Source organism: Thermodesulfovibrio yellowstonii DSM 11347, from assembly GCF_000020985.1.
GTDB lineage: Bacteria > Nitrospirota > Thermodesulfovibrionia > Thermodesulfovibrionales > Thermodesulfovibrionaceae > Thermodesulfovibrio > Thermodesulfovibrio yellowstonii.
In genome coordinates, this window is sequence record NC_011296.1 from 461,372 (window position 1) to 519,042 (window position 57,671).

51 protein-coding genes, 1 tRNA gene and 1 riboswitch (2 of these 53 running past the window's edge) are annotated in these 57,671 nt (G+C 32.7%); of the genes, 39 read left to right on the plus strand and 13 right to left on the minus strand.

The features are described from left to right. From THEYE_RS02370 to THEYE_RS02550, 34 genes are all read left to right on the plus strand, one after another. Positions 1-940, plus strand: the 3' portion of a protein-coding gene (locus tag THEYE_RS02370) for a glycosyltransferase family 4 protein (RefSeq protein ID WP_012545904.1). The gene continues 350 nt to the left of window position 1, outside the view; only the last 940 of its 1,290 coding nucleotides appear in the window; its start codon lies beyond the left edge, outside the window; its stop codon occupies positions 938-940. A gap of 10 nt (positions 941-950) precedes the next feature. Continuing rightward, positions 951-1,988 carry an N-acetylneuraminate synthase family protein gene (locus tag THEYE_RS02375; protein WP_012546727.1) on the plus strand — a complete coding sequence of 346 codons (1,038 nt, stop codon included), beginning with the start codon at positions 951-953 and terminating at the stop codon, positions 1,986-1,988. Then, on the plus strand, positions 1,988-3,133 hold the full coding sequence (gene neuC, locus THEYE_RS02380; protein WP_012545909.1) for a UDP-N-acetylglucosamine 2-epimerase: 1,146 nt from the start codon (positions 1,988-1,990) through the stop codon (positions 3,131-3,133). Before THEYE_RS02375 ends, neuC begins: the two co-directional genes overlap by 1 nt. Before the next feature lie 11 nt (positions 3,134-3,144). Beyond that, a complete protein-coding gene (locus THEYE_RS02385) occupies positions 3,145-3,510 on the plus strand; it encodes a CBS domain-containing protein (protein ID WP_012545353.1) in 366 nt (121 codons plus the stop codon). Beyond that, the gene (locus THEYE_RS02390; RefSeq protein ID WP_012545779.1) at positions 3,500-4,195 is read left to right on the plus strand and encodes an acylneuraminate cytidylyltransferase family protein; all 696 of its coding nucleotides are present in this window, start codon (positions 3,500-3,502) and stop codon (positions 4,193-4,195) included. The genes THEYE_RS02385 and THEYE_RS02390 overlap by 11 nt, the downstream gene beginning before the upstream one ends. Further along, complete coding sequence (locus THEYE_RS02395; protein WP_012546167.1) at positions 4,176-5,837, plus strand: capsular polysaccharide export protein, LipB/KpsS family; 1,662 nt, start codon at positions 4,176-4,178, stop codon at positions 5,835-5,837. Before THEYE_RS02390 ends, THEYE_RS02395 begins: the two co-directional genes overlap by 20 nt. Continuing rightward, positions 5,837-7,663 (plus strand): asparagine synthase (glutamine-hydrolyzing), encoded by a 1,827-nt coding sequence (asnB, locus tag THEYE_RS02400; protein ID WP_012545305.1) that lies wholly within the window; start codon positions 5,837-5,839, stop codon positions 7,661-7,663. Before THEYE_RS02395 ends, asnB begins: the two co-directional genes overlap by 1 nt. Before the next feature lies 1 nt (position 7,664). Next, a complete protein-coding gene (locus tag THEYE_RS02405) occupies positions 7,665-8,411 on the plus strand; it encodes a class I SAM-dependent methyltransferase (protein ID WP_012545512.1) in 747 nt (248 codons plus the stop codon). A 521-nt stretch (positions 8,412-8,932) separates the two neighbouring features. Further along, the gene (locus THEYE_RS02410) at positions 8,933-9,667 is read left to right on the plus strand and encodes a glycosyltransferase (RefSeq protein ID WP_164924814.1); all 735 of its coding nucleotides are present in this window, start codon (positions 8,933-8,935) and stop codon (positions 9,665-9,667) included. Continuing rightward, positions 9,648-10,601: a glycosyltransferase family 2 protein gene (locus tag THEYE_RS02415; RefSeq protein ID WP_012545486.1), complete on the plus strand. Its 954-nt coding sequence runs from the start codon at positions 9,648-9,650 to the stop codon at positions 10,599-10,601. The genes THEYE_RS02410 and THEYE_RS02415 overlap by 20 nt, the downstream gene beginning before the upstream one ends. A gap of 514 nt (positions 10,602-11,115) precedes the next feature. After that, complete coding sequence (locus tag THEYE_RS02420) at positions 11,116-12,036, plus strand: hypothetical protein (protein WP_164924815.1); 921 nt, start codon at positions 11,116-11,118, stop codon at positions 12,034-12,036. After that, a complete protein-coding gene (locus THEYE_RS02425) occupies positions 12,009-13,808 on the plus strand; it encodes a putative glycosyltransferase family protein (protein ID WP_012545800.1) in 1,800 nt (599 codons plus the stop codon). The genes THEYE_RS02420 and THEYE_RS02425 overlap by 28 nt, the downstream gene beginning before the upstream one ends. Beyond that, positions 13,798-14,298 (plus strand): class I SAM-dependent methyltransferase, encoded by a 501-nt coding sequence (locus THEYE_RS02430; protein WP_012546689.1) that lies wholly within the window; start codon positions 13,798-13,800, stop codon positions 14,296-14,298. The genes THEYE_RS02425 and THEYE_RS02430 overlap by 11 nt, the downstream gene beginning before the upstream one ends. A gap of 269 nt (positions 14,299-14,567) precedes the next feature. Next, on the plus strand, positions 14,568-15,266 hold the full coding sequence (locus THEYE_RS02435; protein ID WP_012545096.1) for a class I SAM-dependent methyltransferase: 699 nt from the start codon (positions 14,568-14,570) through the stop codon (positions 15,264-15,266). A gap of 9 nt (positions 15,267-15,275) precedes the next feature. Further along, positions 15,276-16,214, plus strand: coding sequence for a glycosyltransferase family 2 protein (locus THEYE_RS02440; RefSeq protein ID WP_012546081.1), 939 nt, complete (start codon positions 15,276-15,278; stop codon positions 16,212-16,214). A 5-nt stretch (positions 16,215-16,219) separates the two neighbouring features. Then, positions 16,220-17,446 carry a glycosyltransferase gene (locus tag THEYE_RS02445; RefSeq protein WP_012545872.1) on the plus strand — a complete coding sequence of 409 codons (1,227 nt, stop codon included), beginning with the start codon at positions 16,220-16,222 and terminating at the stop codon, positions 17,444-17,446. Continuing rightward, a complete protein-coding gene (locus THEYE_RS02450; protein WP_164924816.1) occupies positions 17,427-18,551 on the plus strand; it encodes a glycosyltransferase family 4 protein in 1,125 nt (374 codons plus the stop codon). Before THEYE_RS02445 ends, THEYE_RS02450 begins: the two co-directional genes overlap by 20 nt. A gap of 7 nt (positions 18,552-18,558) precedes the next feature. Beyond that, entirely contained in the window at positions 18,559-19,572 is a 1,014-nt protein-coding gene (locus tag THEYE_RS02455) for an NAD-dependent epimerase/dehydratase family protein (protein ID WP_012544985.1), read from the plus strand. Beyond that, entirely contained in the window at positions 19,560-21,728 is a 2,169-nt protein-coding gene (locus THEYE_RS02460) for a bi-domain-containing oxidoreductase (protein WP_164924817.1), read from the plus strand. Before THEYE_RS02455 ends, THEYE_RS02460 begins: the two co-directional genes overlap by 13 nt. A gap of 56 nt (positions 21,729-21,784) precedes the next feature. Beyond that, positions 21,785-22,933, plus strand: coding sequence for a glycosyltransferase family 4 protein (locus tag THEYE_RS02465; protein ID WP_277915629.1), 1,149 nt, complete (start codon positions 21,785-21,787; stop codon positions 22,931-22,933). Between the two features lie 12 nt (positions 22,934-22,945). Beyond that, the gene (locus tag THEYE_RS02470) at positions 22,946-24,046 is read left to right on the plus strand and encodes an NAD-dependent epimerase/dehydratase family protein (RefSeq protein WP_012546819.1); all 1,101 of its coding nucleotides are present in this window, start codon (positions 22,946-22,948) and stop codon (positions 24,044-24,046) included. Between the two features lie 65 nt (positions 24,047-24,111). Further along, positions 24,112-25,239, plus strand: coding sequence for a non-hydrolyzing UDP-N-acetylglucosamine 2-epimerase (gene wecB, locus THEYE_RS02475; protein WP_012546846.1), 1,128 nt, complete (start codon positions 24,112-24,114; stop codon positions 25,237-25,239). Between the two features lie 271 nt (positions 25,240-25,510). Further along, the gene (locus THEYE_RS02480; protein ID WP_012546104.1) at positions 25,511-26,278 is read left to right on the plus strand and encodes a Wzz/FepE/Etk N-terminal domain-containing protein; all 768 of its coding nucleotides are present in this window, start codon (positions 25,511-25,513) and stop codon (positions 26,276-26,278) included. Positions 26,279-26,361: 83 nt separating this feature from the next. Then, positions 26,362-26,904, plus strand: coding sequence for a hypothetical protein (locus THEYE_RS02485; protein WP_012546670.1), 543 nt, complete (start codon positions 26,362-26,364; stop codon positions 26,902-26,904). Between the two features lie 630 nt (positions 26,905-27,534). Then, a riboswitch (cobalamin riboswitch) is annotated at positions 27,535-27,711 on the plus strand. 30 nt (positions 27,712-27,741) lie between these two features. Then, on the plus strand, positions 27,742-29,979 hold the full coding sequence (gene metE, locus THEYE_RS02490) for a 5-methyltetrahydropteroyltriglutamate--homocysteine S-methyltransferase (RefSeq protein ID WP_012545812.1): 2,238 nt from the start codon (positions 27,742-27,744) through the stop codon (positions 29,977-29,979). Between the two features lies 1 nt (position 29,980). Then, complete coding sequence (locus THEYE_RS10380; protein ID WP_012546458.1) at positions 29,981-34,138, plus strand: ribonucleoside triphosphate reductase; 4,158 nt, start codon at positions 29,981-29,983, stop codon at positions 34,136-34,138. Between the two features lie 45 nt (positions 34,139-34,183). Then, on the plus strand, positions 34,184-35,674 hold the full coding sequence (gene trpE / locus THEYE_RS02515) for an anthranilate synthase component I (protein WP_012546555.1): 1,491 nt from the start codon (positions 34,184-34,186) through the stop codon (positions 35,672-35,674). Next, on the plus strand, positions 35,671-36,234 hold the full coding sequence (locus THEYE_RS02520) for an anthranilate synthase component II (RefSeq protein ID WP_012545428.1): 564 nt from the start codon (positions 35,671-35,673) through the stop codon (positions 36,232-36,234). The genes trpE and THEYE_RS02520 overlap by 4 nt, the downstream gene beginning before the upstream one ends. After that, positions 36,231-37,241 carry an anthranilate phosphoribosyltransferase gene (gene trpD, locus THEYE_RS02525; RefSeq protein WP_012546835.1) on the plus strand — a complete coding sequence of 337 codons (1,011 nt, stop codon included), beginning with the start codon at positions 36,231-36,233 and terminating at the stop codon, positions 37,239-37,241. The genes THEYE_RS02520 and trpD overlap by 4 nt, the downstream gene beginning before the upstream one ends. A 2-nt stretch (positions 37,242-37,243) precedes the next feature. After that, the gene (locus THEYE_RS02530) at positions 37,244-37,855 is read left to right on the plus strand and encodes a hypothetical protein (protein WP_012546107.1); all 612 of its coding nucleotides are present in this window, start codon (positions 37,244-37,246) and stop codon (positions 37,853-37,855) included. A 46-nt stretch (positions 37,856-37,901) separates the two neighbouring features. Beyond that, a tRNA-Sec gene (locus tag THEYE_RS02535) sits at positions 37,902-37,999 on the plus strand. 23 nt (positions 38,000-38,022) lie between these two features. Beyond that, entirely contained in the window at positions 38,023-38,367 is a 345-nt protein-coding gene (locus THEYE_RS02540) for an Mth938-like domain-containing protein (protein ID WP_012546371.1), read from the plus strand. 18 nt (positions 38,368-38,385) lie between these two features. Beyond that, a complete protein-coding gene (locus THEYE_RS02545) occupies positions 38,386-38,565 on the plus strand; it encodes a hypothetical protein (protein ID WP_012545090.1) in 180 nt (59 codons plus the stop codon). Positions 38,566-38,593: 28 nt separating this feature from the next. Beyond that, positions 38,594-40,363: a formate--tetrahydrofolate ligase gene (locus THEYE_RS02550; protein ID WP_012546634.1), complete on the plus strand. Its 1,770-nt coding sequence runs from the start codon at positions 38,594-38,596 to the stop codon at positions 40,361-40,363. Between the two features lie 213 nt (positions 40,364-40,576). Here THEYE_RS02550 and THEYE_RS02555 read toward each other — a convergent pair whose 3' ends face one another. The 10 genes from THEYE_RS02555 to THEYE_RS02600 form a co-directional block, all read right to left on the minus strand. Beyond that, entirely contained in the window at positions 40,577-41,176 is a 600-nt protein-coding gene (locus THEYE_RS02555) for a hypothetical protein (RefSeq protein ID WP_012545563.1), read from the minus strand. Between the two features lies 1 nt (position 41,177). Next, entirely contained in the window at positions 41,178-41,954 is a 777-nt protein-coding gene (locus THEYE_RS02560) for a TaqI family restriction endonuclease (protein ID WP_012544932.1), read from the minus strand. Next, positions 41,951-43,360 carry a TaqI-like C-terminal specificity domain-containing protein gene (locus THEYE_RS02565; RefSeq protein WP_012546320.1) on the minus strand — a complete coding sequence of 470 codons (1,410 nt, stop codon included), beginning with the start codon at positions 43,358-43,360 and terminating at the stop codon, positions 41,951-41,953. Before THEYE_RS02565 ends, THEYE_RS02560 begins: the two co-directional genes overlap by 4 nt. Before the next feature lie 178 nt (positions 43,361-43,538). Next, positions 43,539-44,123, minus strand: coding sequence for an MjaI family restriction endonuclease (locus THEYE_RS02570; protein WP_012545491.1), 585 nt, complete (start codon positions 44,121-44,123; stop codon positions 43,539-43,541). Between the two features lies 1 nt (position 44,124). Next, entirely contained in the window at positions 44,125-45,465 is a 1,341-nt protein-coding gene (locus THEYE_RS02575) for a DNA methyltransferase (RefSeq protein ID WP_012546645.1), read from the minus strand. Positions 45,466-45,691: 226 nt separating this feature from the next. Beyond that, positions 45,692-47,449 (minus strand): DUF4209 domain-containing protein, encoded by a 1,758-nt coding sequence (locus THEYE_RS02580; RefSeq protein ID WP_012545693.1) that lies wholly within the window; start codon positions 47,447-47,449, stop codon positions 45,692-45,694. 19 nt (positions 47,450-47,468) lie between these two features. After that, positions 47,469-48,224: a DUF6602 domain-containing protein gene (locus tag THEYE_RS02585; RefSeq protein ID WP_012546791.1), complete on the minus strand. Its 756-nt coding sequence runs from the start codon at positions 48,222-48,224 to the stop codon at positions 47,469-47,471. A gap of 138 nt (positions 48,225-48,362) precedes the next feature. Beyond that, on the minus strand, positions 48,363-49,208 hold the full coding sequence (locus tag THEYE_RS02590; protein ID WP_012546359.1) for an AbiJ-NTD4 domain-containing protein: 846 nt from the start codon (positions 49,206-49,208) through the stop codon (positions 48,363-48,365). A gap of 39 nt (positions 49,209-49,247) precedes the next feature. Next, positions 49,248-49,721, minus strand: coding sequence for a hypothetical protein (locus THEYE_RS02595; RefSeq protein WP_206768430.1), 474 nt, complete (start codon positions 49,719-49,721; stop codon positions 49,248-49,250). Positions 49,722-49,737: 16 nt separating this feature from the next. Further along, positions 49,738-51,258, minus strand: a complete 1,521-nt coding sequence (locus THEYE_RS02600; protein ID WP_012545515.1) for an AAA family ATPase — start codon at positions 51,256-51,258, stop codon at positions 49,738-49,740. A 133-nt stretch (positions 51,259-51,391) separates the two neighbouring features. Here THEYE_RS02600 and THEYE_RS02605 point away from each other — a divergent pair, with 133 nt between their 5' ends. The 4 genes from THEYE_RS02605 (at position 51,392) to THEYE_RS02620 (ending at position 55,770) form a co-directional block, all read left to right on the plus strand. Then, positions 51,392-52,117: a putative universal stress family protein gene (locus THEYE_RS02605; protein WP_012545587.1), complete on the plus strand. Its 726-nt coding sequence runs from the start codon at positions 51,392-51,394 to the stop codon at positions 52,115-52,117. Next, complete coding sequence (locus THEYE_RS02610) at positions 52,114-54,717, plus strand: cation-translocating P-type ATPase (RefSeq protein WP_012545171.1); 2,604 nt, start codon at positions 52,114-52,116, stop codon at positions 54,715-54,717. Before THEYE_RS02605 ends, THEYE_RS02610 begins: the two co-directional genes overlap by 4 nt. Positions 54,718-54,827: 110 nt before the next feature. Next, complete coding sequence (locus THEYE_RS02615) at positions 54,828-55,373, plus strand: archaemetzincin family Zn-dependent metalloprotease (RefSeq protein ID WP_012546295.1); 546 nt, start codon at positions 54,828-54,830, stop codon at positions 55,371-55,373. A 4-nt stretch (positions 55,374-55,377) separates the two neighbouring features. Next, entirely contained in the window at positions 55,378-55,770 is a 393-nt protein-coding gene (locus THEYE_RS02620; protein ID WP_012545102.1) for a DUF1284 domain-containing protein, read from the plus strand. Here THEYE_RS02620 and THEYE_RS02625 read toward each other — a convergent pair. The 3 genes from THEYE_RS02625 to THEYE_RS02635 are packed head-to-tail and all read right to left on the minus strand — an operon-like array spanning position 55,738 to position 57,411. Beyond that, positions 55,738-56,061, minus strand: a complete 324-nt coding sequence (locus tag THEYE_RS02625) for a hypothetical protein (protein ID WP_012546046.1) — start codon at positions 56,059-56,061, stop codon at positions 55,738-55,740. The genes THEYE_RS02620 and THEYE_RS02625 overlap by 33 nt on opposite strands. Further along, positions 56,058-56,939 (minus strand): M28 family peptidase, encoded by an 882-nt coding sequence (locus THEYE_RS02630; protein ID WP_012546697.1) that lies wholly within the window; start codon positions 56,937-56,939, stop codon positions 56,058-56,060. The genes THEYE_RS02625 and THEYE_RS02630 overlap by 4 nt, the downstream gene beginning before the upstream one ends. A gap of 1 nt (position 56,940) precedes the next feature. Continuing rightward, positions 56,941-57,411, minus strand: a complete 471-nt coding sequence (locus tag THEYE_RS02635; protein WP_012545843.1) for a DUF488 domain-containing protein — start codon at positions 57,409-57,411, stop codon at positions 56,941-56,943. A gap of 122 nt (positions 57,412-57,533) precedes the next feature. Here THEYE_RS02635 and THEYE_RS02640 point away from each other — a divergent pair, with 122 nt between their 5' ends. Continuing rightward, a protein-coding gene (locus tag THEYE_RS02640; RefSeq protein WP_012546233.1) for a phosphatidylglycerophosphatase A family protein crosses the window boundary here: on the plus strand, positions 57,534-57,671 show its 5' portion. Its footprint extends 300 nt past the window's final position; 138 of the gene's 438 nt are visible here — the first part of the coding sequence; the start codon lies at positions 57,534-57,536; its stop codon lies off the right edge, out of view.

Sequence of the window (57,671 nt, forward strand, 5' to 3'; positions counted from 1 at the left end):
GAATAAATTAAGTCAGATTAAACCAGATGCAATATTTGTATATCATTTTGATGCATTGAGTGCAGTTTATAATATTAATACCGCTCCTAAAATGGCAGGGGTTGGTGATTTATGGCATCTACCAGGATATTTTAGATGGAGGATAAAAAAGCCTTCTATAAGAAAATATTTATTAGAGGGTCCATATCAATTAGCATACAGCCTTATTTTTAAAAAGCTCATGTTGCAGATGCTTGCTAATTGTCAAAAAAGAGGTGCTTTTGCTGCTCACTATGCGGAGTGGCTTAGGAAACAAAAAGGTTTTGAAGATTCTTTATATTTGAGGACACCTGTTCATGACCCTGTTGGAAGTAAATGGCGTGAGTTAAGAGATGAATATATAAGTAAAAGAGAAAATAAAAATCCCAAGATCTTAATGATAGGAGATATTACTGGGACAGCAGCCAAATGGGGACTTTGTTTATTTAAAAATGAAGTTCTTCCTGAATTAGAAAAGGAATTCGGCAAAAACGGGTTTGAGATTCATCTTGTAGGAGGAGGACAACTTGATGGGGAGTTTAAAATTTTATGTGAACTTCCATATATAAGGGTTAGAGGGAGGATTGTGCCACCAGATGTAGAATTTTTGAGCTCAGACATTTTGTTTGTGCCTACACCCATAACTTTGGGAATCAGAGTAAGAATTATAACAGGTTTTTCCTATGGTTCCTGTGTTGTAACTCACAAGGCTAATACTGCTGGTATTCCCGAGATTGAACATGATAATAATGCCTTGGTTTCAGACAGTGGAGCAGGATTGGCAAAAGAGATTATTAGAGCATTAAAAGATAAGGAATTAAGGAAAAAACTGGAGCAAAATGCCAGAAAAACATTTGAAAATTACTTTTCTGAAAAAACAGCAGCAGAAAACATTGTTAAAGAAATAGAAAAAATAATTTGAGAGGGAAAAAATGGAAATAACAATAGGTAAAAGAAAAATTGGTTATGAACATCCTGTTTATATTATTGCTGAAGGTTGTGATAATCATCTTGGCAATCTGGATGTTGCAAAGGAGATGGCAAGGCAGGCAAAACTCGCAGGTGCTGATGCCATTAAATTTCAGCATCATATACCTGATGAGGAGATGCTTCCTGATGTCCCTATGTCAGACAATTTCAATATGCCACTTTATGAATTTCTCAAAAAATATGCCTTAACACTTGAACAGCATATAGAATTAAAAAAATACTGTGAATCAATCGGGATACAATATCTATGTACTCCTTTCAGCTGGAAAGCTGCTCAGGAATTAAATGAAATTGGCGTTGAAGCTTTCAAAATTGGTTCTGGGGAAATGACTGACATTCCAACTCTGAAAAAAATGGCTTCTTTTGGTAAACCCATGATAGTCTCTACAGGAATGAGCACTTTTGAAGAAATTGATAGAACTTATAAATTATTGAGAGACATGAATGTTCCTCTGGTGCTTATGCATTGTGTTTCTGAGTATCCACCTGTTTATCATGATATCAATCTGAAAGTTATAAATCAAATGATTGAGCGTTATCCTGAAGCAATTATTGGACATTCTGACCATACACCTGATTTATTTACCTGTTTTGCAGCTGTAGCACTCGGTGCAAAGGTTATTGAAAAACATGTAATCCTTGACAAAAGACAGCCCGGTCCAGACCAATCTGTATCTATTGATTTTTATGAACTGGCAACATTGGTGGAAGGTATTCGTAAGATTGAATCAGCTATGGGTAATGAGAAAATTATACATGAAAGAGAAAAACAAATCAGAAAGTGGGCATTCAGAAGCATAGTATCTTTGAGTGATATTAAAGCAGGGGAAATAATAACAGAAGATATGATATGGTCAAAGAGGCCTGGGACAGGAATTCCTTCATATTTTATGGATAAAATTATCGGAGCAAAAGCTAAGCGATTTATACCTGCAAACACTTTACTCTCATGGGATGATATTGAGATAGAAAAGGAATAATGAAAAAATTGAAATTATTATTTATAACAGGCTCCAGAGGAGAATGGGGATATATAAGGCCGATTTTAAGGCTCTGTAATAAAAGAAAAGATGTGAATTTTTCCCTATGTGTCACCAATATGCATCTTTTACCTGATTTCGGTTTATCCATAAAGGAGATTGAAAGAGACGGATTCCATGTTGATTATAAAATATATATGTCTCTTGATGGATACAATCATTATACAATGGTTAAATCGCTTGGAGTTTTTCTGTCTTCCTTAGCTGATGTAGTGGCAAGCACTAAGCCTGACTGGATTATATTAGCAGGAGATAGAGGGGAGCAACTTATGGGGGCAATTGTAGGAGCATTCTGTTATATACCCGTTGCTCATATACAGGCAGGTGAGCTATCTGGAAATATTGACGGTATGACAAGACACGCTATCGGTAAATATGCTCATCTGCATTTTGCTTCAAATGAAGATGCCGCGGAGAGATTAATAAAATTGGGAGAAGAACCTTTCAGAATACATATTGTTGGAGCGCCTCAACTGGATGAACTGGTGCAGGGTTTATATACTAAAAGAGATAACTTATTTAATAAATATTCGTTAAATTTACAAAATTATCTTTTAGTAATGCTACATCCTGTAACAGAAGAATATCATAAAGCTTCGGAACAGGTGGAAATTTTAATGCGTGCGTTGTCAAAGTTTGATATGCCAAAAATTGTAATTCTTCCCAATAATGATGCTGGTTCGTTAATGATCCGAGAAGGCATAGAAAACAACAGAAAGGGAGATTTTTATGTATTCTCTAATTTAAGTAGGGAAGATTATCTCGGTTTTCTAAAATATTGTAGTGCTATTGTGGGAAATTCAAGTTCAGGTATTTTAGAAGCACCAACCTTTAAAATCCCTGCAGTTAATATCGGAAGAAGGCAACATAAAAGACTAAGAGGAAATAATGTAATAGATGTTGATTTTGAGGAAGAGGCAATTATATCCGCCATAAAAAAAGCAATTTCAAAAGAATTCAGAGAAATGCTGAAAAATAATTGCACCAATCCTTACGGTGACGGTAAATCTTCAGAAAGGATTTTAAATATATTAATCAATATTCCTATTAATGATACCTTGTTAATTAAAAATCTGACATATTAAAGGAGATAATAATGGATAAAGTTACTAAATTCTGTGTTAATGATAAAAATACAATCAAAGAGACAATATCTGTGATTCAAGGAAATTTTTCAAGATGCGTTGTTGTTCTAAATGAAAATAAAAAAGTTGTTGGAGTATTCAGCGAAGGAGATGTTTTAAGAACAATTTTACAGAATATTGATTTACATACCCCGCTGAAAAAGGTTATTAGTCCATCTTTTCTGTATTTAAAAGAAAAAAATATGTCAAAAGCTTATGAACTTATAAAAAAGTATGGGATAACTTTAATTCCCGTAATAGATGATAGTTTCAATCTCAAAGAGGTAATAACGATTTTTGATGTAATGAAGCATCTGGAGTTTATAAATGGAAAATAAGATAGTTGCTATTATTCCTGCCCGTGGTGGTTCTAAAGGAATACCCAAAAAAAATATTGCTTTATTGAAAGGTAAACCCTTGCTGGCATATACAATTGAATCAGCAATTGAATCAATGGTGACAAAAGAGATTTTTGTCAGTACTGATTCTGAAGAAATAGCTGAGATTTCAAAAAAATATGGAAGTAAAGTTATAATGCGTCCTGCAGAACTCTCTCATGATACAGCATCTACTGAATCAGCTTTGATTCATGCTATAGAAACTATCAGACAGGAGTATAATTGGATGCCCGATTATGTTTTAACTCTTCCTCCAACGTCCCCTCTCAGAAGCGCTAAAACAATTAAGGAATTTGTTAAATATTTTTTATCACTTGATGGTAAATATGATGCCATGCTTTCTCTTACTGTTCATAGAGGAGATTTCTGGAAAAAGGATTCTCAAGGAAATTTTGTTAGATTATTTCCTGATGCGCCGAGAAGAAGACAGGATAGAGAGCCACTTTATCTTGAAAATAGTGCCATTTATATAACAAAGACAGAATCTCTGTTAATCACTAATTCCATACTGGGTAAGCATTGCACGGGCTTTATTATAAATGATATTGAAGCTACAGATATCAATGAGCCTATTGATTTGTTGTGGGCGGAATTTTTGATAGAACATGTTTTTAACAAAAAATAAGCCAATGGATTTTAATCTATATTTTAATTTTTTTACAAAAAAAGTTTTTGGACAATATCTTCCAAGATATAAATGGATGAAAGAGGAATATGGCAGGCTCAGGAAACTTTTACCTGAGTTTTTAAAAGAGAGGCTGGTGAAAAATTATGATAAACGAGTGCTTTTTGCCAGCATGGGTTCTTATGATGCCAAAACAGAGGGCATTTATCTTAAAGCTCTGGAAACCATCAGTTATGAACCCTGCGTTATAACAGCCTATGATCCTTATGTTAAAGACATATTCAGCCTCTATGGAATTAAAAATGTCTTTTACTATGAAGATTACCTTAAGAAATATTCTACTGACAGGCTGAAAAAGGAGGCGGAATTTTATTTAAAACATGTTAAGGGAAAAGAAATTTTAAATATTAAAATGGATGGAATAAGTGTGGGAAAGTACGCTGCTTCATCATTCATGAGGATTACAAGAAGTAGCAGTATAAAGATAAATAATGAACAGGATAAACTCATATTAATTAATCAGATGACGAAGTCCTTACAGGCTGCTAAAGCGATAGAGGATATTTTAAAGGATCTTAACCCAGATCTTGTATTAGTTATTGACCGTGGATATACTCCTGTAGGTCAACTCTTTGATGCATGTTTAATTAATGATATTCCTGTAATTACAAGAAATGCATCTCATAAAAGTGGCTTTGAAATTGTTAAAAGGTATTCATCACCTCAGATGAGTCCAGTGCATCCGCAGTCATTATCTTCAGAGTCATGGGAATATATAAAACAAATGGCATGGAATGAAAGCAAATGGCAAATCCTTTACAAAGAACTTTTTGACACTTACAACACTGGAGACTGGTTTGCCGAAGTAGGCACACAATTTGGTAAAAGAATGTATGCGAAAGAAGAACTTTTAGAGAAACTTCAATTAGATGAGCATAAAAAAACTGCTATAATATTCCCTCATATGTTCTGGGATGCCACTTTTTTCTGGGGCGAAGATTTGTTTGAGGACTATTATGACTGGTTTGTTAATGTCTTGAAGGTAGCAGCTAAAAATAAAAATCTAAACTGGATAATAAAGATACATCCTGCAAATGTGGTAAAGGCAAAGAGAGATGATTATAAAGGTGTTCATAAAGAATTGGCAGCTGTGTATGAAACACTTGGTAGTTTGCCTGAGCATATAAAAGTTATTCCCCCCGAAAGTGATATAAATACCTTTAGTTTATTTAGTTTAATGGATTACTGTCTTACTGTTAGAGGCACAATTGGTATAGAAGCCTCCATGATGGGAATAAATACAATAACTGCAGGTACAGGCAGATATGACAGGCTTGGATTTACTCATGATTTTGACTCAAAAGAGGAATATTTGGATTTTGTTAAAAATTTACATGATGTTCCACCAATGAATGAAAAGAGTATAGAACTTGCCCGTCGTTTTGCTTATGGTATTTTCCTATTAAGACCAATACATCTTGATCTTCTGGATTTAAGATACAATCAGGATGAAAAAGGTTCTATGAGATTTAAACCTCTTTTCAAAAATATAGAAGAATTTGAAAGTTCAAAATTTGTTCAAGGTTTGAAAGATTTTGTAATTTCTAAAAAAGAGGATTATTTAGATATGGATAGAATTTAATGTGCGGGATTGTTGGCTTAACAGACAGAGATAACTTCCATCTTCTTTCCAAAATGAATAATATTCTTTTTCATAGAGGACCCGATGATAGTGGTGAATTTATAGATAAAGAAAGCGGTTTCGCTTTTGCTATGAGAAGGCTTGCCATAATAGATATTGAAGGTGGTAAGCAACCTATGAGTAATGAAGATAATAGCCTCTGGGTGATATGCAATGGAGAAATATATAATTCACCAGAATTAAGAAAGAATTTGATAAAGAAAGGACATATTTTTAAAACAAAAAATTCTGATGTGGAAGTGCTATTACATTTATATAAAGAAAAAGGCACGCAGTTATTGCAGGATTTAAATGGCATGTTTGCCTTTGTAATTTATGATAAAAATAAAGGAATTTTATTTGGAGCAAGGGATCGGATAGGCATTAAACCTTTTTATTACTGTTACAAAAATGGAAAATTCGCTTTTTCATCTGAGATGAAAAGCCTACTTATACTTCCGTGGATTTCAAAGGAAATAAATCCTGAAAGCCTTTATCACTATATAAGTCTTCAGTTTGTGCCTGCACCTTACAGTATATTTTTGGATATAAAAAAACTTCCTGCAGGACATTACTTTATATATGACTTGCACAAAAAGGAGTTAATCATAAATAAATACTGGGAACTTAATGTATCTGAACTTGAGAATAAATCTGTTGATGAATGGAAAGAGCTCATAATACAAAAGTTAAAAGAGTCTATTAAAAGATGGACATTAAGCGATGTGCCGATTGCATGTTCACTTTCAGGTGGGCTTGATTCTTCAACAGTTGTTGGAATTCTGGCAAGTGAGGGATTCAGTGATTTAAGAACATATTCTCTCGGATTTAAAAGTATAGAGGAGCAGGAATTTAATGAACTTCCATTGGCAAGAAAAGTTGCTGAAAAGTGGAACACTGATCATCATGAAGTAGTTATTGATGCAAAAAGAATTCTTAATGACTTAGAAAAAATGGTATGGCATCTTGATGAGCCATATGCTGGCGGGTTGCCTTCATGGTATATTTATGAAATTATCGGAGAGGATGTTAAGGTTGCGTTAACTGGCACAGGTGGAGATGAATTATTTGGAAATTATGGTAGATATAAAGTTCATGAAAGAGGTTTATGGTATAAATTTTTAAAAGCTATGAAAGAAAGCATCCTAAATCACAATTTTTCTGAAATAAAAAATGCATTTAGGTATCCAAAGGGATATTTTTACTGGAAATATTTTTCAGATGCTGTGAAGGATAAGATTATATTTAACGATTACAACCAGAAATACAAAACAGAGGCTTATCTTGAAAATATCTGGCATGAATCAGGCACAAAAAATCCTCGTAATGCAGTAGCTTATATTGATTTTAGACTTCAACTGCCAGAGGAATTTTTGCATGTTACAGATCGTTTTTCAATGGCTCATTCTGTTGAAGCTCGGGTTCCTTTTCTGGATCATGAGCTTGTGGAGTTAGTTTTTAAAATGCCTCCTGCTATGCGCACAGGATGGAATGAACCAAAATCTTTTTTTAAAAGCATTATTAAGAATTTATTACCTGAAGAGTTATGGAATGCTCCAAAAAGAGGATTCATATTGCCATTGACTTTATGGACAAGAAAAGACTTAAAATTTTTGATAAAAGAAAGTTTATCTCCTGATTATCTTAAAAAACAAGGAATTTTCTCAGAAAAAGTTTATGATAAAATTGTTAACCCTCATCTTGAAGGTAAAAAAGACTATACACAACAGGTCTGGACCTTTTTGATGTTCCAGATGTGGTATAAAAAGTATGTATTAGGAGATTAAAATGCATGAGATTGAATGGACGGATGAGAAAATAGCTCTAATCTGGAATTATTATGCTAAAAATCCCTCTTATCAGGGTCAGTATTTTAGCTGTCATTCAGGCAGAAATATAATTGAATATGTAAATAAGCATATTAAACTTAAAAATATTAAAACATTTCTTGATTTCGGTTGTGGACCAGGGTATCTCATAGAGCACTTGCTGAAATTTTTAGGCAATAGATGGGGGGGGAAGGTACACGGACTTGATTTTTCAAAAGAATCTATTGAGAAGTTTAGAGAGAAGTTTAGTAGATTTAATAATGTTGCAAATGCGATTTGGGTAAATAAACTACCTTTTCCGATAGAAGATAATTCTATAGATTGCGTCTTTGCAGTAGAGATAATAGAACATCTAAATGATTTATATTTATCGGCCACATTAAATGAAATATACAGAATTTTAAGACCAGGCGGTTATTTAATTATTACAACACCTAACAATGAAGACCTTGAAGCTAATAAAACAATCTGTCCAGAATGCGGTTGTATCTTTCATAGATGGCAACATGTCAGAAGTTGGGATAAAGTTTCTTTAAATATGCTATTAAACCAGCATAATTTTACTGATATAAAAATAAAAGAAGCTTTAATTTATCCTGATAGTTCAAGAAAAATAATTAAAGTTCTTAAGAAAGTTATAAAAGTGCTACTGATGGAGAGAAAAAATATTAATCCAAATAAAATAGTTGCAATTGTTAAAAAATGAATAATTTACGAGTTCTTCATATAAGCACTACTGATAAAAAAGGAGGTTCTGGGCGCTCAGCATATAGAATACATTCTTCTCTCAAAAATTATGGAATTAATTCAGAAATGTTAGTAGGTTATAAATCAATTAATGATCCTGATGCTAACTGTCTCAATAAAAAAATATTAAAATTTACAGATCGTATTTGTAACAAATTTATGAGTTTTTATGGACTGTCAGATATATTTTATCCTTCTTCCTTTTTTTTATTGAGACATCCTTCATTTAAAAAATGTAATATTTTACAACTCTATAATATACACGGTAATTATTTTAGTTTTTTATCGTTACCTTTATTAAGCATTTATAAGCCTATTGTATGGAGATTATCTGATATGTGGCCTTTGACTGGTCACTGTGGTTACAGTTACGAATGTGAAAAATGGAGAAATGGATGTGGAAATTGCCCCTACCTTGATGAATATCCACCTTTAAATAAAGATAAAACCGCTTTTTTATGGAAGTTGAAGAAGTATGTTATGAATAAAATTAAATATATGATAATTGTTGCTCCTTCTTTATGGATAAAAAATTTAGTTCAAGAAAGCCCGATTCTTTGCAAATTTCCAATATTCTATATACCGAATGGAGTTAATACTGAAATTTTTAAAAAACATAATAAAATGAAAATTCGGGAATCTTTGGGGATCAGTCCTAATAAAAAAGTTATATTATTTATAGCAGAGGATTTTTTTAAGGATAAAAGAAAAGGAGGAATATATTTAATTGAAGCCCTCAGGTTATTAGATAGATCTTTTTTAAAAAATTTAGTATTACTCATAATTGGTAAAAATGATGTTAATGATGAAATTATAATACCTGTTGATATAATTAAAACTGGTTCTATTAGTAATGATATACAATTGGCAGAGTTTTATTCCTCTGCAGACCTGATGGTTCTACCAACTCTTGCTGATAACTTGCCTAATACTTTACTTGAAAGCATGTCCTGCGGAACTCCTGTTGTGGCATTTAATAATGGTGGAGTTCCTGAAGTAATAAAACATATGGAAAATGGATATCTTGTTAAAAATAGAGATGTTGAAGAACTTGCAAGAGCTTTGAAATTATTTTTATCAAATGATATTTTTTTAAAAAGTTTGTCCGAAAATTGTAGAAATCATATTTGTAAAAATTTTTCTCAAGATAAAGAAATTAAAAAATATATTGAATTATATTCAGAGTTAATAAAAAATGAAAAATCATTTTATTGATGAATCTGATAAACCTTTGGTTTCAATAATTACACCAACTTACAATCAGGCTAAATTTTTAGCTGAAACGATTGAAAGTGTTCTTAAACAGGACTATAAAAATATTGAATATATAATAATTGATGGTGGTTCTACCGATGGAACGTTAGATATTTTGAAAAAATATAGTGATAAAGTTTTCTGGATTTCAGAAAAGGACAAAGGACAGGTCGATGCAATAAATAAAGGTTTGAAAATTGCAAAGGGTTCTATATTAGCTTACCTTAATTCAGATGATACCTATTATACAGAAAATGCTGTTTCTCTCGCTGTAGAGTACTTAATTAATAATTCTCACATAGGAATCGTATACGGTAAAAGCGTTTATGTAGATGAAAAAGGACAAATAATTGGTTACTATAATTCCTATGAATTTGATTATGAAAAAATATTTAGTGAATGTCTAAACCCCGTTCCTCAGCCTTCAACTTTTATAAAAAGAGAAGTGTTTGAAAAAATAGGTTTTTTTGATGATAAGTTGTGTTATGCAATGGATTTGGATTTTTGGCTCAGAGCAGGATTATTTTTTCAGTTTGGTTATTTACCTGAAATATTATCAACATTCAGGCTTCATTCTGAGTCAAAAAGTGTTGCTTGTATTGCAAAGGCTGCCCCAGAAATAATTTATATATATAAGAAAATTTTTAGAAATCCAAATTTGCCAAATGATTTAAAAAATAAAGAAAAAGAGATTATGGCACGAGTTTATCTATATTCAGCAGAACAATATTTTTCTGGGAATTCTTGGAAAGAAGCAAGAAAAAATTTTATAAAAGCTTTAAGATTAAATGTTAAAGTATTAAAACTCAAACAATATATTAAATTTATATTTTCATTAATGCCAATAATTTTTAAGCCTTTTTGGGGAATAATTAAAAAAACTCATGCTAAGTAAATACCTATATTTTCATCAATTAATAAAAATAATTGTAACATTAATAATTCTTTTAATTTGTTTTATTTTTTGTCTTCAGTATATTTGTGGTGTACCTATAAATGCTAATTTATTAACTTATTTTCTTTTATTCATAATATGCATTTTTACTTACAGATTATCTAAATCTTCCAGAATTTTTTTACAAAACATGATAAATTTATCAGTAGCTTTTTTTATAATTATATTTTTTTTACAAAGGATAATTATTTTAATAATAAATCCTTCTTTTTTTGGATGGGTTCAATACGAAGGATTTAAGACACTTACAATAAATGAATTAAACTGGGCAATTATAACTTATTGTATAATAACAGGAATTTTTGTTATATCAATTAAACTTTTTTCAGAAAATGTAAAATTTTCATCAACACAATTTGTTGATATTTACTTTAAGAGTAGAAAATTGATTTATTTTTTAGCTTATCTTATTCAAATAAGTCTGATATTATTAACAATCAAAATGAATTGGAAAATGGGACAAGAATGGCATTATGGTTGGATTACACGATTACTCCCTGTGAGTATTTTCCCATATATATTTGCCTGTTTTTTAGTAGATTATAGACATCTTCTAAATAAGGCAGAAAAAGGAATAATTATTATTTTCTTTTTACTTAATTATTTATGGGGATTACTTCAAGGAAGCAGGGCAGGAATTTATTTATTAATTTTACTTTTTCTGATTGCGTTTTTAACTAAATATGGAGATTTTAAAATATCTCTTAAAAGCTTGGGCATTTTCTTTTTACTTATTTTATTTATAAGTATACCTTCATGGTTTATTGCTGCAAATATAAGAGGAACAACTTATGAAACAGAGATAATTCCTATTATATCTTCTATTTCACAAAGATTATCAGGTGGAATTGATAATTTTATATTAATAATAAATAATCGTTATTATGAACAATACACGGATATTATTAGCTGGGCTAATATAATAAAATCATCAATTAATGCTTTTGTGCCAGGTAACTTATTTAACATTCCATTTGAAAGTTTGGGGAGTTTTATGAAAATTTTAATATATGGCGATGAGAGTGAAAGAATTCATGGAGAAGGATGGACTGTATCCGCACAATTTTACATAATGACAGATTATTTCGGGATGTATATATTTACATTTTTATGGGCTATGTTATTTGTTAAACTTTTCAAGTTTTTTTCTAATAAAAATTCTTTTTTAAATAGATTGATAAAAATACAACTTTTTAATATTTTTATTTTGAATTTTTGGGACGGACATAATTTAGATGCAATTATTTCAGAAATTATGTATATAGCATTTTACTATATTGCTTTTCACTTATTTTTAAATTTTGTTTATTTTACTATAAAAAATGAAACAAATGGGAAAAAACAATCATGTATAGAAAAATTTCAAGGATCCTGAATTTAAATATTTCTGAAAAGATGAAAGGTTTTTTTATGTGCATATGCCTTTTTATTTTAATGTCTCCTTTTATTTTAATGAAAACTGGAATAGGTGAGGATGATGCAGCAATAATTTTAGCATCTATTAATCTTTCAAAATATGAAATATTCACACCAAATTTATTTAAAAATTTAATAGCTAATCTTTTTAACTATTCTCATGGATGGATGAATTTAGTTTGGTCATATTTCTGGTATTATTTATTAAATTTATTTAATATTCCACTGTATACATGGGTATTTATTTTTCCTTCAACATCATGTATTTTTCTCTCTATGATTGGTATTTATTTTTTTACTTATAATATTACTAAAAATTATAAAATTAGTTTCTTTTCATCATTAATATTTATAACCTTTCCGATTATCCTTGGATTAGCGCGTTCATATACTATTACTATATCCCTCCCTCTTTTTATGCGAACATGGTTTTTACTATCTATAGTTTGGGTATTAAATAATAAAACTAAATTTAATATGGCATTTTGTATGATTCTAATGGGTGCTTTGATTTGTTCAGAAAATGTTTTTTATTTCCCTATTTTTTTAGCAATTGTTTTAATTTTTTTATTTTTTTTACAAAAAAATTTACAAATAGATGATTTAAAGCAAAGCGTTCTTATGTCATTAAAAAATACATTATTATTTTTCAAAAATCCTTTTATAATTATACCTTTTGTTATAATATTTCTTTATGTCATTGCTTTTATTTGTGAAGAGATATTATCAATTCAGAACGGTTTTCTTCGGTATCCTTTTATTAGACATGAGGGGAAGGGAATTGTATTAGGTCTTCCAGAAAACTTTTTAAAACAATTGATATCTCATCTGGGTTATGGAATATTTATCATATTTACATTAATTAGTGTTTATTTATTTTATTTTTTTAAGAAAAAGATTAATTTTAATGGCAAGAGTTATCTTATTATTTTTTTATATACTTGGATGTTTTTAAGTATTTTTCTGATTTTCCTGTATTCCCCTAAAAATAATGCTATGCATTTTATTTCATGGGCAACGCCACCAATGTGCATAATTTTTGCTATAGGTTTTCATTATTTTTTCAATAAAACAAAAAAAATTATGGGCATGTTTATTATAATGATTGTAACATTAAATTTTTTAAGCACTATAAGTATAGTTTTTGATAAACCCTTTGAATTAAATAAAATATATGGCTCTTCTGTCCCATATAATGTTTCTCATACTTTTAAAGCTGTTGGAACAATACTACGCAATGAAAAATATGCTCCAGTAATAGATGATGACCAGACAACAATCAAATTTGATGATTTGATAAAAGGAATCAAATCAAAAATTTCAGACAAAAATAATTCTTTTATTTTTTCAAAAAGAAATTTAATCAAACAAGAGAGAAAAATAGTTTTAGCAGGAATTGTCCCTGGTACGAAAAAATCTCCTTATTTAGCCTTGTTTTACTGGGGAGCAGATGTAGCTCATATACCAGATAATAAAACTCTTGTAATTATTAATATTAAGGAATTTAATGAAAATAAGGAACATAAAATTAATTCCTTAAACTTTGCCAAAGATAATAATTTTAGTATAAAGTATGTTTTATACGATAAAGATGAGCCTGTATGCTGGATGTTTTATAAAAATTATAAAGGTCCTGTTGTGAAATATCAAATAAAAGAATTATGTGATGAATTTGATAAAAAATATGCTTCCATTAAATATATAAAGACACCTTGGGCACATGCTTTGTAAATTTTGTAGTATAAATAAAAGTAAAATTGATCAAATATTAAAGAAATTCCCAAAACGCCGATTGGAGTTACCAGAAAGATACAAAAATATTTATCAGGAATATTATAAAATAAACAGAAATGAAAAATATAACTTGCTCAATCGGGTTAAATTTTATCTCGAAAGAGTAATGCATTATGAAGCGGCTAAAATTCAAGGAGCTAATATATTAGAATTAGGAGCGGGGAATTTAAATCATTTAAATTTTGAAAAGCATTATATAAATTATGATATTATTGAACCAAATAATTTTCTATATAAAAACTCGCCTTTATTGAAAAAAGTAAATAAAGTTTATGGAGATATTTTAGAAGTTCCTATTAATTCTAAATATGATAAAATTATTTCAATTGCTGTTTTGGAACATTTGACTGATTTACCATTAACGTTAGCTTATATTGGCTTGTTAATGAAAAATTCTTCTTCTTTTTATGCGGGAATACCAGCATAGGGAAAATTGTTGTGGAAATTAGCCTGGAAATTTACGACAGGTGTTCATTTTAAATTAAAATATGGTCTTAATTATAATGTTTTAATGCAACATGAACATGTGAATTCATGTGAAGAAATTGTAAGTTTATGTCAGTATTTTTTCATAAAAGTAAATATAAAAAAATTTCCTTTTGGTATTCCAGCTTTGTCATTATATTACTGTATCCATTGTACGCAGCCAAATTTTTTACATATTGATGAATATTTGAAGAAAAGAGGATTTTTTTTATGAAAAGAGATATTACTGTAATAATTAATTATATTTTAGATAATTTGTTACCCCCATTTATTAGAGATAGTGAATTTCTCAGTAAAATTCTCTTTAAAAAGATTTTGGGTTATAAATATAAGATTTTTATTAATTTTAAAAAAAATATTCGTAATTTAACAGATAATGATTTAGTAGAAATTTATAAATTGACAAAGAATAGTCATTTAAATAGAAAGACAGATTTGAATTCACATTGTGTAAAAAAAATTGTTCAAGAAATAGAAGGGAATAAAATTATTGATGTCGGGTGTGGTAAAGGATATTTAGTAGAAGTATTAAAAAAGCAATGTTCGCCTCAATGTTTAATATTTGGTGTTGACATACTGTTACCAGAAGGAGAAAAAAACAGACACGAATATATTAAAGCTTCTATTCTAAACTTACCATTTAGAGATAAAGAATTTGATACAGTTATATGTGCTCATACTCTTGAACATATTATTGATATTAAAAAAGCGATTAGTGAATTGCGGAGAATTTGTAAAAAAAAGTTAATTATAGTCCTGCCATGCCAGAGGGAATACAAGTATACATTTGATTTACATATACATTTTTTCCCTTATGATTATAAGATTTTAAATTTATTCCGACCAAAAAATAATAGCTTTACACTTGAAAAAATTGCAGGTGACTGGCTTTATATAGAAAACTATTAGGAGTGCAATATGAATAAAGAGACATTAATATCAATAGTAATACCTGTTTACAATGAAGAGCAGAATTTAAAAAAAGTCTTGGATGGAATCTTTTATCATATTAATAATTTAAAAGATATAAATTTTGAAATTATAGTAGTGGATGATGGTTCTATAGATAATACATGGAATATTATTTCTGATTACCAAAATAGGATATTAAAGGGAATTAGATTTAGTAGAAATTTTGGCAAAGAATCAGCTATAGCCGCTGGCTTGCATTATTCTCGGGGTGATGCAGTGATTGTTATAGATGGAGATGGACAACATCCTGCTGAACTTATACCTGAAATGATTAAAATCTGGAGGGAAAAGAAAGTTGATATTGTTGAATGTGTTAAAATTTATAGAGGAAATGAGCCATTCTTCTACAAGATAGGCTCAATAATATTTTATTCGCTTTTAAAGTTTAGTTCTGGTTTAGATATAAAAAATTCCTCAGATTTTAAGCTAATTAGCAAAAAAGTGGTTGATGCTTATAAACAATTTAATGAATCTTTGATTTTCTATAGAGGAATTATTTCAGATATAGGTTTTACAAAATTTCAAATCCCTTTCTCTGTAAAAGAAAGAATTGCTGACAGAACAAAATGGTCTTTTTGGGCTCGTGTTAAATATGCTATTAATATAGCCACTTCTTATTCATCTCTTCCAATAAATTTAATAACTTACATGGGTATTTTAACTTTGATAATTAGTATTATAGGGATTGTTCATACATTTTACAAGAAAATTGAAGGTAGTGCAGTGAGTGGTTTTACAACAGTCATTATATTAATATTATTTTTAGGAAGCCTTTTAATGATTAGTATCGGAATAATAGGCATATATATTGCTAAAATCTTCATTGAAGTTAAACATCGCCCACGATATATAATAAAAGAAAGTTTAAATTTCAAAAAAGAGTAAAAACATTGAAAATATTATTTATTACACAAAATTTCCCTTATCCTCCATATAAAGATGGCTCAAGACTAATATCATATAATCTTATTAAATATTTATCTCAAAATAACGAAGTGTATTTAATTACTTTTTGTGAAGAAGAAGATATAGGATATATTGATAAAATCAAAATTTTTTGTTCAAATCTTTTGATTATTCCCTTGATTAAGGGAGAATTAACTCCTTTAAAGAAAATAAAACAAAACATTCGTAAAATTATTACACCTAAAAGATTTAGTTCTAAGTTAATGTATATATCAATTCAAAAAATAGCTAATTTATGGAAGCCAGATATTGTTCACATAGATTTACCAATGATGTCACAATATTATCGTGCTGTTGAAAAATTGCCTAAAATTATATCCTCACATGATGCCATTTCTCTTAACGCATATAAAATTTGGAAAAATACTTTAAATCCTTTTAAAAAAGTAAAATGGTTTTATCTTTATAAACAAAGAAAATGGATAGAATCTCATTATTATCCAAAATTTCATGCTTGTACTGTAGTGTCTGAAGAAGATAAATCGTTTTTATCAAAACATTGTCCTGATTTATATATTGAAGTTATTCCTAATGGAGTGGATACTGAATATTTTAGTCCTGATCTTATGAATAATATTCCTTCTCAGGATTTTACAATAGGTTTATTTGGTAATTTTATTTTTCCTCCTAATGAAGATGGAGCTTTGTATTTTACTTCTAAAATATATCCACTTATTAAGAACAAAATTCCAGATGTTAAGCTTTATATAATCGGTAGGAATCCTACAAAAAAAATTAAGTCTCTTGCAAATAATCAGAATATAATTATTACTGGAGAAGTTAGTGATATTAGAGAATATTACCTAAAAGTTTCGGTAGTCGTTGCACCATTTCGTTTAGGTTCAGGGATAAAGAATACAGTTTTACAGGCTATGTCAATGGCAAGACCTATAGTGGCAACATTCCAAGCAGTGAAAGCCATAGAAGTTTTAGATGGAGAACATCTTTTGATAGCAGATAATATTAGCATGTTTGCAGATAAAGTTATTTTTTTACTTAAAAATAAAATGGTTGGTGAAAAATTAGGAAAACTATCAAGAGAATTAGTTATAAAAAAATACTCATGGAAGTCACATGCAGAAAATTTCCAAAAATTATATAAAAAAATAATAAATTCTTGCTATTGGAATCATGAAAATAGCAATTATTAATTTAACTGGAGGTGGATTGAGTGGAGGATATAAAAAATATATTGTGAATGTATTTCCAAGACTTTTTGACAATAAACAAATAAAAGATCTTCTAATATTTTTCCCTCCCCAAGCATTAAATTTTGTATCTTTAAATAACTTTCCTGCCCAAACATGGCCATTTATAGATTATTACAATGGTTTTATGTGGTTAAAATCACAAATTAAAAAATTTTCTCCAGATGTTATATTTATACCAACAGCGAGATGGTTCTGTGCAGGAAAAGTCCCTGTTGTCTCAATGATTCAGAATATGGCTCCTCTTGTTTTTCCATTTCAAGGTTCGATTAAAGAGACTGCAAAAAATATGATACGTTATTATCAATCCAAAAGAGCAATTCAAAAATCTACTCGGATTATTGCTTTATCTAATTATGTAAAAAATTTTCTTGTAAAAAAATGGGGTATAAAAGAAAATAAAATAGGAGTTGTATATCATGGAGTTTCTTTATCAAATATAAAAATAATTAAACCAAAAGCATTGAAACATTTAGATAATCAAATTTTTATTTTCACTGCGGGCTCAATTTATCCTTATCGTGGACTTGAAGATATAATATTTGCCTTTAACAATTTAACAAAGAATTTGAATAATATCTATCTTGTTATCGCGGGTGAAGTTCCTCAGAGTATGAAAAGTTATAAATCAAAACTCGATGGATTGATTAAAAGTCTGAATATTCATTCAAAAGTAATATGGACTGGTTTTTTATCGGATGAAGAAATGTCTTGGTGCTATAAAAATTGCTCTCTATTTGTAACGACTAGTCGGATAGAAGCATGTCCAAATATTGTCCTTGAAGCAATGGCGAATGGATGTTTATGTGTCTCTACTGATAGTCCCCCAATGCCTGAATTTTTTGGAGATATCGCAATTTATTATCGTGCAAAAAATATTGAGTCACTTACAGAAGCTATATTGAAAATACTTTTCTTAGATGATAAGAAAAAACAAGAGATTTCAAAAAGAATTATGTCTATAGCGTACTCCTTTTCATGGGATATATGTGCAAAAAAAACTATAGAACAGCTTCAAAAAGCTATTGATGAATATAAAAAAAAATAATAACGAAATGAAAATTCTTGTCACAGGTGGTTCAGGATTTATTGGGACAAACTATATTGAATTCGCTATATCTAAAAGATTTGAGGTGCTGAATATTGATACTAAACCACCTTTTAAGAAGGAGCATATTCAATTCTGGAAAGAATGTGATATAATGGATTTTGATAAGTTAAAAAAAATAATTTTTGAATTTAAACCAGAATATGTAGTCCATCTTGCTGCAAAGACAGGCGCTCATTCTATAAGGGACATAAAAGAGTTTGCTCCTAATATTCAGGGCGTGGAGAATTTGATTAAAGCGTTAATAGATTATAGTGGCTTAATGAGTGAAAGGGTAAATGGGATCAGGGAAGGATGTTTAAAAAGAGTTATTTTTACTTCTTCGCTGCTTGTGTGTAAGATGGGATATATTCCCAAGCATGATGAGGATTATATGCCAACTACTGCTTATGGACAAAGTAAAGTAGAAGGGGAAAAGATTGTGCGTAACTGGCAAAATCTGCCTTTTGAATGGACTATCATAAGACCAATTTCTGTTTGGGGACCTTGGATGATTGAGCCTTATATCAATTTTTTCAAAGCTATTAAGCAAGGTTGGTATTTTCACATAGGAGATGGACACTATAAGCGTTCCATGGGATATGTAGAAAATATTGCCCATGAGATACACAGTATTTTACTTGCACCAAGTGAAAAAGTTCACAAAAAGACTTTTTATGTGGGTGACCCAGAGCCAACAGATTTACATGACTTTGCTGAGTCGGTAAGAGAAAAAATGGGAGCACCTAAAATTCATAGAATGCCGATGTGGATAGCAAAAACTTTTGCAAAAGTTGGAGATACATTAAAAATTTTAGGTTGGACAAATGCACCGCTTACAAGCTTTAGGCTTAAAAATATTACTACCGAGTATGTATTTGATTTATCTCCAATTTTAGAGGTATGTGATGGTAAACTTCCTTATGATAGAGAAACTGCTGTGGAGAAAACGGTAGAGTGGTTTAAAAGATGTTACAACTAATCCAGAACCATCGTACGGGTAAGCTTGAACTGGTAGATGTTCCGGTGCCAAATGTATCAGCAAATAACTTGCTGGTCAAAAATTATGCATCATTAGTAAGCATTGGCACTGAACTTTCAATTATAGAGCTTGGCAGGAAATCACTGTTGGGTAAAGCACGAGCCCGCCCAGATTTAGTCAAGCGATTTTTAGATAAGGCAAAGAAAGAGGGATTTTTAAAGACTTTTCAGGAAGCAATGGGAAGACTGGACAATCCTGTACCTCTTGGATATAGTTCTGCAGGTATTGTAGTTGAAGTCGGGAGGAATATTCATAAATTTGCTCCAGGAGATAGGGTTGCTTGTATAGGCGCAGGGTATGCTTCACATGCAGAATACGTGGCAGTGCCTGAGAATCTCTGCTGTAGGATACCAGAAAATGTCAGCTTTGAAGAAGCTTCCTTTGGAATGCTTGGAATAATTGCTATGCACGGCATAAGATGCGGGAATCTAACCTTCGGTGAAAAGGTTGCTGTTATTGGACTTGGTTTACTTGGATTGTTAACCATTCAGATATTGAAAGCATATGGTTTCATGGTTATGGGATTTGATATAGATGAGTCAAAAGTGGAAATGGCAAGAAAGTTAGGAGTAGATGCAGTTAGCTCAGATGCTGAAGTTTTTGAAAATTTGGTTGATAAATACACAAATGGATTTGGTGCAGATGCTGTAATAATTACTGCTGCAACAAAGTCTGATGCTCCTATTCATTTGGCAGTAGAGATAGCAAGGTTTCGTGGCAGGATTGTTGTTGTGGGAGTTGCCGATATCCATCCTGATAGAAATGAACTTTGGCATAAAGAATTAGAACTTATAGTTTCAAAGGCAGCAGGTCCTGGTAGTCTTGACCCAATCTATGAAAATAAAGGCATTGATTATCCGCTGGGATATGTTAGATGGACAGAAAATAGAAATCTTGAAGAGTTTTTAAGGCTTGTTTCTGAAAAAAAAGTCAATTTGGAGCAACTCATAACTCATAGATTCCAAATCGAAGAGGCTGTTCAAGTTTATGAAAATATGATGAGTAATAGAGGTGGACCCTATGTAGGGGTTGTTCTAAAATACTCTGCTGAAAAAGAGATAACAGAGGAGAGATTTAAAAAGATAAGAGAAACATTAGAAAGTTCTTCTGTAACATTGGGGGTAATCGGCGCTGGATTATTCGGTAAGGCTTTACTGATTCCTGCCCTGTCAAAGCTATCCGATGTTCGCTTCCATACTCTTTCTACAAGTTCTGGTATAAATGCATATCATGTTGCTAAAAAATACGGATTTGAGAATGTTACGACTGATTATAAAGAGATTTTAAACAATAAAGAAATTAACTCAGTCTTTATACTAACCCCACACCGTCTTCATGCAAAAATGGTTATAGAATGTCTACAGGCAGGAAAACATACCTTTGTGGAAAAGCCATTGTGTATCAATGAAGAGGAGTTAAAAGAAATAACAGGTGTCTATTCCTCTCTGGCGAATGATGAAAAATCTCTTCCCTTTCTTATGGTTGGTTATAATAGAAGATTTTCTCCTCATACTTATAAACTAAAAAGTTTCCTGAGTAATCGTAAAGACCCGCTAATGATTATTTACAGAGTTAATGCTGGGTTTGTTCCACCTGAACATTGGGTTCACTCTGAAGAAGAGGGTGGGGGAAGAATTATTGGAGAAATTTGTCATTTCATTGATTTAATGATTTATTTGACAGACAGTTTACCTATGCAAGTTTATGCAGAGAGAGTTTCTGGTAACAATAAGACCATAGTTAATGACGACAACGTTTCAATTGTAATCAAATTCAAGGATGGTTCTGTGGGTAATATTTTCTACTCTGCCTCAGGAGATAAAGCATTCTCAAGAGAAAGAGTGGAGGTTTATTCTGAAGGTAAGACATTGATTATTGAAGATTTCAAAAACTCTTATTTCTGGTTAGGGGGTAGGACTAAAAAGTTTAAAACTTTAAATCAGGAGATAGGCTATAAGGAAGAGTTATCTCATTTCATAAATGTAATCAAAGGGAATGAAAAACCAAAAATAACCTACGATGAAATTTATTACTCCACCCTTGCAACCTTCAAAATCAACGAATCTCTCTCAAAGGGTACAGTAATTCACCTATGAGGGTGCTATTAATAACTGATTCCTACCCTCCGGAGATTCGTTCTGCCTCTCATTTGATGCTGGAGCTGGCTGAAGGGTTGAGAGACAGAGGTTTTGATGTTACTGTTGCTACAACCTATCCAGAATATAATTTAGACAACGAGCAGAGGAATATAAAATATCCAGAGTTTACTGAAGAAAATCAAATTAAGGTCATTAGAATAAAAACTCTGCCACATCACAATGTAAATTTTATTATTAGAGGCATTTCTCAGATTAGCATGCCCTACATATTTGAGAATAAAATTAAAAAATACTTAAAAAAGGCAGAGATAATTATTGTTTATAGCCCCCCTATGCCCCTTGCAATGCTTGGAGCTAAACTTAAGAAGAATTTTAATGCAAAGTTTTTATTAAATGTTCAGGACATATTTCCTCAAAATGCAATTGATTTAGGCGTTTTAAAAAATCCTCTTTTAATAAAGTTTTTTAAAGACATGGAGCGAAATGCTTACATAGACGCAGATTTGATCTTTGTTCACTCTGAGGGCAACTTAAACTTTTTAAAAATGAATCATCCAGACATTGCAACCAAATTTATAGTCCTTCATAACTGGATTGATACAAAACAGTTTGAGAGGCTGTCAAGGACTAACAAATACAGGAAGCTATATAATATAGAGGATAAATTTATTATACTTTTTGCTGGGGTTATGGGTCTTTCTCAGGGTCTTGATTTTGTCATAGAACTGGCTGAAAAGGTGAGGGATTTGAAGGATTTAGTGTTCCTTTTTGTTGGTGATGGCATGGAGAGAACAAAACTACAGGATTTAGCCAGAGCCAAAAATTTAAATAATGTTATATTCAAGCCCTTTGTATCTAAAGAGGAATATCCCTATCTTGTTAAAGATTGTGATGTTGGACTTGTATCTTTATCCAGTAAAAACAAAACTCCTGTGGTGCCAGGGAAGATTCTTGGATATATGGCTGCAAAACTTCCTGTTTTAGCTTTTTTGAATAGGGAAAGTGATGGGCATATTATAATTAAACAAGCAAATTGCGGATTTAGCTGTATTCATGGAGATATTCAAAAAGCAGAGGATTTAGTGAGAGAAATTTATAAAAATAAAATTTCACTCAGCACATACGGCAAGAATGGTTATAACTATTTGGTGAATAATTTTGAAAGGAAAATTTGTATTCAAAAGTTGATAGAAAAATTTTAGGGAGGTAGCTTCATGGATTACTATGAAAAGAGAGTAAAAATGGTTGATGATTATATGGCTAAATTAGATATAGGTAAAGATTTAATAAAATACTACGAGGGAAGAAATATTTTAGTGACCGGTGGAGCTGGTGCTATTGGAAGTAATTTAATAATTGCACTCTCAAAGTTAGTTGGCAGTAGGGGTAAAGTTATTGTTCTTGATAATCTATCAGCGATAAAAGTCAGAGACCCTTGGAATGTGACACCTCTTCCAAATATAATGTTTGTGTTTGGTGATGTAAGAAATGATATTGACCTGAAAAGAGTCTTCAAAGAGGATATAAGCATTGTTTTTCATCTGGCTGCTTTCTTTGCAAATCAGAATTCGGTAGACTATCCAGAGGTTTCAGCAGAGGTTGATGTTATCGGTCAAATTAAATTACTGGAATATTCCCGATTGGCAAAAGTAGAGAAATTCATATATGCATCAAGTGGATGTGCTATTTATGGTTCCTATCCTAAACTACCATTAAAAGAAGACTTTATTTCCATGCATCTCACTACTCCATATCAGATAAATAAGATGACAGGAGAGATGTACTGTAATTTCTATCATCATCATTATGGGTTGTCGATTGTCAACTGTAGATTTTTTAATTCGTACGGGCCTGGTGAAGTGCCAGGTCAGTATAGAAACGTTATACCAAATTTTATTTACTGGTCAATGAAAGGGTTGCCTTTACCAATTACAGGAACAGGAGAGGAAACAAGAGACTTTACCTATGTTTTAGACCTTGTTCAAGGACTTATAAAGGCTGGTTACTATAAAAAGGCTATAGGGGAGAATTTTAATCTTGCTGCTGGCAGAGAAGTTTCAATCAAGGAAGTAGCTTCAATGGTCTTGGAAGCAACTGGAAATAAGGCAGGATTGATTTTTAAGGAAAGAAGAAAATGGGATACAAAACCGAGACTTCTTGCATCAATTGAAAAGGCAAAAGAACTAATAGGTTATAAACCTATTGTTGATTTTAGGGAGGGTTTTGATGCAAATATTGAGTGGTTCAAAGATAACTGGGAAAAGATAGAAATACTTGCTGATTTTCCACCTGGTATGAGCAGTGCGGTGAGGTAAAGTTTCATAATTTTCAATGTTTGAGGCTTAGGTTCGGGATTTTTTGATTAAGGGGTAAAGAGATTTTGAGAAAAATATTAATGATATTTGGGACGAGGCCAGAGGCAATAAAGATGGCTCCTCTTTACTGGGAATTTAAAAAATATCAAGAAGATTTTGATGTAAAAGTTTGTGTGACTGCTCAACACAGACAAATGCTTGACCAAGTTTTGAATTTTTTTAATATAAAGCCAGACTACGACCTAAATCTGATGAGGAACAATCAGAGCCTCTTTAATATAACATCTGACAGTATTGTGGAACTTGAGAAGGTTTACGATGACTTTAATCCTCATATTGTTTTAGTTCAAGGAGATACAACAACCTCTTTTACGAGCGCGCTTTCGGCATATTACAAAAAAATAAAGGTTGCCCATATTGAGGCAGGGCTGAGAAGCGGCAATAAATATTCACCCTTTCCAGAAGAGATAAACAGAGTCTTGGTTGGACACATTGCTGATTATCATTTTGCACCTACGGAAAAGGCAAAACAAAATTTGTATAACGAGGGAATAAGGGAAAATGTTTGGGTTGTTGGGAATACAGTAATTGATGCTTTATTTTTAGGATTGAGAATTTTAGAGGAAAATGAGGAGCTCAGGTCTAAAATTGAACTTTATTTTAATGGAATTTTTGAATTTCAGCGAGAAAAGATAATATTAGTTACAGGGCATAGAAGAGAAAGCTTTGGTGAAGGATTTGAAAACATTTGCAATGCCTTAAAAGAGATTGCTGAGAGTTATCCAGAATTAAAGATAATCTATCCGGTTCATCTAAATCCTAATGTAAGAGAGCCAGTCAATAGAATATTAAATGGGATTAAGAATATTTTTCTCTTAGAGCCTCTGGAATATCCATATTTGATTTGGTTAATGTCAAAATCTTTTCTGATATTGACTGATTCTGGTGGAATTCAAGAAGAAGCACCTTCTTTAGGAAAGCCGGTATTGGTTATGAGAGAAGTAACAGAGAGAGTTGAGGGAATAGAGGCCGGAACTGCAAGTCTTGTAGGCATCAAGAAAGAAAATATTGTAAAGGCAGTTCAGAGTTTAATTGAAAATACCTCTGAATATCATAAAATGGCAAGGGCTATAAACCCTTACGGAGACGGTCTATCAAGCAAGAGAATTGTGGAGATAATAAGAAGTATTTGAGATTAATAAGGGTTTAAATTTAAATTGTTTAAGAATAATATAAAAATAATGTATTGGAATGATGAGAATATCAGATGCTCTATAAAATGACGCTTTTTGTCACCCTGAGGCGAAGCTGAAGGGTCTTCTCTATTGTAGCTAAGGAGATTCCTCGTCGCTTACGCTCCTCGGAATGACAAAAAACAGCTCGGAATGAAAAAAGGAATGATAACGAAAGAACATAAAAGCTATAAATTTTTGCATAGCCTAACAAAAACTTCGGAGGTTTGGAATGAACGAGCAAGGACGAAAGGAACAATACTCTGATGAGATTGACCTTTATGAACTGCTTCTCGTGCTTAAAAAAAGGCTCAAGCTTATCGTTGCTGTTTCTTTCATCGGGCTTTTAATAGGAGGCTTGGTAGCTTTTCTATCTCCCGATATTTATCAGGCAAGGGCAACTCTTTGGGTAGACTCTTTGATTGGTCAGTCTGTTATTGAGAGATTTAAAACAAGTGATAGTAAAACATCATTTATAATTCCTTTAGGACAAACCAAGTCGCCAGAGGTCAATAATCTATCTCTATCAATACTTAATAGCCTTGAGTTTAAAAAGAAGGTGCTTGATAGATTGATAAAACAGTATGGAGAAAAAGAAAATATACTCAACTTGACTAAATCAATCAATAAAGGCCAAGGAGACATTGTTTTTAAGGCTGAGATAGACAAAAAGACAGGGAGCATTAATCTAATTTCTGAACAGAAGGATAAAAAATTTGCTGAGGATATTCTCAGGTATGCAATAGATGAATTTGAAAAGGAGCTTGGAAAAACCTCTCAGACCTACGCTGAGGCAATATCAACACAAAAAGAAAAAATTAAAAATAATAAAAATTTCATATTAAGCGTTATAGAACAGCCTACCTCTCTTGATTCTCCCGTAAAACCAAAAAGAAAGCTCATTATAGCTGTGGCTGGAATAAGCGCACTTTTTTCAGGGATTTTTCTTGCCTTTGTGGCTGAGTGGTGGAATAATGTTAGAGCAAGAAGGAAAAATTAAAGCACATGTTATACTGTCAAGTTATGGGAAAATAAAATTGAAGATTTTTATAATAGGTGTAGTAGAAGGACTGGAGGGTTTTTATGGATGAGAAAACTTTATTAGAAATTGTAAGAAAAGCAGTAAAGGAAGAATTTAATATTTTCAGACAGGAGATGGCAACAAAGGAAGACTTGAAAGCCTTTGCAACTAAAGAAGATCTGAAAGCTTTTGCGACCAAGGAGGACTTGAAAGCCTTCGCAACAAAAGAAGACCTGAATAAATTAAAAGCAGAGTTTATGTTTGAGATTAACTACATAAAATCTGAGATGGTAACCAGAGATGATCTTAAAATTTATATCACCAAAGAAGACTTTAATACATATATAGAAGCTATTTCTGAAAGACTTGAAAGATTCTCAAGAAATATATTGAGTATGCTTGAACACTACGAGCGCGATGTTAGAGAACTTCATAAAAAATTTGATCTTATTGATTTTGGCTTACTTCTTACACATCTTGATAGACTGGCTGGTTTCATGGAGAAAAAGGAACAGGAAAGAATTATCGCTGAAAACCAGCTTAAAAGGCAGTATCTGGAGATAAGAGATAGAGTTAAAAAGATAGAAAGCATTATCGGCATGTAATAATGTTTACATCCAAAAATTTCCTTCTTTATATAATGTGAACATGGTAAAAAAGTTACATTTTATTGAAATTCTATAAACTCTAACACCTTTATTTTTCATTTACCCACATCTGTCATTCCGCTTTCACTCGGACATTCCGAACTTCTTCCTGTCGTTCCAATCCCTTTTCCCTGTCATTCCAATGAGCATAAGTGACGAGGAATCTCCGTCTCCAAAGAAGTAGCCCCCTTGCTAATGCTCGGGGTGACAGAATACGACTGTCCATTCCAAACCGTAGGGAAGCCCTGAGTCGTAGGCAAAGACCCCTACAGGTCAGATTCCTCGGGGTCATTGGGACCCCTCGGAATGACAGAGAGAAGTGTCATTCAGAGGAGCCATGAGTGACGAGGAATTCTTTCCTTTCAACTGAAACATAAGAGAGATTTCTCACATCCATTCAGAGTGTTCGGAATTACAGAAAATCATCCTTCCGAGCCGAAGGCGAGGAATATCCTCATTTCCGATTTAAGGGGGAGATCCCTCGGACAAGCCTTCGGGATGACCCTTTCGGCTCAGATATCTCACTTAGTTCTGAATGACAAGAAATGACCGAATACTAATTTTTTGAAAGATTTGGATATATTTTGTTATACTTTAACCTAACTGGATTTTAAGGGAAGAGAGGTGAGAATCCTCCGCTGCCCCGCAGCCGTGTTGGGAACGAAAGCCCACGCATGCCACTGGAGAGCAAATTCTCTGGGAAGGCGGGCAAGTAGGTTGAAGAGAGCCCAAAGCCGGAAGACCTATCCAGTCAGAGAGCCTTTGGCTTTCTGAAATGCCTCGTGGGAGGAGCAGATGAAGATTAAAACCACTGTCTTTGGCTATCCCCGTATCGGTCCGAAGAGAGAACTAAAAAAAGCTCTGGAAGACTACTGGAACTGGAAGATTTCAAAAGTAGAACTTTTAGAGACTGCCAATTCTTTAATCATCCAGAATGCTAAAGTCATTCAATCCTCTGGAGTTGACCTCATTCCATCTAATGAATTTTCCCTTTATGACTTTATTCTTGACCATTCAGTAATGTTTAACGCTGTGCCTAAGAGATTTAACAGAATTTCAGACCCCTTGGATAGATATTTTGCTATGGCAAGGGGCACTCAAGAGCTTCCAGCCCTTGAGATGACCAAGTGGTTTAATACGAATTATCACTACATTGTGCCAGAAATAGAGGATGAAGAGTTTGAGCTTATGGAAAACAAGCCCCTTAGGGAATTTGCTTTGCTAAGAGATAGTCTATCCGTAAAAACTAAACCTGTCATAGTGGGACCTTTTACCTATCTGAAGTCTGCGAAGTTAAATATGGATAGAGTGGAAAGATTATCGGAAAAAATATTGCCTGCCTATAAAAAGCTCCTCATAAAACTCGATGCAGCAGGAGTTGAAGAAATACAGATTGATGAACCTGCAATGGTAATGGATATGGAAGAGCGGGAGATAGAACTCTTAACAGGTCTTTACAGGGAACTGACAAAGGGACTTACTTTAAAAGTTTATATTCAAACTTATTATGAAGCGGTTTCAGCATATGAAAAACTTGTTTTCTCTCTGTCTGTCCATGGATTTGGATTTGACCTTGTAGACGGCAAGGAAAATCTTGAAAATATACTAACTCTTGGATTTCCATCCGATAAAGTTCTCATTGCTGGAGTTGTATCGGGAAGAGACCCTTGGAGGACAGACTTTACTGTTGTTATGAGCATGCTGGAGAGACTTTTCAGAGTTACCGATAAGATTATGCTTTCCAATTCATCTCCACTAATTCATCTTCCAATAACTGTTGAGGCAGAGAGAGGACATATTCAAGAGGATATACTTAACATGCTAAGCTTTGCTAATGAGAGACTTGAAGAGTTAACCATTCTCAAAAGAGCAATTAATGATGGAGCAGCCTTGCCAGCAAGGAAAAGTATAGTCCATGAGATATTTTCAAAGGCAGAGGTAAGGAGCAAAATCTCAAGCATAGATGAAAAAGCTATTTTAAGAAAACCCGAATTTCAAGAGAGATACAGAATGCAGATGGATTCTCTCAAGCTGCCTCTTTTCCCTACAACTACCATAGGAAGCTTTCCTCAGACAAAGGAAGTAAGAAAATTCAGGGCAGATTATAAAAATGGCAAGATAACTGAGGAGGAATACAAAAAGTTTATTTTTCAGGAGATTGAAAAGGCTGTAAAAATTCAGGAAGAACTTGACATAGATGTGCTTGTTCATGGAGAGTTTGAGAGAACAGACATGGTAGAGTTTTTTGCTGAAAAACTAAAAGGCTTTGCGATAACTAAAAATGGCTGGGTTCAGTCTTATGGTTCAAGATGTGTAAGACCACCGGTAATTTACGGAGATGTATGGAGGGACAAAGCTCTTACAGTTGAGGAAACCCTCTATGCTCAATCTCTCACCCCAAGACCAGTGAAGGGAATTATGACAGGTGCTGTTACAATTCTTCAGTGGTCTTATCCAAGAAAGGATATATCAAGGCGCGAGATTGCCTACCAGATAGCTCTTGCTCTAAAGGAGGAAGTTCTGGAACTTGAGAAAAGGGGTATCAAAATTATTCAGATTGACGAGCCTGCTTTCAGAGAAGGTTTGCCTCTTAAGAGAAACAAGCAGGATGAGTATTTTGATTGGACCATAAATAGTTTCAGGCTTACCACAGCCGATGTCTCTCCCTTTACGCAGATTCATACTCACATGTGCTATTCAGACTTTAATGAGATAATTGACAGGATTTACGCTCTTGATGCTGATGTGATATCAATTGAGGCTTCAAGAAGCAAAGGAGAGATTTTATCTGCCTTTGAGAACTTCAGATACGACCATGGCATTGGATTGGGAGTTTATGATATTCACTCTCCAAGAGTACCCTCTGTTGAGGAGATGATTGAGATTATTGAGCGTTCTGTGAGTCTGATTGATAAGTCACTTTTTTGGATAAACCCAGACTGTGGACTAAAGACAAGAGGATGGCAGGAGACGGTGGCATCACTAAAAAATATGGTTTTAGCTGCAAAGGCTATGCGTAAAAGGGAGGTTTAGGATGTTTAAAAATATAATAAAGCGCGACGGCCGCATTGTCCCCTTTGACCCTGAAAAAATTACTGTAGCCATTTCAAAGGCGGGAAAAGCAACGGGCGAGTTTGATTACGATACAGCAAAAAGGCTTACGATAAAAGTCCTATTGCTTGCGGAGGAATTAATCAGAGACCGAGACCCACATGTAGAGGAAATACAAGACATAGTTGAGGAGATACTTTTAAGCAGTCCCTACAGGAAAACAGCTAAGGCATACATCATATACCGCGACCAGCATGCGAGAATGCGTGAGATTGCCCGTCAGGGTGGACTTGAGCTCATAGACAACTATCTTAGCAAGGTTGACTGGCGAATTAGTGAAAACTCAAATATGAGTTTCAGTCTTCAGGGGCTTAACAATTATATCTCCTCTGAGATAAGCAAAAGCTACTGGCTACACAAAATATATCCTCCAGAGGTGAGAGAAGCCCATATAAATGGCGATATGCATATTCACGACCTGAACACCCTTTCTGCCTATTGTGTTGGATGGGATTTGATGGACTTGCTTATCCGGGGCTTTGGTGGAGTTCCTGGTAAAGTTGAATCTCGGCCTGCTAAACATCTTCGGCCTGCACTGGGTCAGATTGTCAATTTCTTGTATACAACCCAGGGAGAGTGTTATTCCTCAGATACACAGGTTCTTACATATTCAGGTTGGAAGTATTTTTTTGAGCTCACAGAGCATGATTTCATCTTTACTATGAATACTGAGACAAAAAAAATTGAACTTCAAAAACCAGTAAAGTTTTACGAATTTGATTATAACGGTGCGATGTATCACTTTAAGTCCAAGAAGCTTGACTTGCTTGTAACGCCAAATCACAGGATGTTGGTGCAACAGTATAGTCCAACATCCAAAGAAAATGGAAAGCTAAAGTTCATTGAAGCAGAAAAATTCAATCCAAATACTCACTTTATACCAAAGCACGCATTATGGGAAGGCAGGATAGAGGAATACTTTATTCTGCCTGAGATCAAAATTTACCAATACATAAATTTTAAAAAAGTAAACAGTAAAAGTGAAAGTCCAGATATCCTTGAGGAAGAGGCAAGAATCTACAGCTCTCAACCAATTGAAAAATATGAGATCAAAGTGTTACCTCCAAAGAAGATTCCCATGAATCTATGGCTTAAATTCTTTGGATTCTGGTTAGCCGAAGGATGCACTTATTTGAGAAAGAGACAGAGAAAAGGAAGAGAAGTTCCCTACTATGAATACTTAGTAAGAATATCTCAGAAAAAAAGCGAAATTGCTGAAGAATTTGAAAAGGTGCTCAGTCAAATTCCCTTCAGCTACAACAAGAAGTTTAAAGCTGACTTAATAGAGTTTTACATTAATGACAAGCAATTGTTTTCATACCTAAGGAAATTTGGAAAAAGCTGCGACAAATTCATTCCTTCTGAAATTAAAAACCTAAGTAAGGAACAACTTGAGATTATCTTTGACTGGCTAATGAAAGGTGATGGCTGGAGTGGGGATGGAAACATAGAGTATTCAACAAAAAGTAAAAGATTAGCTGATGACATACAGGAGATAGTGCTTAAACTTGGAATGTCAGCTAACATTTATGAGAGAAAAAAGGGAAATTTCAAGTGGTATGATGTAGGAGTATCTTTAGCAAAAAACTTTAGACTCAATAGTGTCAATAAGCAAGTCACAAATTATGCAGGAAAAGTTTACTGTGTAGAAGTTCCAAATCATACTCTTTATGTAAGAAGAAATGGTAAAGCCTGTTGGTGTGGAAATTCAGCAGGAGCGCAAGCTTTCAGCAATGTGGACACCCTTCTTGCACCCTTCATTGCCTATGACGGATTGAATTATAAGCAAGTAAAACAGGCACTTCAGGAATGGGTCTTCAACCTCAATGTGCCTACTCGCGTTGGTTTTCAATGTCTTTCTGAAGACACCGAAATTTTAACCTTAGATGGATGGAAAAGATATAACGAAGTTGAAATTGGAGACTCAATTTATACATTCAACATAAACAATGGCGAGATTGAGACAAAATTGGTTACCTATGTTTTCAGAAAGGAATACTCTGGAATTATGTATAATCTGAAAAACAGAAGCCAGAGTCAACTAATCTCGCCAAATCATAGAGTTGTAAGAAAGGTTTTTAATACAGAAAAATACAGGCTGGATAGGATTGAAGATTTACTAAGCTACAGTTCACCATTAATTATTCCAGTAGCAGGAGAAAACAAAAATCCCGATTATCCCATCTCAGATGAGGAGCTTAAAATTTTCTCATGGATACTTTCAGAGGGAAGCATTGAGAGGGAAGGAAGTCACAGAGTTAGCATATATCAGTCTAAGGAAACTCATCCCGAGAACTATGAAGAGATTATTCAGCTTTTGGAAGATTTGAATTTTGAATATAGTGTTAAAGAGCAACACTCTCTTGGTAAGTGCAAGCATATAAGGCTAAAGCCAAAGTCAAGTAAAGCAATACATGAACTCATAGGCGCTAAGGTTAAAAAGTTTCCCGAATATCTTTATAGGTTAAGTAAGAGGCAAGCGAGACTATTTCTTGAAACATACTTAAAAGGTGATGGCTGGACCGAAAAGTTCAGAAAAAGAATAACCGTTACAGAAGAAGAAGCAAAGGATTTCATTACTGCGATTGCGGTATTGGCAGGATATAACTTTAATGTGAGAAAGAGAAAAATGGGAGGAATTTCCAAAAAGCTTCAGTATATTATTACCCTTACAGAGACAAAAGCTGACCATATAATGAAAATTGAAAAGATTGAATACAGAGGTATTATCTGGAGCGTTAATACAGAAAACGAGACTGTTATTGCAAGAAGAAATGGACAGGTTTTTATAACTGGAAACACCCCTTTCTCCAATATCACCCTTGACCTTAAAGTGCCTGAGCATTTTGTCTCTCAGGCAGTGATAATCGGAGGAAAAACTCAGGATGCTACATACGGAGAGTTTCAGAGAGAGATGGACATGTTCAATCAAGCTCTCTTTGAAGTGCTTTCTGAGGGCGATGCAAAGGGAAGAGTGTTTACCTTCCCAATTCCTACAATTAACATAACAAAAGATTTTGACTGGAATAGCCCAGTTGTAGACCTAATAATGCAGGCAACGGCAAAATACGGAATACCATATTTTGCAAACTATGTTAATTCTGATTTAAAACCAGAGGATGCTCGCTCTATGTGTTGCAGGCTCAGACTCGAAACTAAAGCGCTAAAGCATAGAGGTGGCGGACTTTTTGGTTCTAATCCTCTCACAGGAAGTATAGGGGTTGTGACCATAGATCTTCCAAGAATCGGATATTTAAGTAATTCAGAAGAGGAATTTTATCAAAGACTTCTCAGGCTTATGGAGATTGCGAAGACATCCCTTGAGATAAAACGGAAAGTACTTGAGAGATTTACAGATTCAGGACTTTACCCCTACTCCAAGCATTATCTGAGTTCTATAAAAGAAAGAGCAGGAGCTTACTGGTGTAATCACTTCTCAACAATTGGAATAATTGGAATGAACGAAGCTATAGCAAATGCTCGTTGGCTTAACTCTAAGGGAATTTGGACAGAGGAAGGGAAAGCCTTTGCTTTGAAAGTAATGGATTTTATGAGAGAGAAACTCCTTGAATATCAAAAAGAAACAGGCAATCTATACAATCTTGAGGCAACACCAGCAGAGGGAACAAGTTACAGACTTGCGAGGATTGATAAGCAAAAATATCCAGATATTATCACTCAAGGCAGCGAACATCCTTACTATACAAACTCCACATGGCTTCCTGTTGGATTTACAGAGTCAATTCATTACATATTAGACAATCAGGATGAGTTGCAGAGCAAATACACAGGAGGCACAGTTCAACATATATTCTTGGGTGAAAAGCCCGAACCCCAGAAACTAAAAAGATTCATAAGACAGGTGTTTGAAAAATATACACTTCCCTACATAAGCATAACACCAACTTTCAGTGTATGTTCTGAATGTGGCTACATTGAAGGCGAACACTCTACATGCCCCAAATGTGGTAGAGAATGCGAAATATATTCCCGTGTGGTAGGCTATCTCCGTCCTGTATCTAACTGGAATGAAGGCAAAAAAGAAGAATTCAAAGACAGAAAATATATGAAAGAGCTTTGATAAAGCAAGATTGCCTTTTTGAACTATAATTATTTAAACTATCAAATGAATTTAAATGAAAAAGAATTTCTTAAACTATCAGATAAATTTAATCTAATTCCTCTTTACAGGGAAATTATCGCAGACCTTGATACTCCTGTAGGAGCTTTTCTTAAACTTAATCGCCGCCCTTCTTTTCTTCTTGAGAGTGTTCAAGGAGGAGAGAAATGGGGTAGATACTCAATAATTGGTATTGAACCCTCTGTTGTGATTAAAGCAGAAGGTAAGAAAATAACTGTTCAAAAAGGACAAAACAGGAGGGTTTATAAAAAGTTAGAACCTTTTAATTTTTTAAGAAAACTTTTCACTCAGTATAAGCCCTATATTGACTCAGAACTTCCAAGATTCTTTGGTGGAATGGTAGGCTTTATTTCCTATGATACTGTAAAACTTTTTGAAAAAGTTCCTGATATTCCAAAACCCTCAATAGACATGCCTGACATTTTTCTAATGATTCCGGAAACACTTCTAATTTTTGATAATCTTAAACAATCAATCAAAATTGTGTATAATGCCTTCATAGATAAAGATGCAACTTCTATTTACCAAAAAGCACAGAAAAAAATTGACAACCTCATTTCTGATTTAAAAAGTCATAGTGATGAGAGATTTAGAACCTATCTAAATGTCCCAGAAAAAGGGAGCAAAACACTGCACGGATTTCATTCTAATTTCAGCAAGGAGGAATTTCTCTCTGCGGTAAAAAAGGCAAAAGAGTATGTATTAAATGGTGATGTTGTTCAGGTTGTAATATCACAGCGATTTGAAACTGAAACCCAAGCTCATCCCTTTGATATTTACAGAATTCTAAGAATTATAAATCCCTCTCCATATATGTTTTATATTGATACAGGCGAGGGTTTTCTTGTAGGCTCTTCTCCTGAAATTCTTGTTAGACTTGAAGATGAAAGGGTTATTGTAAGACCTATTGCAGGAACTCGTCCAAGAGGAAAAACAGAGGAAGAAGACCTTGCTCTTGAAAAAGAGCTACTCAGCGATGAGAAAGAAATAGCAGAACACATTATGCTTGTTGACCTTGGAAGAAATGATGTGGGTAGAGTAGCAGAGATAGGTTCGGTCAATGTTACAGAATTAATGACAATTGAAAGATATAGCCATGTAATGCACATTGTAAGCAATGTAGAGGGGAAGCTTAAGAAGGGACTTGATATGTTTGATGTTTTTATGTCCTGTTTCCCTGCAGGAACTGTAACAGGCGCACCAAAGGTAAGAGCAATGCAGATTATTGAAGAACTTGAACCAACAAAAAGAGGTCCTTATGCAGGAGCAATAGGATATTTTGGATTCAGTGGTAATATGGATATGTGCATTGGCATAAGAATGCTAACAATCAAGGACAATCATGTATTTGTTCAGGCAGGAGCAGGAATTGTTGCAGATTCTATACCTGAAAGAGAGTATACAGAAACAGTTAATAAAGCAAAGGCTATGCTTAAAACAGTAAATTTTCTCCAATCTGGAGGACTGTCCTCATGATTCTTATAATTGACAACTATGATTCATTCACATATAATCTCTATCAATATGTTGGAGAGATGGTTAAAAACGTTAAAGTTTATAGAAACGATAAAATTACAATTAAAGATATTGAAAAAATGTCTCCTGAAAAAATTATTATTTCTCCAGGTCCTTGCACTCCTACAGAAGCAGGAATTTCAATTGATGTAATAAAATATTTTGCAGGTAAAATACCAATTCTTGGAGTATGCCTTGGACATCAGGCAATTGGAGCAGCCTTTGGTGCAAAAGTTATTCGTTCTCATGAAATAATGCATGGCAAGACATCTCTCATTTATCACGATGGCAAAACAATTTTTACAGGGCTTCCAAACCCTTTTGAGGCAACAAGATATCATTCACTTATAGTTGAAAGGGAAACTCTACCAGACTGTCTTATTGTTAGTGCATGGACATCAAATGATATAATTATGGGTATAAGGCACAGGGAATATCCTGTTGAAGGAGTGCAGTTTCATCCTGAAAGCATTCTTACAAAAACTGGCAAAGACTTATTAAAAAACTTTTTAAAACTATGATAGAAGAAGCAATATACAGATTAAGCAAAAGAGAAAACCTTCCTGAGGAACTTTTAAAGGGAAGCTTTATTGAGATAATTGAAGAGAAAGCTTCTCCAGTGCAGATTTCAGCTTTTTTAATGGGATTATCAATGAAGGGAGAGACAGAGGACGAAATTCTTGCAACTGTTAAACTTTTTAGAGATTATGCAATAAAAATTAAATCTCCTCAGGGAACAATAGATATTGTTGGCACAGGAGGAGACCATTCTGGTACATTCAATGTGTCTACTGCTACAAGCTTTGTAGTAGCAGGCGCAGGTGTTCCTGTGGCAAAGCATGGCAATCGCTCTGCTTCAAGCCAATGTGGAAGCATTGATGTCCTTGAAGAATTGGGAATAAAGGTTGATATGTCTCCTCAGATAGCAGAAAAATGTCTTTTTGAATGTGGACTCACTGTGCTTTTTGCTCCACTTTATCATCCAGCAATGAAAAGAGTTGTTCCTGTTAGAAAGGAACTAAAGATAAGGACTATTTTTAATATCCTTGGTCCAATGCTTAATCCTGCAGAGGTTAAACGTATATTGATTGGTGTCTTTTCAAAGGAATACATGGAAATAATCGCCCGAGTGATGTCAAAACTCGGAGCAGAGGATGTTATGGTTGTTCATAGTGAAGAAGGACTTGATGAGATATCAATCTCTGGAAAGACGTATATTGTTAGAGCAAAAGATGGTAAGATTGAAACTAAGACCATTACTCCTGAAGAGGCTGGATTATCTCGTAGTTCCTTAGACCAAGTAAGAGGAGCGGATAAAAGGGAAAATGCAAGGATTGTATTAGAAATTCTCAAAGGAAATAAAGGACCGGCAACAGATATGGTCTTGTTAAATGCAGCTTCAGCCCTTCAGGTTGCAGGGAAAGCGAATAGTCTCTCTGAAGGTGTAAAGATAGCAAAACAGGCAATAGATAGCGGAAAAGCTTATAATAAATTAGAACAACTTAAAAAACTATCTCATTCAATTTAAAAATGGTAGAGTTAGGCAAAATACAAAGACTCAGTATAGATGAGTTCAAAGGCAAAAGAAGGCTTTTTTGTATTCCAAATCTTTTTGTTTTTGATGAAGAAGATGAAAAACTAAAAGATATAATTGAGAAATACTGGCAGGAAGCTCTTATTCATGTTGAAAAACTTGAAAAATTAGGGTTTGTTACAAAAATTTTTATTGAGACAATCTTTATTGAAGGGCAGGAAGCAATTGATGTAATAAGAGAAACCAATCCTTATTTATATCCATTTATAGAGAAAAAAGTTTCAGAAGGTGCGGTTATTATAGGGATTGAAGACCCTGAAATATTTGGAGAATTTATTGATTGGGGAAACTGTCTTAGAATTGTTAAAACCAATGCTGTAATGCAGAAAATATTTGATTATTTTAATAAAATAAGCCAAAAAAGAATTGAGGAAATAGGAAACAAAATTTCAAGCAGTCTTCAGGAAGGAGAATCAGCAATCCTTATACTAAGAGAACAGGATAGAATTAAACTTCCTTTGCCAAAAGATATAGAAATTTTTCTTGTTGTACCATCTGCGTATGATGATGTATTGCGATATCTAAGAGATAAATTCTTTCTGCAGTAATTTTTATCTTTGCAAAATTCTTCAAAATCCTGTAAAATTCTATATCGGGAGTGTATGGGGTTCTGGTGTCCCTCCTGGACTTCAAATCCAGTGTTGCCTGTGAGGAACAGGCAGGGTGGGTTCGATTCCCACACGCTCCCGCCAACTCTTTAAAGGAGGTGCTTAATATGAAAATAACTCATTATTCATTTGGAAAAATTGTAGTAGATGGTAATGAATATACACAAGACCTTATTGTTTTTCCTGATAAAATCTTTCCCTCCTGGTGGAGAAAAGAAGGACATTGTCTTTGCATAGAAGACCTTGCTGAAGTACTGAAAAATAATGTTAACATTCTTGTTGTAGGAACAGGTGCATATGAAAGAATGCGTGTTCCTGCAAGCTTAATAGAAGAACTCAAACAAAAAGGAATTGAAACTTTTGTCAGCAATACAGAAAAAGCAGTGGATTTATTTAATCAATTTATGGATGAAGGCAAAAACGTGGCAGGGGCTTTTCATTTAACCTGCTAAAAATAAAAGGAGTCAAAAATGGAACAAAAAAAACCTGATCCTATGAGAGTTGCTATAGTAAAAATGCTTCCAAGAGATATTAAGGAACAATTGACAGTAGAGGAAATGAATGCTTTACTTTACGATGAAATTTTGCCTGATTCATTACTGGAGAAACTTAAGGATTATCTTGCAGACATAGATAATCCATCAGAATAAAACAAAAAATAATAATTCAGGAGAGTTTATGCTTCCAGAACCAGTATCATGTCCTGACTGGTTAATTGCTCAAGAAGCTGAAAAACGAATGAAATCAATATTTCAGCTTGCTGAAGAGCTTGATATAAAAAAAGAAGAACTTATACCGTATGGGTCTTATATTGCTAAGATTGATTACAGAAAACTTTACAGTAGAATAAAAAACAATCCTAATGGCAAATATATTATCGTTACTGCTATTACTCCTACACCTTTTGGCGAAGGCAAATCAACAACAACAATTGGATTAACTCAGGGACTTGGGAAAAGAGGTAAAAAAGTAAGCTGTGCTATAAGGCAACCCTCAGCAGGTCCTCTTATGAATATAAAAGGCTCTGCAGCAGGGGGAGGACTTTCCCAATGCATTCCCCGAACAGAGTTTTCCTTAGGGTTTACAGGTGATATAAATGCAGTAATGAATGCCCACAATCTTGCTATGGTTGCCCTGACATCAAGAATGCTTCATGAAGCTAATTATTCAGACGAAATTCTCAAAAAACGGGGGTTAAGAAGACTTGATATTGACCCAAAAAGAGTTCAGATGGGATGGGTTATTGATTTTTGTGTTCAGGCATTAAGAAAAATAGTAATTGGTCTTGGTGGGAAAAAAGATGGCATTACTATGGAATCAAGATTTGACATAGCTACATCGTCTGAATTAATGGCAATTCTAAGCCTTGTAAAAGATTTGAAGGAATTAAAAAAAAGAATTAGCAGCATTGTTGTTGCGTATTCAAAAACTGGTAATCCCATAACTACTGAAGACCTTGAAGTAAGTGGAGCTATGTCTGCTCTTATGCTTCCAGCTTTCAATCCGAATTTGATTCAAACCATTGAAGGACAACCTGTATTTGTTCATGCCGCACCGTTTGCCAATATTGCCATAGGACAATCATCAATCATTGCAGATATGGTAGGGCTCAAGTTGAATGAGTATCACGTAACAGAGTGTGGATTTGGAGCTGATATCGGCTTTGAAAAATTTTGGAATATAAAATGCAGGACATCAGGTTTGAAACCAGATGTGGCAGTTTTGGTGGCTACATTAAGGGCATTAAAATATCATGGTGCAGATAAAGATTCACCCAAAATTATACCTGGTAATCCATTACCGAAGGAATATATTGAAAAAAATATGCAGTGGCTTGAAAGAGGAATGAAAAATCTCTTTCATCATATAAAAATAATTAAAAAATCTGGATTAAGCATTGTTGTGTGTATAAATAAATTTCAGTCTGACACCCATGAAGAGCTTGATTTTGTTAGAAAATTCTGTGAAGAAATGGGCATTCCAGTTGCAATTTCAGAACATTGGCAAAAGGGAGGGCAGGGTGCTTTAGAACTTGCAGACTTTGTAATTGATGCTTGCAAAAACAATTCAAACTTTAACTTTCTTTATGAAAATAGTTTGCCACATATTTCACGAATAGAGTTGATTGCGAGAGAAATATACGGAGCAGACTCAGTAGAGTTCTCTCCTCTTGCTTTAGAGAAACTTCAATCAATTAATTCAAAGAAAGAATTTTCAGATTTTGCTATATGCATAGCAAAAACTCATCTAAGTCTTTCTGATAATCCGCTTTTAAGAGGAGTTCCTGAGGGCTGGCAATTATTTATCAGAGATATATTAGTTTTTTACGGAGCAAAACTAATTGTTCCTGTTGCAGGAGAAATAAGCTTAATGCCGGGAACAGCTTCTACTCCAAACTTCAGAACAATAGATGTTGATTTACAAACAGGAAAGGTAACAGGAATATAGCTGATAAGAAAATCCTTTTTTATCTGACCTTATCAATTTTCTGAGATATTTCCTAAATTCCTAAATTTTTCAAGACAATGGTCTCAATTTAAAAAAATTTAATGGGGAATTAGGTAGTTTAAAAGGTAAAATTAATGTTTTCAGTAGTTGGCAATGAAGTTGTGTTAATTGACATCGGAAAAAAGAAGGAATGGATTGAAAAGGTGTGGTCATCTACTCATAGTTTTTGATAGCTTTTTCCCACCAATCAAATTCATCTGGAAACTTTTTATAATTTCTTTCAAACCATTGCGGTAATTCATTATCATGATAACCACCTCTATCAAATCTTTTTTCGAATTTTTCCAGACTCATATTCATTCTGATAGCCAATATATAATATCTTGCACCCACATTATCATTGGGATTCGTTTTTAAAAGATTTCTGAATAAATTTAAAGCTTCATCCATATGATTATTTTCCCATAATGAGATAGCTTTATTTAAAATAGTTCTTATAATGTGTCTATTTTCTAACCATCCCCATTCAAGGATATCAGGCCATTTGTCATTTTTATCTGTTATTAATTCCATTGCTTTTTTATAAGCTTCGTCAAGAACCCTCTCAGCCTCTTCAAAGTCTTTTTCATCACGTAATACTTCATAAAGTAACAAATAGGAATCTAAAAAATAAGGGTCTTTCTGAATCAAGCGAATTAATTGATTTTTTATTGATTTTGCATTTGTGCCATCATATCTATCAAATAATTTATAATATTCTCCAATTACTTTGCTATGGTCTTTTTTGTCATAAAATGCTCTCTTTTTGCCCATATTATCCCCCTGCTAACTCCCTTGAAATTTCTTCAACTACTTTTTTCAACTTCTCAATATCACTTATATTTTCTATTATGGTTCTAAGATAATTTTCATGAAAGACAACAAAGCCGTTATTAAGCCTGATAAAATATTTTTTAAATGCTTCCAAAGAATTTTGATAACCTGTTTTATCCTTGACTCTTTTACTTCCAATTTTTCTTTCAAAATCCTCTAAATTAAAAACCGCATAAGGAATTGTGATTAAACTTTTTTTTTTACTTGCACTACGGGCTTCTTTTCTTTGAGTGATTTTAGCTATCTGAAAATTTATTTCATTTACTCTCGCATCAATTCCTTTTCTATCTAATTCAGAGTTGCATTCAAGTTTTAAATTTTTACTCTCTTTGTCACAGATATATTCAAATAAATAGCAAAAATCCAACTGAGTAAGCACTGAAACCCAAGTTCTGTACATTCTTGCCTTAAATCCTTTTTTAAACCAGTCATTTTCTCCTAAATCGCGGTTAAAATAATATTTCTTGAAATCTTCAAGTGCTCTTTTGCTTTCTTGATTATTATTAATATGTTGCCAAAAATTCTCAAACCATTCTTCAAAATTTAAAAAATTTCTTTCCTCCCAGTAATATCTGAATATTGAACTCAGTGGGAGTATTTCTTTTGGTAGATCTTGCTCCACCCATTTAATATTTTTTAATTCTTCGCGGTATTTGTCTAAGGGTATAGAACTTAAAAAATCCCTGAATCTTTGTAAATCTTTAAGAGGCTCTTTCATAATGATATCTCCTTTTTTATCCTTTTCCATTCTTTTTTATTAGGTAAAGGCAGGTTTTTTAATTGGGTGATACTCAAATGGTATGTAATTTCTCTATATATATCTTTTACATAACGCTTCACATAATCTGAATTTAAATATTCCACGACTTCTTGCTCAGACATGTCAAAATTTAGGTTGAATAGATTGGTTTTTCTTATAAGGTGATAAACATCTCCCATCCAAGGGTAGCATTTTTCATCATATGCTGCCGCTACTCTTCCATTTTCTCTAAAACCAAGCCCTACTACTATGTGGGGTATATTAAAGTATCCTCTAAGCTTATTTATATCAGCTTTTTTAATCCAGTAGCCAGTAAGATTCTCATAAATAATTTCATTGCATTTTAAATTTCTACCATTTAGGAGAGGTAAATAGTTCTGTTTATTCAAAAATTCTGCTTTCACAATATAAGGATTGTTTTTAATTTCTGGAGTTCTTGGAGAGATTCTTATTTCATAAATGTCTCCTAATTTATGGGAACAGCTGTGATCTAACTTTTTTGAATAATCTGTTTCAAAAGTAATCACTTCTCCCTGCCAGTTAGAGTTTATTTTTACTGCTTTTATCTTGTTTCTGTGATATTCTAAAATCTCAACTCTGTTAACAAACTCCTTAGATTTAACAAAATCAAGTATCACACATGAGACATCTGCTTCAGGCTTAAAAACATCTGAGCCAAGATAAATTATTGCTGTGCCGCCATTCTGAGATAAAAATTTTCTTAGCTTTTTAAATTCATCAAGAATCATAAAGGTAGCTGGAACAATAAAAATTAACTGTCCTTCTGCCTTAAGCAGCTTGATCGATTTCTCAATGAATGCTCCATAGACATTGTATTTTCCATACCATGTTTCATATAAGGTTTTATACTTTTTCTTTATTTCAGGCTCTACTTTTATTGTATAGTGTTCAGACAGACTGGGTATTCCATAAGGTGGATTACCAATAATTAAATCAAAAGATGTATTAGCTTCCCATAAAAGGTAATCTTCTTTAATAAGTTCAATCTTACTACTAATATCAAAACTCACTAAATAATTTATAACTTCTTGATTTATCTCTATTCCGATAAGCTTTGCCCTTTCAAACAATGAAGAATGATTTCTTTTTATTCCAAACAAAAACTGTGCAAGTCCACATGCTGGCTCTAATATGGAGATGTCTTCTTTGCTGGACAATTTATCAATATCAATAAGGTTAACCATAAAATCAACGAGCCATTCAGGGGTGAAAAATATACCATAATCTTTCTTTATATTCTTTAGATTGCTATTTAATATGAACTGCTGAGTTTTATAGTCTAATGCTTGCTCTTTTATTAGGAGAGATTTTTCTTTTATTTCTGCGTATTTTAATTTTTGCATATTTTAACACTCCACAATTTTTATTATCATAACAAAAATTAAGATAATTAAAGATGTTTTTTAATATCAATATTTTACGAAATAAATAACATTGAAAAATAGAGCGGGCATGTATAGAAAAATTATGTTCACAGGACTTTTCAATGAAAAAGGTGGAGGTAATTGAAAATATTATAGATTACAATATCTCTCCGTAATCTACTTCAATTCCATCATCAATCTTTCTATAGTAAATTATTTTTATACCTATATGTTCTGGTAATTCAGGCTTTGATTTGTAGGTGTCTGGCTTTATTGATATCGGAATTTCTCCTATATAACCATCTATACCTTTTGACTCTTCCTCAGGTTCTGATATCCTGTAATTTGTCTGCTTAATTTCTGCTCCTTTTTTTAGTATTGCTTCTTGAAATCTTAAACCAATGAATGTTTTCACAATTACTAAATCTCTCACCCATTTTTCAACTGTTTCCCTGTCTATATTATCTATAGCGTTCTTAAGTTCTTTTAATTTATGAAGTATCTTTTCAGTAGCATCACTTATTGCATCAGGTTTTTTCTTTAAATACCATTCTTCCCATTCCTTCAAAGTTTTTCCTTCAAACTCTTGGATGAGTTCACTCAACTGACCAACAACTTTTGGCACAGTTCCTTTTGCAAACCTATTTGCCAGATTAATGAGAGGTGCTACATATTTTGGGAATTCAGGATTTTCTATATCCAGATAATTCCTGATTTCTTCTATAGTAATTTTTACTTTCATTTCAAACCACTCTAATTATTTCTCTTTGTAAATTTAAAAATTTAGTTTTATATTTATAATGTAAATTCGTATCCACATCAACTAAGCCATTCTTGATTAAATGAGCATTTAAAAAAGTCTTATTCCACAAATATAGATAGCAAAGCAAAGTATTTTCCTCATCATACTTAATATTGTCAAATTTAATAAATACCTTTTGACCTTTTGTTTTCTCTCTTAAAAACTGAATCGCTTCTTCCTTTTTTTGTAGGTTCTCTCTCACTCCTAAAAGTTTGATTTTAAGCCCATTATTTAAAATCAGCATCTCAGGGGAGATTATTTCTTTTATCGTAAAATATGTTTCCCTATCATAACTTGAATTATCTATTTTTGACCCAAATCTTAATTTCTTAGGGTCAACTTTTCTCTCAAATTTAACAGGGTCTTTAAATATATATGGCAATTTTTTTATTTCTTCTTTAAAGTCCACTGTAGGCTTTTCTTGTCTCATTATTTCAAAATGAGCATCATTTCTTTTAAACAAATTAAAAACCGCAAAATTTGCATCATGAAAAACTGAATTCTGCGTTATACCAAGTTTTTCTTTTATAATTGATAGGAAATTTTCATTTATTTCATATCCAATGGAATTTCTATTTAATTTTCTTGCTACCAGTGATGTTGTGCCGCTGCCAAGAAATGGATCAAGAACAGTTTCGCCTACAAAACTGAACATTTTTATAAGTCTCTTCGGAAGTTCTTCGGGAAACATTGCAAGATGCTTATCCTGTTTCTCACCAGAGAAATTCCAGTGTCCTGTAAAATACTGTTTCCATTCTTCATCTGTTAATTTTGATTTCTCTTTTATCTCTTTACTTACTTTCGGAGGATTGCCATATTTTTTAAAAATCAAGATGAATTCATAATCAAGTTTGAGAATTCCATTTCTGGGGTAAGGATAAGAGCCCATAACTGTTGCGCCACCTGTTGTATTACAGGTAGTAACCTTTTGCCAGATTATAGCACCCATATAATCAAATCCTATAGTTTCACAAAACTTTATAATCTCGGTTCTTATTGGAATAACCTTATATCTTCCATAGTAAACAGACCGTGCAAACTGGTCTCCGATATTAATGCATAATCTACAACCTTTATGTAAAACTCTATGGCATTCCTTCCAGACTAAATTAAGATTGTTTATGTATTCTTCGTAAGTATCATTAAAACCAATTTGACTTCCATTACCATAATCTTTCAATTGCCAATATGGTGGAGAAGTTACAATAAGATGAACTGACTCATCAGCCACTTCTTTCATCCACCTTGAATCACCTATGATTATTTTATGATAGGTTTTCATAAATTGCCTCTATTTCTGTAAAATAATAAATTTTGTCAAAACCTGATTTGTATAAAAAAGAAAATAATTATTCGACTCCCTGAATATCACTTTATCTATTATACAAATATGTAAAAAGTTATGCTAACATGGTTTTCAATGAAAAGGGAGAAGTTGATTGAAAAGGTGTGCTCATCTACTCATAGTTTTTAATGGCTTTTCCCCAGCCATCAAATCATACAGAAACTCATTTTACATCTCTCTTTTCCTTAACTAAAGCCAAGCACAACAAAGCATGAAGCACTCTATCAGCAATATGTTCATTGAAAATTCCTGCATGACTTATCCCATGACAAACATTATTGCGAAGATTCCATCCTCTTGGATCAGTAAATAAAACTCTTAAGTAGAGACTCATGTCTTCTCCGAAGACCTGCTTTATATTGTCTTCTCTTAATAATTCATCCAATGTTCTATAATTAAATCCTCCTGAACGAGATTGTTTTAGAACAGGTAATCCAATCATTTCTGCCAAATTTCTAATTAAAGCTTCAATCTGTGGAATCAAAACATGTAAAGCAATTAAAAATTGACCGTTCAAATAAGCATCAATCCCTGTTTGAAAGAATTCTTTTCTTCTTTCATCAAAAAGAGGGGAATTATAAAGATAATCAATTATACTTGCAGAACTTATATTATACTTGCTAATAAATCTACTTATTGCTTCTCTAAGAATAAATGATGTAAGTTGCATGTTTTGTGAGATTTGAAAAACTATATGTCCATCAATATCTTCTTCTAATGATCCGATAGCAGCAATTTCGCGCCCTGATTCATCAATTATTTTACGAGTAAAAAGAAAAGAAATTGGAGCTATTTGAGATAGATTTTTTAATTGGTTTATAATTTTATCTTTCTTAGGTAAGTAATAGATAGCAACCTTTTGAAGAACTGTTTTAATATCTCCATCAATTACATCATTAATAAACTTTTCAAGTTCATCCTTTGGAATTTCTATTGGCACTTCAATTTGTTTCATTTCCGATGGAATATTTTTAGAAATCTCTTTTATTTTAATTAGAAGTTTATTTGCTTCATTTTTTAATCCATATTGTGAATAAATATGAAATACTCCCTCTAACCATGAAACACCTACTAAAGAAGAGGCTTGCTTTGCCACTCTTTGAACCATGTCACCATATGCAATTAATATATCTTTTGTTCGGAAAGGGTTTTCCCCTTTGTAATAATCTGCTAATAATAGTGCTGCTCTTTGAGCAGCCCAATGATTATTTCCCTTTAATATTCTTTCAAGCCTTTCTTCTAAATTTTTGATAATCCTTTGTTCTTCTTGATTTAATTGAATTTTTTTATTTTTTATAAGTAATTCATAAGAAAAACCCCACAGTCCTGGTTTATCATCTTCTGCTATTTTTTCTTCATAATTGATAATTGTATTTTTAAGTTTTTCTATACGTTCTTTGTCATTAATGGTTAAAGCAAGAGATAAGGCACGTTTCAACTTTTCTATTACCTTTACTTCATATTTATACAAATCTTTTTCGGCAATTTCTATAATGCTATCTATAAAAATCTGAGCAATTGAATAATGTGGCTTTTGTTGAATAATTTTTTCTGAAAAATCCCAGACCAAATTGGAATATCTCTGTCTAAGAATTGGATGCTTAGATTCTTTAGCTCTTTTTTCCCAGTAAAAAAGAATTTCTGAAGTTACTCTTCGGAGACTTGGATATTCTATCACTTTCCCTTCTTTATTTGTTCCAACAAATATAGGTCCAAAATATGTTCCCCAACCTGACTCATCATTTTGGTAATTTTCTATAAAAGCAAAAGCCATCAATTCCCAAATTAAAGCATCTGGTGGTTTTTGTTTAAATTTTTCTTCTATAAAGGTTTTTATTTTTTCAGAAATTTCATATTCTTCTATTGTTCCTGATATTGATGATTCCAGAGTATGTAAGAACTCTCTTATTTCTTCATTCATGCTCAACTCCAACTAATTCTTAAAGACATATTATCCTTTTCCTGTAATTTTCCTTTGTTCCTTCAATGGGGAATAAAAACCACCATCTATCATCAATCTTTTTGTCACATGTCATATTTATCAAATTTGATATGAAATAGGAAAATGATAAACCTTCAAGTTTATAAATGTTGTAAAAGTCAGCTTCACAATCATTAATAGGCGGACTCAAACGGTTTCTATCCACATTTCTCCAAAATTTGATAAAGATATCCTTTCCAAGTGAGAGATGATTAACATAACCCTCTGTATTTTTTAAGGCGTTATCTATGCTATCTGATTCTATGCCATCATTATACTCATAGCTAAAAATTCCATTGAATATCTCTTTCTTAATAAGCTTTCCATTTTCTTTTGATTTATTAATACTCTCATGTAAATCGTGATTACTTATTTTGGTCTTAACCTCAATTATTGCCTTTACATTTTTATATGTTGTGATGACAAAGTTTCCTTCTGAAAATAAAACAGGAATGGTATTATCATATACGATGATATCTATCTGACGGGAAATTTTCGTATCCTGATTATTTTTTCTGATTATGAAGCCAGTTCCAAGCGATAGATAGGATGGTAAAAATCTCCTTATTACATTCCTTAAAATAGCTTCTTTATATCTACCTTCTTCTGCCCAATTAGAACTTCCTATCAAGTTTCTTACTCTATTTTTAACTATATCAAGCTCATTTGTAATTGATTTTTGAAATTCTTCAGGTTCTATCTCATTTCTGTTCATTTTGTATCTCTCCTTTTTAATTATAGTTTTTTTGATGTCCTTTAAATTCTATCCCAAATTATATTACATCTCATCTGATATACCCCTCCTAACTATCTTGAATTTACCTCAACCACCTTTTTCAACTTTTTTTCTAACTCAAATTTTTATCCCTGCTTTTTGTGCTTTATTTATAAGGTAATTAATAAATGCTGAACATGAAACTAACATAAATTTTGCATCTTCAAAACTTAAATTAGGTTCGTTAAGTAAAGCATGGCGAATGCCTTCAGCATTACTTGTATATCCATATAAATTGTCAAATGCTTTTTTTAAAGCAGAATGTAAAGGCAACTTGTCATCTATTTTCTTCAATGCTTCTGATAAAGTCGCCTTTTCATCTTTTACAATTAATTTACAAATAGCTTCTACAGCACTTATAGATTCCTTTATTGAATTTCTGTAATCAGGAGATTTTCTGTCAGATAGTAAATCTAGTGCACTTTTTAAATGAATATTAACAGCTTTAAAGGGTGATGTAACTTCTAATGCCTCTTCTATTTGTGAGATCTCTACTTCTGAGGTTATCTGTGTAATCTTACCTCCTACAAACCTATATGCAGATAATTCTTTTTCCAAAATTGAATTGCAAAAATCCATAAATTTTTGATTAGTACGTTCTTCAGGATAATTATTAGCTATAAATTCTATAAAATCATAAACTTCATACCATGGACAGTTAAAGAAATATTTTCTTATTTCTTCATAAGTATATTCCCAATAATTTTTTATAGTGTCAATGGGTTTTTTAAAATAATCAAGCCATAAGATTTTCAATAATAAATTAACATTTGTATAGTTAGGAAGCCAGTCTCCTTTTACTTGATCCCAATAAAAAATAACCAAGGAGTTCCATAAACCATTTCTTAAATCACTATCCATAGAGTCAATCTGCATCACACTCTTAACTGGCTTAAGCCCTTTTCTTTGAGAAAATAATTTCATAGATTTATTATTCTATCCCAGTTAAACATTTGTCTCATCTCATATTACCATTGATATTGCCTTAGAAATAGAGACGCCACATTTCATAGTTAAGATATTGTATTTTTTCCCTCTAATTATAATTTTTTTATTAGTTATTACTTTGTGCTCAGAAGAATCCCATCTTTTCCCCAACACAATGTGACAAAAATAAAATTTCATGTGATTATTGCTACATTTTTTTAAAATATCTAACGCAATTTCTGAGCCATGAGTAAGTTTTTTTATAATGTCATTCGCATGGATAGTTTTGTTTTTTAATTCTACAATTCCAATAATGATAGTGTTATTTTCTCCTATAAAAATAATACAATCACACATTTTGCGATCTTTACAAATCTTTTCACCTTTTAATATAACGTAGTTACTCAAATTATTAATTCTCAACTCACAACCCATGTCCTCACAACATTTTACTAAGGGATTATTAAATTTATTTTCCATGATGCTCTTTATGCACTTGACAACAGACATAATGAATCCTTAAAACTTAGTCTTTATTGTTTAGACTTTTTCGAATCCTAAATGCCTCTTCATAAAGAGCCTCATGGATTTTAAGGAATTCTTCTTGTGAAATACCGTCTTCCTCCGTTATGTCAATTTCTGCTATGTTATTCCCTGCACCACTTTGATCATATTCAAATACATAGGCAGCAACCTCCTCGGGTTTTAAGAAATCTTCTTCAGTATATTCATATAACTCTTTACGATCTTTAGGCTTAATTTTACTGAGCAAGATGAAAGTATTTAGCTGTTCTAATAAATATTCACTATGTGTAGTAATAATTATATTAAGACCATTTCGTATCATCTTAACTAAAAATTTTGCTAAAATTCTCTGATTTTGTGGGTGTAAGTGAGCTTCGGGCTCTTCAATAATTAAAATACTATCTTTATCAATGGTATATTTTAAATAGAGAAATAGTGGTGCTAATTCAGAAACTGTTGAAGAAGCCCTGTGTAATGGAATCTCTGTATCCATAAATCTATATTTAATCTCCGGACCAAGATATTCATCCAAAGGTCGAACTAAAATTTCCCCTTTAATCAATTCTTTTTCAAAATCTTTAGCAAGCTCATAAAACGGACTTTTCTCTTCAGGTAAAGTGAGAATAGAAGATATGAAATCAGATACAACTCCTGAGAACTTAGGAATTTCAGGAAGTCTTTCTATACCTACATATGGGGCTTTCCTCACAATACTTGCAGCAAGCGCCCTATGCCCTTGAAGTATTCCAGACCTTGCAGCAGGTAAATAATAACATGGCTTTGCTATGTCTTTGAATATATGAGAAACACACACTTCCGAAATTATATCCATTATTTGCAAATGATGGAATTTCGAACTTTCTCTTTCTCTCCATAACCTGCTTAATTCAATTAAAATTTCATTTTTACTCTCTTGCACATTAATTATAGGACGGTACGATTCAACTATTTTGAATTTTATCTTGATATCTACCCTGGGATATTTTTTAATCTTTACTCCATTTTTCTGATATACTAAAAGAGTATGGTAAGAATTAAAGTTAATACCTAATTCGAAGGTTTTTTTACCAACTCTGACTAATTCATTTAAAGGACAAGCATAAGAACGAATAATTTCTTCACTTAATCTTTTTTCATATATTTCCTCAAAAATCTTTTTGATTATTTTTTTTATGAAATTTTTTGGAATATCTATCTCTTTATTTTCTTTTATATTACCGATTATCCCTTTCAGTTCAGATAATTGCTGAAGAGAGAAATCTCTATCAAGATATCCAGCAAAAAAATGTCTTCTCATAAATCTGGGTAAATCCGTAGGGAATGTTGGCACATAAGACTCAAGTATAGAATGAATCAACATTGATGCATAGGATTTCCCAGAGTTATTAGGTCCTATAAATAATGTAAGAGGTTTAAGTTTTATTTTACCACTACTTATCGGTCCGAAGTCTTTTACATCAATTTTCAAATCAAAAATTTTTTCTTTCTTTTTTCTTTTAAATTTTTCTTTTATAATGGACATGTTTTCTTGCTCCTTTATTTTTTATATTTATTATACAAAATTATCCAAAATATCTATCAAAACAAAAAGAAGCATTAAAAATGATGAAAAAAAGATAAAAAATTATTTTCGACATTTTCATGTAAAATAAATCATGTATAAAAAAATTCTGGCAGAGGTGGATGAGAGGCTCACATCGGAGAGTGTTGCAAGGTATGCTTTGAAGTTTGCAAAAATAGGCAATGCTTCACTTTATCTTTGTTTCATTCATAAAAAGGAAGCAAAGTTTGAAAAGGCTGAAGCTACATTAAAAAGAGTTTTTCTTGAGGCAGAAAAAAGCAATCTTAAAGTTGAATGCATCATAAAAGAAGGTGAGAGGCTTGAAGAACTAAGAGAGATTATAAAAAAAGAAAAAATAGACATCGCCTTTGTGCCCTCGGATGATTTTAAACAAATTTCAAAGCTTCCTTGTTCAATTGCTATGGTAAAGATAATTAATATGGGGAAACTGTCTCCTAAGAGGATTCTTTTTATTCTGAAAGGCAAGGTAAACTATCTTAAAGAAAAGGCTATTTTTATAGAAAATCTTTCAAAAATTTTCCATGCAAGAGTGTATATCAACTATTTTGGAAAGGATGAAAACATTGAGAAGCTCTTTTCAATTTTAAAAAAGCATGAGATAAAGATAGAAAGCAAGGTTTTTCATAAATTCTCTCTAAAAACAGTAATGTTTCAGGCTCTTTCCAAAAAAATTGAACTTCTTGTAATGGAACAGGAAAAAAGCGGATTTTTAGGGATTATAAAGCCTGACTCTATGAGTAAACTGATTGAAAATCCACCATGCAATTTAATTATTTTTAAGCCCTATCATAAAGAATGAAAATAACAGAGGCTACTAAAGAAGAACTCTTTAAACTTCTTGATACATCTGAGGCAGGACTTGCAGAAGAGGAGTCAAAAAGAAGGCTTTCTCATTTTGGTTTCAATGAAATTAAAGAGGCGCGCAGGTCTCCCTTAATTTTAAAATTTTTAAATCAATTCACCCACTTTCTTGCAATAATTCTTTGGCTTGCAGCAGCCCTTGCTTTTATTTCTGATTGGATTCATCCAGGTGAAGGAATGCGTCATCTTGGTTTTGCAATTATAGGAGTTATTTTTATAAATGCAATCTTTGCCTTTGTGCAGGAATACAGAGCAGAAAAGGCAATTGAAAAACTTAAACTCATGCTACCTTTTTATGTAAAAGTTATAAGAGATGGAGCTGAAAAACAAATTCTTGCAAGAGAACTCGTTCCCGGAGACCTAATCATTCTTTCAGAAGGAGATAAAGTTCCTGCTGATGCAAGGGTGATTGAGTCAAACTCCCTTACAGTTAATAATGCTCCACTTACAGGAGAGTCTGTCCCTGTTGTTTTAACTCATGAATCTGAATCAGGAGATTTAATTCCAAGCAAAAACATTGCCTTTGCAGGTTCAACAGTTGTCTCAGGCAATGGAAAGGCAGTTGTTTTTGCAACAGGAATGAGCACAGAGTTTGGAAGAATTGCCCATCTTACACAAACTGTTCATATTCAGCCAACTCCACTTCAAAGAGAAATTGCAAGGACTTCAAGATTTATTGCCCTTGTTGCAACTTTGATTGGATTAACATTTTTCATAATAGGACACACAATTGGAAGAAGTTTCTGGGAAAACTTTATCTTTGCCATTGGTGTTATTGTTGCCCTTGTTCCTGAAGGGATGCTTCCAACTGTCACACTTTCCCTTGCTCTTGGAAGCCAGAGAATGCTTAAAAGAAATGCACTTGTCAAAAAACTCACATCTGTTGAAGCTCTTGGCTCAATTACAGTTATATGCACTGATAAAACAGGAACAATCACCCACAACAAAATGGAAGTTAAAAGGTTATGGATGTTAAATCAAAATCCAGAAACATTAAAGATGCTTTTAAAAATTGCCTATCTCTGCAATAATGCGAAGTTTGTTGAAGGACAATACAGAGGAGACCCAACAGAGGTTGCACTTTTAAGGTATGCAAGGGAAAACATCGGAGATTTAGTATCAGAGAGAGTCTCTGAAATCCCCTTTGATTTTGAAAGAAAACGAATGACAACAGTGAATGTTATTGATGGAGTTAAGCTTTCACTTACAAAAGGAGCTACAGAAACAGTTTTACCCCTTTGTAAATTTGCTTTGATAAATGGAGAAAAAGTTGAAATAAACGAAGAGATAAAAGAGAAAATAAATAATGCCTACTATTCATTGATGGATGAGGGATTAAGAGTTCTCTGCTTTGCCTATTCAGAGGACGAGCCAGAGAAAGATATGCTCTTTGTTGGACTCATTGGACTTGAAGACCCACCAAGACCTGAAGTAAAAGAAGCAATTAATAAATGCCATGAGGCAGGAGTAAGAATAATTCTTATAACAGGAGATGCGAGCAGGACAGCCCTTGCAATTGCAAAAGAAACAGGGCTTGTAAAGGATGCTCCGGTTATCATTGAGGCAGAAGAGTTTCATAGAATGACTGACTCTGAACTTAGGGAAAAACTTAAAGAAAAGGAAATTCTTTTTACAAGAATGACACCAAAGGATAAATTAAGAATTGTTACACTTCTTCAGGAATCTGGTCAGATAGTTGCAGTGACAGGAGATGGAGTAAATGATGCACCTGCTCTTAAGAAAGCAGACATAGGAGTTGCCATGGGAAGCGGAACAGATGTGGCAAAGGAGTCTGCGGAGTTAATTCTGCTTGATGATAACTTTACAACAATAGTTAATGCCATTGAAGAAGGAAGAGCAATCTATGAAAATATACGAAAATTCATATCATACTTTCTCACCTCCAATGTAGCTGAGCTTGTTCCATATATTGCTTATGCTATTTTCAGAATTCCTCTACCTCTTACAATTATGCAGATTCTTGCAATTGACCTTGGAACAGACATCCTTCCAGGACTTGCTCTTGGAGCAGAAAAACCAACAAAAGAGGTAATGAAACAACCTCCAAGAAGCCATAAAGAAAGGCTTTTAAACCTAAAGCTTCTTTTAAGGGTATTTTTAATTTTAGGACCTATTGAAGCTGCGGCAGGGCTTTTTGGATATTTTTATGTTTTAAAAACAGGAGAATGGCAATGGGGACAAGCCTTAGCTTCAAACAACATTCTTTATATGCAGGCAACAACAGCATGCCTTACAGGAATAGTTCTCACACAGATTGCAAATGGCTTTGTATCCCGCTCCTTCAGAGAATCAGTTTTCAGCCTTGGTTTGTTCTCAAATAAGCTTCTTTTAGCGGGGATACTTGTTGAAATCATCCTGCAGATTTTCATTGTATATCATCCAGTGGGAAATAACATATTTTCAACCTATCCCATTCCTTTAAATGTCTGGCTTGTTTTAATTCCTTTTGCTTTGCTTTTGTTTGCTATAGAAGAGGTAAGAAAAAAATTCTTTAATTTTAGATTAAAATTTCTGTAATAAAGAAACTGGATTGAGCGAGTTTAGAAATGTCCAAAAATATCTGAGGAGCGAAAGCCAGTGCTTCTATTAAGAATTTTAAATTTTAAACTAAAATAATTAAAGAGACCATGAAAAAATTTAAAATATTTCTTTTTCTTCTATGTGAGATTAATAATAAATATCTTGCGGAATTAAAAAATCATCTTCAAAATCTATTTGGCTTGGATGTAGAATTGACATCACACTCAGTGGATTTAAGTTTTGCTTACAATGAAAGAAGGAGACAGTACTCAGGAGAAGAAATTCTCAGAAAAGCCGAAAAAAATAAAAGAAATGCTAATGAAAAATGGCTTCTTATTGTAGATGTTGACCTTTATTCAAGCGGACTTAATTTTATCTTTGGACTTGCAAATCCCTATTCAGGCACATCAATAATATCCCTTACAAGATTAAGACAGCAGTTTTATGGTAAGCCTGAAAATGAAAAATTTTTTATCGAGAGATTAAAGAAAGAAGCAACCCACGAACTGGGGCATCTTTTTTATTTAAGTCATTGTTCAGATAAAAAATGCGTAATGCATTTTTCCAATTCTCTTTATGATACCGATGTAAAATCAGCTTACTTTTGTGAAAGATGTAAGAAATTACTTTTTAATATAAAAAAAGGAGAATAAGAAATTGATTTACCTACGTGGGCATCATCTTATATGTTTGCATTTCTTTACAGGTGAGGGATACAGCGAAGAGTTTGTTGAAAACCTTCATGCAGTCATTGGAAGAGCAAAAAATGAAGGTATTTTTGTTGTAGAAGGAGCTGATGACGTATGCAAAAAATGTCCTTTTTTGGTAAAAAGGACATGTAAAGACGAAAAAGAAATAGCAGAGATGGATAAAATCGCTCTGGGGTTACTGAATCTCAAAATAATGGATACCGTTTCATGGGATAAAATAAAAGAAAAACTTCCTGAAATCTTCAATCGCTGGTATAGTCTTTATTGCATTCCTTGCATTTATCTCAATGTTTGTTCAAAAACTGCTTTACTTAACTCTCTTAGGAATATCTCTTCCTGATAGACCTCTCTTTGAATCTATCCTTTCTTTATAAAGTTTTATTGAATCCTCTACATCCTTAAGCCCTTCAGCATATATATATCTTAAATATCCTTCTGTTCTGTATGATGTAATAGTTCTCAGCCTCTCCTTGAGGGTTAAAAAATAACAATAATAAAAAAGGTCTTCGTCAGGAGTATAACCATCTTTATAAACAGCTTCATTTACTTTATTTAAGAAATAATACTGCTCTGAAGGAGATAACTCCTTTAAAAACTTTTTCGCAATTTCTTTGTTAAAAACTTCTGTCATGCTGGACTTATCAAAACAGCAACCAATAGTGCTTTAGTGACATCTTCCATAAAGGGAAAATTTAGCTTATCAGGTGTATCCTGAGATGTATGGTAATAGGGATTTCTGAACATAGCTGTATCAGTAAGCATAACTGCCTGAAATCCCGCATCCCAAAACGGTGCATGGTCACTAAATCTTGTTTCAAGAGCAAGCCATCCATTCATTGGCGCTTTGTAAGTAATGAGATTTATAGAAGGAACATATTCCTTTACTTTCTCAAAAAGCTCCAAAAGAGTATTGGATTTCCCATTTCCTACAACGCCAAGAAAATTTCCTACATCAGGTCCTTTTGTAAATGCAGGAAGTTTTTGTGAGCCCTTAACATCTGAGTAGTAACCCACTGACTCAAGTATCAGGGCTTTGTATCTGTGCCCAAGCTTTTTGAATTTCTTTACAAACTGGCTACTTCCGATTATGAATTTAAGGTCAAAAGCCTGGGGTTCTTCAAGGGTAAAGGCAACAAATTTTATTCTTTCAGCAATTGGGCTCTTTCTAATGATTCTTGCCACTTCAAGCATTACAGCTATACCACTTGCATTATCATCAGCACCAGGAGAACCAATAGCAGAGTCATAGTGAGCACCAATCAATAACCAGTCTTTGTTTGAGTTAATGCCTTTTAGAGTGGCTATGATATTTTTATACTCTTTGCCATTATAGGAAAATTCGTTAATTTCAACGATATAGCCGTATTCTCTAAACTTTTCTTCAACAAAGTTTGCTACTGATGAGAGGACTTCATAGTTATACCAGCCGTGTCTTGGAATGGATATTGATTGAACAATATTTTTAAGGTTATTCTGTTCTACTTCTTGTATAAATTTTTCAATATCCATTTTATCTTTCAAATTCAATGGATTTTTGCTCTAAAACTGCTTTTTTATGCTCATAGATTCTTTCTTTTTCAACTATATGCAAGACTTTCCACCCTCTTTCTGAAAACACTTCTGCGATAAATCTTCTATGACAGCGAAAGAAAAGCTTTTCAGCACAGAAAAAAACAGATAAACTATTCTCTGCGATTTCTTCAAGTTTTTCAATTCCTTTTTCAAATTCTTCTGTTTTAGTATAATTCTCATAGCCGCCTTTTCTGAAGCCACCGAGTTCCTTCCCGAGATAAAAATAACCAATACCATCTTTTTCTAAAGCTTCTCTGAGATTTTCTTGATTAAAATGGGGAAAATTTTTTGATTTTGGAAAACTTCTTACATCTATGGCTGTTTTTATCTGGTATTTTTTTAAAATTTCTATGAATTCTTCTATTGAACGATTACTTGTGCCAATTGTATAAATTAGTTTCTCAGACAATTTTTATTATTGCTTCATCAAGATTTTTTATTCCAAAAATTTCTTTCATGGAAAAATTATAGCACAATTGAAGTCAATGGAGAGAGTCTTTAACATATAGACAATTATGGTAAAATTATCAGATGTTTTATAAAATAATTGCAACAGTTTTATTTATAGGTTATTTCCCATTTGCACCAGGCACAGTCTGTTCTGCTGTTACTATGATTTTTTTGGATTTATTTAAACCCTCTTATATGGCTGTTTTAACTATTTTGATT

Coding starts and splice junctions, on each gene's coding strand:
- THEYE_RS02405 (WP_012545512.1), top strand. CDS start 7,665: ATGCATGAGATTGAATGGACGGATGAGAAAATAGCTCTAATCTGGAAT.
- THEYE_RS02625 (WP_012546046.1), bottom strand. CDS start 56,061: ATGACAGAAGTTTTTAACAAAGAAATTGCGAAAAAGTTTTTAAAGGAG.
- THEYE_RS02410 (WP_164924814.1), top strand. CDS start 8,933: ATGAATAAAATTAAATATATGATAATTGTTGCTCCTTCTTTATGGATA.
- THEYE_RS10380 (WP_012546458.1), top strand. CDS start 29,981: ATGTTTAAAAATATAATAAAGCGCGACGGCCGCATTGTCCCCTTTGAC.
- THEYE_RS02415 (WP_012545486.1), top strand. CDS start 9,648: ATGAAAAATCATTTTATTGATGAATCTGATAAACCTTTGGTTTCAATA.
- THEYE_RS02540 (WP_012546371.1), top strand. CDS start 38,023: ATGAAAATAACTCATTATTCATTTGGAAAAATTGTAGTAGATGGTAAT.
- THEYE_RS02575 (WP_012546645.1), bottom strand. CDS start 45,465: ATGAAAACCTATCATAAAATAATCATAGGTGATTCAAGGTGGATGAAA.
- THEYE_RS02465 (WP_277915629.1), top strand. CDS start 21,785: ATGCTGGAGCTGGCTGAAGGGTTGAGAGACAGAGGTTTTGATGTTACT.
- asnB (WP_012545305.1), top strand. CDS start 5,837: ATGTGCGGGATTGTTGGCTTAACAGACAGAGATAACTTCCATCTTCTT.
- THEYE_RS02425 (WP_012545800.1), top strand. CDS start 12,009: ATGTATAGAAAAATTTCAAGGATCCTGAATTTAAATATTTCTGAAAAG.
- THEYE_RS02440 (WP_012546081.1), top strand. CDS start 15,276: ATGAATAAAGAGACATTAATATCAATAGTAATACCTGTTTACAATGAA.
- THEYE_RS02585 (WP_012546791.1), bottom strand. CDS start 48,224: ATGAACAGAAATGAGATAGAACCTGAAGAATTTCAAAAATCAATTACA.
- THEYE_RS02590 (WP_012546359.1), bottom strand. CDS start 49,208: ATGAAATTATTTTCTCAAAGAAAAGGGCTTAAGCCAGTTAAGAGTGTG.
- THEYE_RS02470 (WP_012546819.1), top strand. CDS start 22,946: ATGGATTACTATGAAAAGAGAGTAAAAATGGTTGATGATTATATGGCT.
- THEYE_RS02615 (WP_012546295.1), top strand. CDS start 54,828: ATGAAAAAATTTAAAATATTTCTTTTTCTTCTATGTGAGATTAATAAT.
- THEYE_RS02450 (WP_164924816.1), top strand. CDS start 17,427: ATGAAAATAGCAATTATTAATTTAACTGGAGGTGGATTGAGTGGAGGA.
- THEYE_RS02610 (WP_012545171.1), top strand. CDS start 52,114: ATGAAAATAACAGAGGCTACTAAAGAAGAACTCTTTAAACTTCTTGAT.
- metE (WP_012545812.1), top strand. CDS start 27,742: ATGAAGATTAAAACCACTGTCTTTGGCTATCCCCGTATCGGTCCGAAG.
- THEYE_RS02630 (WP_012546697.1), bottom strand. CDS start 56,939: ATGGATATTGAAAAATTTATACAAGAAGTAGAACAGAATAACCTTAAA.
- THEYE_RS02460 (WP_164924817.1), top strand. CDS start 19,560: ATGTTACAACTAATCCAGAACCATCGTACGGGTAAGCTTGAACTGGTA.
- THEYE_RS02545 (WP_012545090.1), top strand. CDS start 38,386: ATGGAACAAAAAAAACCTGATCCTATGAGAGTTGCTATAGTAAAAATG.
- THEYE_RS02455 (WP_012544985.1), top strand. CDS start 18,559: ATGAAAATTCTTGTCACAGGTGGTTCAGGATTTATTGGGACAAACTAT.
- THEYE_RS02530 (WP_012546107.1), top strand. CDS start 37,244: ATGGTAGAGTTAGGCAAAATACAAAGACTCAGTATAGATGAGTTCAAA.
- THEYE_RS02435 (WP_012545096.1), top strand. CDS start 14,568: ATGAAAAGAGATATTACTGTAATAATTAATTATATTTTAGATAATTTG.
- THEYE_RS02390 (WP_012545779.1), top strand. CDS start 3,500: ATGGAAAATAAGATAGTTGCTATTATTCCTGCCCGTGGTGGTTCTAAA.
- THEYE_RS02430 (WP_012546689.1), top strand. CDS start 13,798: ATGCTTTGTAAATTTTGTAGTATAAATAAAAGTAAAATTGATCAAATA.
- neuC (WP_012545909.1), top strand. CDS start 1,988: ATGAAAAAATTGAAATTATTATTTATAACAGGCTCCAGAGGAGAATGG.
- THEYE_RS02580 (WP_012545693.1), bottom strand. CDS start 47,449: ATGAATGAAGAAATAAGAGAGTTCTTACATACTCTGGAATCATCAATA.
- THEYE_RS02570 (WP_012545491.1), bottom strand. CDS start 44,123: ATGAAAGTAAAAATTACTATAGAAGAAATCAGGAATTATCTGGATATA.
- THEYE_RS02375 (WP_012546727.1), top strand. CDS start 951: ATGGAAATAACAATAGGTAAAAGAAAAATTGGTTATGAACATCCTGTT.
- THEYE_RS02605 (WP_012545587.1), top strand. CDS start 51,392: ATGTATAAAAAAATTCTGGCAGAGGTGGATGAGAGGCTCACATCGGAG.
- THEYE_RS02560 (WP_012544932.1), bottom strand. CDS start 41,954: ATGAAAGAGCCTCTTAAAGATTTACAAAGATTCAGGGATTTTTTAAGT.
- THEYE_RS02480 (WP_012546104.1), top strand. CDS start 25,511: ATGAACGAGCAAGGACGAAAGGAACAATACTCTGATGAGATTGACCTT.
- THEYE_RS02395 (WP_012546167.1), top strand. CDS start 4,176: ATGTTTTTAACAAAAAATAAGCCAATGGATTTTAATCTATATTTTAAT.
- THEYE_RS02420 (WP_164924815.1), top strand. CDS start 11,116: ATGGGACAAGAATGGCATTATGGTTGGATTACACGATTACTCCCTGTG.
- THEYE_RS02565 (WP_012546320.1), bottom strand. CDS start 43,360: ATGCAAAAATTAAAATACGCAGAAATAAAAGAAAAATCTCTCCTAATA.
- THEYE_RS02550 (WP_012546634.1), top strand. CDS start 38,594: ATGCTTCCAGAACCAGTATCATGTCCTGACTGGTTAATTGCTCAAGAA.
- THEYE_RS02520 (WP_012545428.1), top strand. CDS start 35,671: ATGATTCTTATAATTGACAACTATGATTCATTCACATATAATCTCTAT.
- trpE (WP_012546555.1), top strand. CDS start 34,184: ATGAATTTAAATGAAAAAGAATTTCTTAAACTATCAGATAAATTTAAT.
- THEYE_RS02600 (WP_012545515.1), bottom strand. CDS start 51,258: ATGTCCATTATAAAAGAAAAATTTAAAAGAAAAAAGAAAGAAAAAATT.
- THEYE_RS02595 (WP_206768430.1), bottom strand. CDS start 49,721: ATGTCTGTTGTCAAGTGCATAAAGAGCATCATGGAAAATAAATTTAAT.
- trpD (WP_012546835.1), top strand. CDS start 36,231: ATGATAGAAGAAGCAATATACAGATTAAGCAAAAGAGAAAACCTTCCT.
- THEYE_RS02555 (WP_012545563.1), bottom strand. CDS start 41,176: ATGGGCAAAAAGAGAGCATTTTATGACAAAAAAGACCATAGCAAAGTA.
- THEYE_RS02385 (WP_012545353.1), top strand. CDS start 3,145: ATGGATAAAGTTACTAAATTCTGTGTTAATGATAAAAATACAATCAAA.
- THEYE_RS02485 (WP_012546670.1), top strand. CDS start 26,362: ATGGATGAGAAAACTTTATTAGAAATTGTAAGAAAAGCAGTAAAGGAA.